Here is a 57,671-nt window from a genome sequence, read left to right as displayed (position 1 = left end):
ATGACAATTTAATTTTAAGAACCCCTCTCCCTCATAGATTGTTTTGGGTAGAAATATATACCTTGCTTATTATTAAGATTACCAATAAAATAATATATAGCTATGTTTTTTCCATTATTATTTTAATTAGTAATAGTACTTGGTTAAATAATACAACATGACTTTCTTTTTGTCAATACAAGAAATATTTTTCAATTTAATATTTTTAATAAATATGTTATACTATGAATGTATATTTAATAGAATCAATATGTGGAATGTAAATTTATTATTTTACTTAGTTAATCTTTTTAATTGAACTATATTAGAAACTATCTACTTTACCATTGAATAATATTGTTACAATAATAATATCATTCAATGGTGAAGTAAAATGTACTCATTATAAAATAGTTTGTTATTTTTTATTTCTTCTTAATAGAATATTCAACTAGTTATTTTTAGCAACATTTTCATAATGCCCTTAGAAAAATATAGTGTTTTGTTTTGTTTTGTTTTGTTTTGTTTTGTTTTGTTTTGTTTTGTTTTGTTTTGTTTATTCAAAATTTTTGTAGTTATACAAGTCATTTATTTTAGTAGTTTCTTTTAGAATATCTTCTTTTAATTTATCGGGCTTAATAACCTCAACATTACTTCCCATGCTCATTATCCAAGCTTTTATTTCCGGATATCCATTCATTTTTGCTTCAAACAATATAGTTTTACTGTCTATTTCGGTAATTTTTTGATTTTTAGATATTTGTTTTTCTTTTACTATTTCACTCATTGGATAGAATATCTTCAATTTAAGGTCAATAATTTCATCATTAAATATTCCAAATGATTTTTCCATAATTTCATCTAATTCAAAACTATATTTTATTTCAAATTTTTCTTTTAGTACATGGTATTGTTGTATTCTAGATAATTTGAAAAAACGCACGTCTTCAGCATTTTCACAATATCCATAAAAATATGTAGCACCTTTATAATCAAATATTCCATATGGATGTACTACTCTTTCCTTTACTTCTAATCCATATTCCTTTATAGACTTATATTCCATCTTAATCTTATTGCTTCTATTAATGGCTAAGTTTATATCTATCCATACTCTTTTTTCTTTTTCAATTGTCTCATCAGATTCTTTCACTAATTTGTTATAATAAGATACATTATCATCTAAATATTTTTCATAATTTAATATTTTGCTCACTAATATTTCGAACTTTGAGCTATAGTGGTATTTACCACTTTTAATGGCTTCTTTAGCCATCTTTAAAGCACTTAACTCATCTTTAGTAAAAGATAGTCCATCCAAATATCTCTTATTTTCTAGGTAATATCCCCCATATCTCCCTAATTTCGAACCTATATAAATACCCGCCATTTCTAAGTCTTTTTTGTACTCTTTTATCATTCTTGGACTAACCTCAAGTTCATTTGCTATTTCATTAACTTTCATTAAACTCCTTACTTGAAGTAAAAAATACATGTTAAGTGCGTTAGATATTCTTGACATTATCTCCACCTCTCTAACTCTTTTTAAAATCATGCAATTTTTCACCAACATACTTACCCTGATTACTTTGTCAACTAATGCGTTTCTCACCTATCCTATTCCACATTTTTTATTAATTTCCTTTAAATTTAGTTTTTTTAGATATCGAATTCCCTCTAAAATACACAAAAACATAGCTCTCACCATGGACTAGCTAGAATTTTTATATTTTATAAGCTGAGATTCCTCGCTTGCGCTCGGAATGACAAGATTGTGCCTAGATTGATAAATAGTGTTCAAAATAGTAAAAAGCTGGTACAACGACCAGCCCTAGCTAGAGTTTTCCTATATCTAATTACTCACTTCCGAAATAATCCCCTCTTCATCAATCTCCACATTAATAGATATGTCCTCTAAAAATGAAAAAATACGTTCCTTTTCTGATTGCTCTGTTACAATTCTAGTTACATGATTTTCTTGTATGGCAGGGACAATTTCTAGTTCTATAAACTCTTCTGTATCATCACCGTAGAAATGTATATTTAATAGCATAGTATCTATAGTTCTATCATTAAACCAGAAGTTGCCAAGGCTATATACAATAGGCTTTCCATTATAATACTCTATTCCCTGAAGACAATGGGGATGTGCGCCTATTACTATATCTGCACCTGCATCTAGGTATTCTTTACCTGTAGTAAGCTGTACTTCTTCTAATTCATAGGTATTTTCTGTACCCCAATGAACATATGCAATAACATAGTCTGCATTTTCCTTTGCTTCTTTTATAGTCTGAATAAACAACTCTGTATCATAGCATCGTAAAATTCCAGGAGAATCTTCTGTGGCTTGAGGAGTCATCTTGTATTTTTCGGCTCTTGAAGCTGCTACATATGCGATAGTCTTACCTTGTATTTCAAAATAAACAGGTGACATGGCTTCATCTAGGTTATGACCAGCGCCATAATAAAGTATATCAGCTTGTTTTAATGTTGCCATAGTGTCTATCAATGATTGTACACCATAATCATATACATGATTGTTGGCAAGACTTACGATATCTACCCCCAGCTCCTTTAAAATATTGACCCTAGATGGATGAGCCCTAAATGTATAGTATTTTCCTTCTAGTGGAGTTCCATTTGTGCTATATGTAAACTCATTGTTGAGACACATAATATCTGCGTCTCGCATCATCTGTATTAACTCAGGAGAAAAGCAGTCATAGATGCCATTTTCAACTGTGTTATAATACTCCATAGTACTCCAATTCTCATCAAAATTAATATCACCTGCAAATGATAAAACAAAGTTATATGAATTTAAGTCTTCTTCTATATCAGTTACATCATTATTATTTATATCGTTAATTACTTCATTATTTGCTTCAATACTTGTCTCGTGAGGTGAAATATCAGAGGTCTTGGATTCCTTCTGATATCCACAACCCCATAAAATCAAAACAGCCAATATAGACAATAGTAAACATATATGCTTAAAAGTTGAAAATATCTTTTTATTTACATAATTTTTCTTTTTCAAATCTATCCCTCTATATCTTTAGTTATTAGTTGCTATTAATATAATCCAGATGTAATAGCAAGATTTAAAATTAATGGCACCGAATGATTTTAATATTACCTTCTCTTACCAGACCTGCTTTCTAGCAATCTTATTACATCACCATTAGGTATTACTCCAAATGCTTTTTGGGTCTTATCTTGACGTGGGTTGTGCTTCTTAAGTGTTTCTAGTGGAGTATTCCCGTCAAAATCTTCTGCATTCACATTAGCTCCCAGATCCAGCAGTGCTTTTACAAGGTTGTAATCAATCCATTTTTCTGTTTGAGTTAAAACATAATGTAAAGGTCTCAATCCCTTATGATCTTCTGCGTTAACATCAAAACCAGCTGTTACCAAGATTTCTACATCTTCATCTCTCTTTGCATAGAATAAAGCAGTTCGACCATAACTATCTACTATATTTATGTCTGCACCTAGTTCTAATAATGCTTTCTTTGGTGTATCGTAAAATAATGGACTTCTTCCCTCATGGTCAATGGCATTAACATCGGCACCTTTGCTTACTAGATATTCAGCTATTTTTCCCCTGTAACTCTTTATTACATGTAAAGGTGTAGTTGATTTACTATCAGCTTGACTTACATCTAGCCCTACTTTTTCAACTAAATATTTCACTTCATCTATATCATAATAATTATTAAATAAAGCTGTTTTTCCTTCTTTATCTACAAGATGAAAATCGATACCTGCTTCCTGTAATACTTCAAGGAGCTCTAGGTTTACTCCTTCATAAAACAATATGCTTCTTCCTTGGTTGTCCAAATGATTAACATCAGCTTCTTCACTTAATAAAAGCTTTACCATGTCAATATTATACAAACTGTATGCTAAGGCAGTTTTTCCATCATTATCTACCGCTTCAATATCTGCTCCCTTCTCCAGAAGGTATTTAACCATGGGTATATTCCCGTATTTTGCAGCATAATGTAATGGAGTTAGTCCTTCATTATTCTTGGCGTGAATGTCTGCTCCTCTTTCTATAAATTCTATTGCATATTCATTACTCTTCATGACCATGTTATGTAGAGGAGTAGTACCGTCAGAATATTTCTTGTTTAAATCTGCGCCTGCATCCAGCATAATCATGATTGGATCCTTTTCCTGTTTATCATGATATTCTTGATAACCATCTACCCTTTTCATAAATGGTGTATAACCATCGCTATTAACTGAATTAACATCTGCACCTGCTTCTACTAGCAAAGCAACTATATCCCCAGTAACAGTTAAATGTAGGGGAGTATCACCATTATCGTTTTTTATATTGGGATTAGCACCTGCTTCAATTAAAGTAGTGATTATTTCCTCATTTTTCTCAAATACAGCTTCATGTAATGGCGACCTTCCTCTTCTGTTCTTTCGATTAGGATTAGCCTTTTTTTCTTCTAAAGTATATTTGACTCTAGCAACACTTCCTGAACTTACAGCATCCATTAGTTTTGTACTACCATCCAAATCTCTAATATCTATAGTATTAAAGGATCCACCTGTTAAATAAGCAAATATTCCTGCGACTATTAAAAGTAAAGTGATAACTCTACTCATAACCCACTTATTAAACTTTCTATTCTGTGCTTCCCTACGATTTTTGAGTTTAAGTTCATACTCTTCCATGGCAGAAAGTTGGTTGTCCTTTTTCGCTTCTTGAGCCTTCTTAGCTTCAGCCTTTTTAGCTTCTTCTATTCTTTCTTTTTCTCTACTTTCTTCTTTAATTTTCTTAAGGAATTCTCCTAAATCTTTTTCATCTGCTTTTATTGGTACACGGCTAGGAGTTAATTTACGAGGTTCAAATTTTTCTATAGTGACCTTTTCTATATTTTCAGCTTGACAATCATCTTTTTTTTCTATAGTAGGATTCTCTTTGGCTTCATGCTTCAATTCCTTATCTCTAGTTTGCTTTATCCCTGTTTCCTTATCCGGGGCCATACTTGTTTTTTCAGTTTTCATGTACAAACTAATTTCATCTTTTGAATCCAACTTAGGAGTAGAGGCTACATTAATTTCTTTTAATCTTTTATTATATTCATTCCTTTTAGAATCATCTAATAATATTTCTCTAGCCTCTTCTATGATTTCTAGCTCCTTTTTAGCTTCAAACCTTTTCTCATCATTAGGTGCAAAAGAGTTTTGATATCTTGCTTTTTTATGTAGTTTCAGCAGCTTTTTCTCTATTTCCTCTCTCGAGCTCTCGAAATCTATGTCTAATAATTCATAGTAATTTTTCATGCTATCCTCCTATAGACTCTTATATATACTAATTATAAGGGTATGAAGTAGTTATTAGATAGATAAGATGTCTTCTATTTCTATTTTCATTAAATCTTCTTTTGATAGTACTTTGTTTTCTGATAATTCTTTTGCAATTCTATTGTTTTGTGCTTGTACAACTTTTTCAAATATATTTCTTACTTCTCTTCCGTTTCCAAAGCCTTCCTTCCTGCGATTAGGCAAGTTGTCAATATACTCTTCTAAGGCCTCTAACCCTTTTTTATCTATGGTCATATCGGAACTTATACACATTTTTTTGAATATTTCTATTAGCTCCTCATTGGAGTAATCATAAAAATTAATGGTTGTATTAATTCTACTTTTAAACCCAGTATTTGAGCTTAACAGCATTTCCATTTCCTTCTCGTATCCAGCCATTATAACCATTAGATTGTCCCTGTGGTCTTCCATCTCTTTAATAAGCACATCAATAGCTTCTTTACCGAAATTATCTTTGTCGCCTTGATAAAGAGAATATGCTTCATCAATAAATAGAATCCCTCCCAAGGCACTCTTAATAAGCTTTTGGGTTTTTATGGCTGTCTCTCCTACATGATTGCCCACAAAATCTGTTCTAGTGCACTCTTCAAAACGATCTCCTCTTCTAAGTACTCCTAATGCCTTGTAAATCCTGCCTATAATTTTTGCAACAGTTGTTTTTCCTGTTCCTGGATTACCTATGAACATCATATGCAGTGATGGCTCGATACATTTTAGCCCCGCTTCTTTTCTTTGCTGATGAACCTTCATTCTATTAATAACACTCTCTACCTGTTCTTTTACTTCTTTTAACCCAATTAAATCATTTAGTTCTTTAAGAGCACTTTCGATTTCTTCCTCTGGTGATTTGCTTCTTTCAATATTAAAATCAACAGTATCCAACATAATGAGCTCTTCTTTGTTAAGAGCATCTATACTATTATTAATCATGCGACTTGCAAAGTTTTGAATTGCTTCCTCTACTAATCTTCTGACTAATCTAGCATTACTGAAATTCTCTTCTGATCTTTCTTGATTGATTTTCTCTAATAGAGCTTTTTTCCCACCATCTGATATTAAGTAGTATTTTTCATAGGCAAATTTCTCTGCAATTTTTACTAGTTCTTCATCTGTGTAATCAGGAATATGAATATTATAATTAAATCGTCCCTTAAGTCCTGGGTTGCTTTCAAAAAAGATATCCATCTCTTTTTTATAGCCTGCCACTATTACCACAAATTCTCCTCGCCTATTCTCCATTTCGCTTAATAGTACTTCTATTGCTTCTTTACCAAAATCCCTAGGGCTATCAGCTCTATATAGTGTATAAGCTTCGTCTATGAATAGAACTCCTCCCAATGCTTCTTCTATTTTGGCCTGTGTATTCTTTTCAGTTGCCCCTATATGCTGACCTACTAAGGTTTTTCTATCTGCTTCTATTAGTTTATTTTCTTTAATTAATCCTATATTAGCAAATATTTCAGCCAAAGCTTTAGCTACAGTTGTTTTCCCTGTTCCCGGATTACCTGTAATTATAAAATGATTACCTTGATTCAAAGTATTTTTAACACCGAGCTGTTGTTTCCTTTTTTCTTCAAATTTAATCATATTGTAAATTTGAAGAACCTGCTTCTTAATATCCTCCATACCTGTAAACTTTTCTAGAGGTTTCAGTTCTTCCGGTAGTTTAATTTCTTGCTTTTCTAGATTGTTTATCTTTTCTGTTATTATTTTTTGTTTTTCTTCTTTTACTTTTATGGCTTCTGCACGCTTTTTAGCATTGTTGTATATTTCTCTAGTTTTCTGAACGATTTCGCCACGTCTATATCTTCTCAAGATTTCTCCACATACTTTTACACATTCTTCGTATTTTTCATTCTTATATAATAAATTACAAAGTTCGAAATATACTTCTTCTGAGGCTTCAATTTTGATTATCTTCTCTAATTGACTTTTTAAGGTCTGAAAAGAAGCATTTGTTTTTTGCTGAACATCATATAATAGCTTGTTAGCATGCAAATTGTTTTTATCTATTTCTAGTGATTTTTTTATACTCTCAATAGCCTTAGTATAAAATTTCTTTGCTATATAAATTTCTGCTAATTTAATATAGTAACTTATATCATTTGGATTTGTCTTTACTAATTCATTAAACATAGTTTCTGCAGTATTAAAATGATATAGTTTAAAATAGATAAGTCCTGCCATTTCTAAAATTTCTCTATCTTTAGATAATATCAAATCATTTTCTTCTATAAAAGTCTTGGCATTTATCCACTCTTCTTTCTGAATATATTCCCTAATTTGAAATATCTTCTCCATAAATACTCTCCTACATTTAATCAATTTCAATTTTTGAAACTATATCTTTTTTCTTTTCTAGTTCCTCTGACTTTAAGTTTGATTCTCTTTCTATATGAACTTCTTCAAAAAAGCCACTTATTTGAGGTATACTAGTAAATACATGAATAATTTGGTTTTCATCTAAAATCATTTCTATATCTACTTGTGTATCCCTCTTTAACTTTGCAGGTAACTTTATTTCGAATTCTCCAATAATAGTAATGTAGTCGATTTCTTCCAATTCTCCTTCAGTAATCTGAAGTTTTATGGCTTCTTGATTATCTTCTATTGTATAAAAACTTCTTCTGCTCTTGGCTGGAAGAGGGCTATTTCTATTTAAAATAATACTATTTATTTTATCACCACTTTTACTGTCAATAGATATTACTCCAATGCTATGTGAGGAGACATCTTTAATAATTAGTTTGCTATCTTTTATCTCCTTAATACCATCTTCAAGTATACTACCCTGTATTGCTGCCCCCAAGGCAACTACCTCATCTGGGTTTACCTCTTTTGAGGGTGTAATTCCAAAGGCTTCTTTTAATCCTTCTGAAATCAAAGGTATTCTTGTTGAACCACCAACTAATAGTATTTTATCAATATCTTTTGGGCTCAGGTTTGCTTGATGAAGTACATCCTGTACAATTATTTCTGTTCTATTATATAGAGGTTTTATCATTTCATTGAACTGATCTCTAGTGATAGTAATAGCTTCTCTTATTCCTTTACAGCTAATATAAAGCTGAGATTCTACTCTAGTGCTTAAAGCCTTCTTTAGATTTTCGCCACGTCTTCTCAACTCTTGTAGCTCTTTTACGTAATCTATATCCATTAAATCTATTCCATGCTTTTCATTGAATACTTTTATTGCATATTCAATAATTTTATCATCGAAATCCCGTCCACCTAAGTCCCTAATCCCATCTGTAGCTTGTACTATAACTTCTTTCCCATTGACCTTTACGATGGTTGCATCAAAAGTACCTCCACCTAAATCATATACTAGAATGTTCTGTGGATCAGAATTATGTAGTAACCCATAAGCCAAAGCTGCAGCTGTAGGCTCATTAATAATTTTAACTATATCTATACCGATTAATTTACCTGAATCTTGGGTGGCCTTTCTCTGAGCATCATTAAAATAAGCCGGAACAGTTACTACGGCTTTCTCTATTTTTGTATTTAAAACTTCTTCGGCATCTTCTATGAGCTTCTTCAATATTAAACTAGATAGCTCTTCTGGAGAAAAGGCTATATCCCCACTGATAAACTTATATTGAGGATTTCCCATTTCTGATTTTATAAAGTCTATTGTGTTAAACGGGTCTAACACAGAGTTGTTTTTAGCTTCCTCCCCAATAATCACAGTTTCATTTCCCTCAAATAGAATTACTGATGGGGTTGTTCTTCCACCCTCTCTGTTATGGATAATCTCCGGTTTTCCATAAGCATTAATATATGCTATAGCAGAATTTGTCGTGCCTAAGTCAATCCCTACAATCATCTTTTCCCCTCCAATAAATATGTAAGCAATTCTAGACTAACTCCTGTATGTCAATATATATTAATATTCTATTTTATGAATATAAACCCTCTTTTTTGTTACTATTTGTCGATTTTTATATAAACTTATATCAATTAAATACCTAATTTCTTTGATCTGAAAAATCTTCATAGTAAAATACTTTGCAATAACATAAGTCCTAGTTGTTTATAACAGCATTAAATGAGGGAAAAAGTTTGAATACATCATAAAAGCTGGTCATTATGACCAGCCTAGATTCCTCGCTAACGCTCGGAATGACATATAATTTTTTTGAATCACTTCTTTCCTAAGCCTCTACTATAGTTCCACTCTCACCTTTTAGAGCTTCTTTAGCCTTATCAAGTGAAGCTATGACTGCCTTTCTACCTGGTCTTGATTCGGCAAACTCTATAGCTGCCAATACCTTTGGCAGCATGCTGCCTGGTGCAAAGTGGCCTTCTGCTGCATATTTTCTCATTTGTTCTGTTGTTACTCTATCTAATTCTTTTTGGTCTGGTTTTCCAAAGTTGATAGCTACTCTTGGTACTGCTGTAAGTATTACTAGTATATCTGCATCTGTGTCCTCTGCTAGTCTTTGTGATGCTAGGTCTTTGTCTATAACTGCAGCTGCACCAGCTAACCTTCCGTTTTCTTCTACTACTGGAATTCCGCCGCCACCTACTGTTATGACTACATTGTTGTTATTAACTAGAGTTTTCACTGTCTCTATCTCTACTATTCTAACTGGCTTTGGTGAAGCTACTACTCTTCTATATCCTCTTCCAGAGTCTTCTACCATTATATACCCTTTTTCTGCTGATATTTTGTCAGCTTCTTCTTTTGTATAGAATGGTCCTATTGGTTTAGTTGGATTTTGGAATGCTTTATCGTCTTTATCTACTACTACCTGTGTAACTATAGTAGCTACAGGCTTGTCTATTCCTCTGCTTCTAAGTTCATCCCCTAAAGCTTGTTGTAAATGATAGCCTATCATTCCTTGGCTCATTGCTCCACATACGTCAAATGGCATAGCAGGTGTCACGCTATCTGCCACTTCGTTTTGAATAACTATACGACCTACTTGTGGTCCATTACCATGGGCTATTATTAGGTTATATCCTTCTTCTATAATGTCTGCTAAGTACACTGTTGTTTGTTTAACTACTTCAAGCTGAGCTTCTGCTGTAGCTTCACTTCCTGTTGCTTGTAAAGCATTTCCTCCTAATGCTACCACCACTTTTTCCATAGTATCCCTCCTAGGTAATATGAGATAAGTAACAAAGTAATTTCATAGAAAATTATACAATATATTAGAATATAATACCATATTTTTTATAATGAATAGGAAAGTTTCACTTCATAGTCCTTATGACTATGAACTTTTCTTATAAACCAACTTAAATATAAGGCTCCTCCATTGGAGGAGCCTTATATATTAAAGAGCGTTGCTATTTCTTAAGCTTTGTATTTTTTCGTCATCATACCCTAATACTTCTTTTAAAATTTCTTCTGTATGTTGGCCTAAAATTGGTGCTGGAGTTCTGACACTTCCAGGCGTATCACTTAGTTTTATAGGTACTCCAGGCATTTTTAGCTTACCTGCCACTGGATGCTCTATTTCCACTATCATTTCTCTTGCTAACACCTGTGGGTCTTGTATTACTTTATCTACTGTATTAATAGGTCCATTTGGAACCCCAGCATTTTCTAATAGTTCAAGCCATTCTTTTGTTGTTTTCTTTTTCATTGGCTCTGCTATAAGCAGTCTTAGTTCCTCATAATTTTCGTTTCTTAGTGGATTAGTTTTAAATCTTTCATCATTTATTAATTCCTCTGTACCTATTACTTGGCAGAACTTAGCCCATAACACATCATTTCCTGCAGCTACTACTACTTCTCCATCTAATGTTTCAAATGGCTCAAAAGGTACTATGGAAGGATGTCTGTTTCCACCTGGTTTTGGTACTTCACCAGTAACTACATATCGTGCTATAGCATTTTCTAGTATAGCTACTTGAGTATCTAGCATAGCCACATCTACTTTTTGTCCTTTTCCTGTTACATGTCTATTGTTTAATGCTGCTAAAATACCTATAGCTGTGAATAATCCTGCGTTTATATCTGCTATGGAAGAACCCACTCTTGTAGGCTTTCCATCTTTTTGGCCTGTGATGCTCATTACTCCGCCCATTGCTTGTACTACTGCATCATAGGCAGCTCTTTTACTGTATGGACCTGTATGACCATAACCAGAGGAAGCTGCATAGATTAGTTGTGGATTTACTTTTGCTAGATAATCATATCCCAATCCTAGCTTTTCCATTGTTCCAGGTCTGAAGTTCTCTACTACTACATCCGCTTTCTTAACCATTTCTATAAAAACTTCTTTTCCTTCTTCTGATTTAAGATTTAGAGTAATACTTCTTTTATTTCTATTGAGACTCATAAAATAAGCACTTTCATTATTTACATAAGGGCCAAAAGCTCTAGAGTCGTCTCCTGTCACTGGCATTTCAATTTTAATGATGTCTGCTCCTAAGTCTCCTAGTATCATCGTTGCATAAGGTCCAGCTAATACTCTTGTAAGGTCAAGTACTTTTATGTTGTCTAAGGCTTGCTTCATTAGGTTCGCCCCCTTTTAAGGTATTTGAAACTCCTCACTTCATTTGGAATGACAAGACATGATTCTTACTATTATTCAAAATGATAATTTATATAATTAAATAGCTACCCGCCAAAGGCGGGCAGTTATTTAACATATTTTAATCTATTATTCTTCAACATCAAATGCTACTATACGGCAGAATGCTGATTCTCCACCTTCAAATTTCCATGGGAAGCATCCAATTATCATACGTCTATTAAGTACTTTATCTATTTCTCCACCAAGGTTCTCAGCGTGGATTATTTCGTGTGGTTTTGGAAATACCATTATATGCATTGCTTGGTATACGTTTGGCCATGGATACATTTCGTCTAAGCCTTTTCCGTATTTTTCTCTTAGATATTTGTCACATGCTTCTGCTTCTCTTGGCTCCCAGTCACGAATCTTAGTGTTCATTGGATGGTCAGCAGAACCACAGTCAACACCTATCCAAGCTATCTCCATTTCTTTTACCCAATCAACGAAGTCCATTGATGGTCCTGGGTGTCTTAGCATATATCTTTTTTCATCAGCTTCTGGTTGATCCCAACCATATTTGTGGTATCCAGTATTGATTATAAGAATGTCACCTTTTCTAACTTCCACTCTGTCCATGATATCTTGTGGAGTGTAGATTCCATAGTCTTCAGCTATGTCTGATAAGTCAACTATAACTCCAGGTCCTACTAATTTATTAAGTGGTAATGAAGCTATATCATCACCAGCTGTATCAAAGTGTAAAGGACCATCTAAGTGTGTTCCAACGTGATTTGATGTAGTGATCAATTGTCCATTAGCACCATTTGGTGATAATCTCTTGAAGAATTTAACTTGTAGTGGTTCATATGTTGGCCATGGTGGTGTTAAATGGCTTGTGTTTTGAGTTAAATCATACATTTTAACTTTGTTCCAGTTTTGTAATAACATTAAAAATTCCTCCCTTTATTTTTAATATTTTTTCATTTTTAAATATTTTTAAGCTCAGTTTTAATTAAAGTTTACTTTATTTTGATGCTATATACTTTATAATGCGCCTTCAGCTTCTAATTGTTCTACAAAAGCTTCTAGTGCATCTTCAAAGCATTTCATTGGTGGATGAACCAATCCTGCTCCTACTTGACCAACTCCAGCATCCTTATGAGCAATACCTGTATTTATTATTGGGCGTATGCCTGTTTCAATGACCTTTTGAATATCTATACCCGTAGCAGTACCTCTAAAATCAAGAACTGGAATTTTATATGTGTTATTTTCTGCTTCGGTAATTTCATACATTGATTTTGAGTAGTTAAGTGCATCTTGTGGTACTCCGCCTACGAATTGTACTATAGGTATAGCTGCTGCCATTGCAAAGCCACCAATACCACATGTTTCTGTTATAGCACTGTCACCAATGTCTGGGTTAGCATCCTTCTCTGTATAGCCAGGGAAGTATAATCCATTAATAATTTCTGCTGGTGCTGTAAACCATCTATCTCCTAAACCTGCTACTCTAATACCAAATTCAGTACCATTTCTAGCCATTGTATATACTAATGTACTGTATTTAATACCTTTCATTGGCTCTAGTGAACATTTAGCTGCTGGCATAGTTAGGTTTAAGAAGAAGTGGTCATTGCTATGCATGAACTTTAGAACATCTACTTTATCTTGCTCAGAGAATTTAGTCTGTACTATATATGGAGCTAATTCTCTTATTAATAATGATGTACCAGCTTTATTTCTGTTATGTCCTTCGTCACCCATTTGAACTACTTGAGCTATCATAGTTTTTAGGTCAATTTCTCCACATAACTCTAATGTAGCTCTAAGTACTGGTGCCAATGTATTTTCCATCCATTTAAGTCTAGTAATAACTTCTTCACCATATGATCCAAAACGAAGAACTTTTCCTAAGCCTTCATTTAGTGTACAGTAAGCATAGTTTCCATATGTCTTGTTTTGTACTATCCATACTGGCATTGAGTAAGTTACAACTCCTGCCATTGGTCCTACTGCATCATGATGATGGCATGGATCAAATGTTATTTCTCCAGATTCCGCCAACTTTATAGCTTCTTCTTCATTAGTAGCAAGTCCTTCATAAATAAGTCCTCCTATAACAGCTCCTCTTAATGGTCCACTCATTTTATCCCATGTTACCGGTGGTCCTGCATGTAATACAGTCTTTTTAGTCATTCCTGGTATATTTTGTCCAGCTGTTCCTATTCCAACAAGAGTAGGTTGAGCATTTAGCAAACGTTCAACAGCCTCTTTATTGGCCTGTGCAATCTTTTCTGCTATCATTTTAAATCACTCCTCGTCATATATTTATTGGTTAAGGTAATCTATTTCAATCTAGATAAAAGTGATGCCATTTTCTTATTTCCACCTGCTGCCGGTCTCCAATTTACATGGATAACTGAAACTTTTTGTTTTTTTAAATCATTGTAAAATGATTCCAGTCCAATATTGACTACTTTTACTTCTTTATTGAATAGTTCATTTATCTTTGACATTCTATACCCTCCAAACCTACTTAATTTTGTTAAGGATAAGTCCTGTTAATCTTACAGCTTGTGCATTTGAAGGCATCACTATAACTCCTGCTTCTTCTAATCTTCTTTGTGATTCCTCCAAGCTTTGTGGATCATTTTCTGTACCGCAAATTGAACCTATAACACAAAGATACTTACCTTTTGCAGCCATTCTATCTTTAGCTGCTTTTATAGCTGGAAGCATTTCTCCTACTGGATCTTCATGGGAGCCATATCCTAATACAAAATCCATTAGCACTACTGCTACTTCTTCGTCATCTTCCTTCATTAGACGTTCTACTCTAGATACTGGATCTATCATTGGGTGAGGCTTTCCTCTTGTAAACTCGTCATCACCAAAATCTATACATGTATGCTCTTTGCTTACTCTAACATCTTCAAGTCTAAATTCAGGTGAAAGTGGAATATTTGAATATATATCAAAGTCTTTTCCAAGAAGCTTCATTGCTTCGTCTGTTAATGTTCCTCCTGTATAAAATCCTCTAAGGTATTTTTGATTCTTATCTAGTTTAGATACTTCACTATTTACTATGTTTTCTATTTCTTTATCTGATAGATCAAATCCCTCAAAGTCTTTAACTTCTTCTCCTCTTAAAAGTGCTACTGCTTTTCTAGCAGCATCTTCAAGTGATACACATGCATATGCACCATATTTTTCTATAAGGTCCCTATCTCCACCTATAAAGTCTACGACTACTGGCTTCGGAGAATTTTCTATAGCTTTTAATACCTTTTCTGCTACTTCCTCTGCTGGAGGCTTAGATACTAGTACTATAACTTTTGTTTGCGGGTCATTCTTTAATGCCTCTATACCTTGTAGCATCATAAGTCCACCTATTTCTGATTTTAGGTCTCTGCCGCCAGTTCCTATTACTTGTGATACCCCTTCACCTAGCTTATCTATGATAACTGATACTTCCTGTGTTCCAGTCCCTGATGCTCCAACTATTCCTATATGTCCTTTTTTAATTACATTTGCAAATGCCAAAGGCACGTTATTAATAATAGCTGTACCACAGTCTGGTCCCATCATTAAAAGACCTTTTTGACAAGCTAGTTCCTTAAGCTCTCTTTCTTGCTCTACAGTTACGTTGTCACTAAACAGCATTACATGCAGGTCATTATTTAAAGCTTTCTTTGCTTCTGCTGCTGCATATTCACCTGCAACTGATATAACTACTATGTTCGAATCTGGCTCATGCTTTAATGCTGACTCTAGTGTCGGTGGCATATAATCTGAATCACTATTGCTTTTCTTTGCACTAAGTAGTCTTTCTACTTCTGCTGATATTGCTTCAATTTGAACATTGTCATCTGCTAATACTGATACAAAGAAATCATTTGGTGTAATTGCTCTTATATCGTCATGTGAAATTCCGAGATTCTCTGCTAGTTCCTTGTTTAAGTCTGTACCCATACCTACTAGGGCCTCGTGTACTCCAGCTATCTTCTTAATTTCCTTGGAAATAATCATCAGTGTTACTGAATCATAGTAGGTATTTTTTCTAATTTCATATTTTACGCTACTCATGTTATCTACCTCCTAAGTATTGGTTAAGTGCTATGCAGCTACCTATGTATATGCCAGAAATCATATCTATCCCAGAAGTTTCTCCTATATCAGAAACCTTTTTAAGACATTTATAAAAATCCTCTAAAGAACTGCCTGTAATAAAGAAAATCATTAGATTTCTCACATCCTCATTTACTTCGCCCCTTGACGAATGTATCATCATCTCTTGACTAATTAAGGTTGTCTTGTTTTTTATATGTTTAATGATAGCCTTATTTACTTCAAAAGTTCTTGATAAATCATGATTTAGATACGCTGATAAATATACTTGTGATACCATAATTCCAGATAAAAAATCATCCATAGAAGGTGTAAGACCTACTCCATACCCTACTATGCTGCCAGCCTTCCGTGCAATGGCATCTAAGTCTCCCATTATGTAACTATCAATAAAGGATAAAAACCTTTCTCGAATAAATTCTTCTCTTTTACTTAGATTCATCTTATTATCTAATAGGAGCTCCAAGCCTTTTATTCGTCCTATAAGGGTTTTTAGTAATGGGGCAATACCGTCTTTTTTACCTTCTTTAACAATAAAACTCCCCATTTTATTGAGTTTTTTTAAAACGTTTTCCACAAATTCCTTTTCTAAGCCACCATCTAAAAATAAGAGTGGTTTCTTATCCCACAAAGATACTTTATTGTAAAAAACTTCTATATTGCTATCCTCTATTAAAACATAATCTTTTAAAAAAGTAAGCTTTTGTCCTTGTTTAATATCTGAATTTAAAAATGAGCTTTTTTCTCTAATTTTTATAGAGTTCGGAGACATGGGTTTGCTTGGTCCTAGAAAGGTAATAAATTGATTGTTCTCATCTAATACATTGAAACTATTATCAAATACTGAATGAACCTGTCCTATTGGTTGATTATTTTGTATATATTCATATAGCTCCTTGCAAATGGCCGTTGCATTCATAGAATCAATCCTTCAAAAGCTATCATGTTGTTTCTAACTAATATAATATATTATTTGTATCTCTATTTCTTTAGGTACACTATCTAAATATTATTGCTTATCTTTGTTAGTAGTTAATAAAAGCAACAAAAGAAAAAACTCCCCAAAATTTAACGGGGAGTTCCTGTTCCACTAGTGTTAGTTCTTTCATTTTCCTGCATTTCTAAAATTTTTAAAGATATCTGAAAGTTAAGCCTGTCATTATAGTCTTCAAAGTCTATCCCGGTTATTTCTTTTATTCTCTGAATTCTATAAATCACAGTATTATAATGGGTAAACATCTCCTCTGATACCTTTTTTAAATTTCCTGCACATTCGAAATATTTCTTTAGAGTTTCGATAAGGTCTGTACCCTTCTCTTTGTCATATTTCACTAAAGGTTCTAGTATTTCTTTATAAAACTGCTGTAGCTCTGGCTGTAATTCTTCATAAGAAAGAATTCTAAATATACCTAAATCGTCATAATGAGTCACTCTTTTGTCACTTGACCTTTTTTTGCATTCTACAGCTCTGTTTGCTTCTCTATATCCCTTCCATAGTTCATGTGTATCCTTATAGTTTCTCCCTACTCCTATAGATATCATGTCACTTAAATGTTCATATTCTGCATATCTAAATATTTCATTGCAAAATGAGTTAATACTCTGTTTAATCTTAGCTTCTCTAGCACCTACTTCTGTACCAAAAAGAATTATTATACTATTGCTTTTATTACCATATATAATTCTTTCTTTCCTGTTCTTTATTATTCTGCTAATAATACTTAACAATCTGACATTTATTTGCTGCAGATACCTAGTTGTATCAGGATTATACTGGTTATTTTTGTCCTTATCATTTACTGAAATAACTATTACTGAATATCCTAATTTGCTATCAAAGTCAAAATACGAAGCTCTTTCTAATGCTTTCTGATGCCTGTTACCGTCACTTGAGAACAAGTCTTCAAAGAATTCAACCTTGTGCTTACTTTCTATTTCAAATATAGACAACTTTTTATTGAGATCTAAGGCAATAATCGGTATAGCTGCTTCTATCACAGTTAATTCTACAGGAGTAATAGGTTGCTTATCTTCCCAAATATATATATATCCATATTCTCTTTCCTTTGTATAGATTGGGATAGTTAATCTATCTACCTTTTCTCCTCCTATTAAATCGGTATGTTTTGTGTAATAAAACTTATTACCAAATCCATAAATATCTTTTTCTCTTTTAAATGTTTCTGCTTCAATAATAGATTCTATCTGTTTTTTCTTAGACTCATCACAAAAAGTCACGCTTGACTCAAAAAGAGATTCTTTTATAGCCATTGAATTGTTGTCTATACTATCAAATAGTGCTTTAGCAATTTCCTTTAGACCGCCTCCACTTAGCATAACATTAATTAACTTGTTGTGAATATTGTCTATCCTACAAAGTATGCTAGTTTGATTATTTACAATTTCAGTCAATGCATCAGCTATAATATCAGAATAGGAAATCTCGAGTGGTATTTCTATTAGAGGGAATCCAAGTTCATTGGCTAATTTTAAGGTACTATAAGGAATATCTTCTATATATCTCTTAGTCTTCACACCTAATCCAGCTAAACCTTTTTTATTCAACTCTGGAATAAGTTCTTGGAGTTTAGTCAAGTTATCCTTTATAGAATAAGCTGTAGTAAGCAAAAATTCTCCATCCTCAACCCAATTTAAAATATCAGGCACTTCCATAACATTCAATTTTGTTATTTTTCTGTTTAATCCTGCTTGCCCACCTAAAATCTTTGCATCCCTCATGATTTCAAGTTCTAGCAACTCACTTACCGTAATCCCCGAATATTTGTACATCTTACCACCCCACTTTACAATAAGATACCCACACCACTAACTACCAGTCTAAATATATAAATTTTTTCTTACATAGGCTGACACATAAACCACAGCCTGTACATTTAGAATCGTCTATAACTATTATATCATTTTTTGTAGAAATAGCACCATACATGCAGGATTTTATACAAATATTGCAATCATTCATATTGCATACGTTTGAAACCTTTGCTATGTATGGTTCTATAGATATTTCTTCAAAGGATTTTAAGGATGATAATGCTTGTCCACGTATCTCATCTAAAGAATTAAATCCTTTATGTTCAAGCCAATTCTCTAAATCACCTAATATCTCATTAATTCTACCATATCCATTCATAATCAGTGATGTACAGAGCTGAACAGTACTTGCCCCTAACATTATATATTCTATCACATTCTTATAATTTTCTATTCCACCAATGCCAGAAACAGGTATCTTTACAGCCTGAGATATACCTGCAACTGTTGCTAAAGCTATAGGTCTAATGCCTTCTCCAGAATACCCGCCGTATGTAGGCAGCATAGCCTTACCTTTGTCTATATCAACTCCAATAATAGCCCTAATTGTATCTATAGCACTTATAGCTGACGCACCAGCCTCTTCCACAACTTTAGCTAGTTCAGTTAGATTACTTACATTAGGAGAAAGCTTAACCATAACCGGAATATTTACTGAATCTACTGCCATTTTAGTCAAGTTGTATAATCTTTGTATATTACTTATAAGCAGCTCTACTCCTTCTCCATGGGGAATAGATATCCCTAGCTCAATAGCATCTACTCCAAAACGCTCAACTTTTTTTGCAATATATGCCATCTCTGAAGGTGTATGGGCTAAAATATTTGCTATAACTACTGCATCCTTTTCTTTTACATAATATATTTCTCTTTCCCATTCTTCTAAAGTTATATTGCTATATAGTTCAATATTTTGCATACCAAGAGAATTAGCCGCTATTCTAGGTCTTACATTAAGTCTAACTTCATTAGCTATTGTCTGTGTTACAACTGCTCCTGCCCCTGCATCAATGGCCTTACTTATCATACTACCATTACCAGACAAAGGACTTGCTGCTACAATAATTGGGTTTTTTAATTTAATACCCATAAAATCTACTGATAGGCTCATAATATCACCCTTTAACTAAATATTTCTTCAATTCTATTATCATATCCACAGGATTTCCTGATTTTTAACATAGGCTGAATAAATATTTTTTGATTAAAGCAATCCTCTTCTTCATTAGTTATTAAGTCTAATAAAAGTCTGGCTGATGTAAGTCCCATTCTATATACTGGATGGATTATTGTAGTTAGCTTTGGCTCTATAAGCGATGCTACATCAATATCATCAAATCCAACTATTGCAATGTCTTCTGGTACTTTGTAACCTAACACCTTTATTGCCTCTATAGCACCTAAAGCCATTAAATCATTAGCCACAAATATACCATCTGGCTTTCCTTTTTTCTTAATCATTTTTTTAATTGCTAGTTGTCCACCATCAATTTGATCGTTTCCTTCAATAATATATTCCTCATCGTATTCAATACCAGCTTCTAACAAGGCATTCTTATACCCTTCTAGTTTCTGCATACTTGATTTATTATTCATAGGTCCTCTTATATGGGCTATTATCTTGCAGCCGGTCTTTATTAAATGATTTGTAGCTAAGTATCCACCTAATTTATAATCTGTATATACAATACTTATATCACTATCCTCTATATAATCACCCACTAATACTAGTGGAACCTTTTGTTTTAAAATTATATCTAATTCAGTTCTTTTTAAAGTACTAGAACAAATTATAAGGCCATCTACTTTCTTGCTTAATAGCATTTCAATAGAATCTTTTTCTCTTTTAGCATCATTTTCTGTATTGCTAAGAAGTATGTTATATCCTTTCTTAAAGAATATATCCTCTACTCCTTTAGCTATACTGGGATAAAGCGGATTGAGTATATTAGGTATGATTAGTCCTATAGTACTTGTTCTATTTGTACTTAAACTTCTGGCAATGCTATTAGGGACATAATTTATCTCTTCCATAATTTTAATTATCCTATCCCTTGTCTCTTCCGAAACTGTCTCTGGATGATTTAGTACTCTAGAAACAGTAGCCACAGAAACTCCTGCCAATTCAGATATTTTTCTTATGTTCGACATAATATCACTCCATAATAATGATATTTTACATAATTATATCACTATTAATTGTATAAATAAACATTTTAAGGACGGATCTATACTTGTCCGTCCAAACACTCATATATTGAGTAAAGATTTTAAAGAAAGAGACACTGTAACAACTCCTCCCTTAAAAGGAACATGAAGAAACTTGTACATCTGATTATCCTCTACCCTTTTTCTTATAGGAGTCGCTAGGAATTCAGCACTACTTTCTGCTGCTTTCTTAGAAATAGGATCTATTTCATAAGAATCCAAGTTAATAGCTTGTTTTTCACTAGAATTTACAATAATTCCTTTGTCATTTACTATGTATATATCATCTAGCTTAAGTTGCTTTGCCATACTTGATAACTCATCATTATTAAGATTTTTCATATCTATTATTTTTATTAATTCTAATGCCTTATTATACATGTATGACTCCATTGCCATAGAAGCAGAGCTTTGCTGTAGCTGATTTGCTTCATCTGCCAATGCTTCTGTACTAGTTACAATGTCTTTAAATGAAGCATTAATTTCTTGAGCCATTGCACTTAACTCTTGACTTCCAGCCGCATTAGCTTCTGAAACTGATTGAATACCACTAGCAGAGTTTATAATTTCTTGCCCCTTTTCTTTAATTGCATTTACAAAATTACTAATGTCCTTTATACTTTCTTTAGATGAATAAGTGCTTTCTTCAATTATCCCAAAGAAGTTATTAGTTTTATTAACAATATCTATACTTTTTTCCACTTCAATTAAATTGTCGCTTAATACTACAGTTAGCTCATTCAACTTTGTTTTCGTGTCATTAAGTATAACTTCAATATCATTAGAAGCTTTTCTTGATTGTTCAGCCAATACTCCTATTTCTCTAGCCACTACTCCAAACCCTTTTCCATGCTCTCCAGCCCTAGCAGCTTCTATGGAAGAATTTAAAGCTAAAAGATTGGTATTGTTAGAGATTTCTGAAATAGTAGTTACGAATCGTGATATACTAACTGTTTGGTTATTTAAGTCTGTTATAAGACCTAGAAGTCTTGTAGTTAATTGATATACTTTATCTATAGTATTTTTCGTCTCAAGGATTAATCCCTTCCCCTCGTTAGCACTAGTATAAGATCTATCAGCTCTTTCAACACTTTCATAAGATTTATTCGTTATTTTTTCTAAATCATAATAAATAACATCCAAGGAGTCTAGTATGTTCTTCAAGGACTGAATCTGGTCTGATGCTCCCTCTGCTAAATTTTCTGTAGAAGAAGTTATTTGCTCTGTAGCAACTTCCATTTCTTTAATAGTTTCATTTAGGTAAATCATGGATTGAGCAACTTTTACACTTGTCTCTAATGTCTTTTTATATGCTTCTTTAGATGTCCTAAAAAGGTTTGATAGTGAATTTATGTACCTTTTTAGCTTTCTATGTACTTTGTAATCAGACATTGACTCATCATATCTATTCTTATCAATAATTTCACAACATTTCTCTAATGTATGTAATCTATTTTCCCATAGTAGATTAGCAATAGAAATTCCTAATAGTACAGATAATAATATTTCTAATATTCTATTAAGTGCTGATGGTAAACTACTAAAGAAAATTATGTACCAAATAAAGAAAATACTAATTGAAGAAACAGTTAATAAAGTAATATTTCTTTTTTGTATCAATTCTACTCCTCCTCTAATATAATATGTGTTAAGCAATTTTTTCGACATTCAAATGTAAACGTTTACATATTTAGATTCTCTTTTGAATTATTTTTTCCTTCTAAAACATAAAAAAACACTTCACTTTGTAAAAATCCTATATATTTTCAATATATTAATAAACTTATATTTTGATTTCTATGATTTTAACTTATGATTTTTTACTAGAAAACTACTGGCCAACAGATTTTAATCCTATCTTTCTTAGCTTATAAACAAGCTAATTTGGGATCTAATACTACATAGTATACTCTAAATCCACTTTGAAACTTAATTATTGTACATGGTATTGAAAACTTGTTTTAAAAATTTTAAAATTGAGAAGGATTTATGTTTTTTATGTCTAACTATATATAATAAAATGTAACCGTTTACATTTATGACATCATTATAAACTCCATAGCACATAATAAATCGTACTATTAACCTTATATTTTTACCTAGTTTGTAAGTGGTTGCATAAAAATATAAAGGAGGAGTTTTTATGTCAGAATTAGCAAAAAAACAAAATGTCGACACTGAGCACTCTTTATCAGCGGTAGATGAAAAAAGCAGACAAGGTTTTTGGTCATTAATGGTGGTTCTAGTTGGTTTTACTTTCTTCTCACCAAGTATGACTGCAGGTGGTAACTTAGGATTAGGCCTAACCTTGAAGGATTTCTTTATTGCAATGATTCTAGGTAATGCCTTTTTAGGTGCTTACACTGCACTTCTTGCTCATATAGGTCAAAACACAGGGCTTACAATGGATTTATTGGCAAGACGTTCCTTTGGTGAAAAAGGCTCTTATCTATCTTCTGTTCTAATTAGTTTTACACAAATTGGCTGGTTTGGTGTTGGTGTTGCCATGTTTGCATTACCAGTTGCTAAAATGTTAAATCTCAACGCTACATTATTAGTTATAGTTACAGGAATTGCAATGACAGCTACTGCCTATTATGGATTTAAAGCACTTGCAGTTTTAGGTTCAATTGCTGTGCCATTAATAACAATCCTTGGCGTTTATTCAGTAAATTATGGTATAAGTCAAGTTGGAGGTTTTGCAAACGTTTTTTCAGAAGTGCCTGTTCAGCCTCTTACTATGGCAGCTGCTCTTACTATAGTAATAGGTAACTTTGTAAGTGGAGGGACAAGTACACCAAACTTCACCCGTTTTGGAAAGACTTCTAAGAGTGCAGTTTGGTCAACTGTTATAGCATTCTTTATTGGAAACTGTATAATGTTTATATTTGGGGCTGTAGGTGGAGCTACTACTGGAAATCCTGATATATTTGATATTCTTATTGCTCAAGGTCTTATGCTTCCAGCTATATTAGTCCTTGGACTAAACATTTGGACTACAAATAACAACGCTCTTTATACTGCTGGACTAGGACTTGCTAACATAACTAAGATTCAAAGTAAACCTTTGATTTTAATAGGCGGTGGTATTGGTACAGTAACTGCAGTTTGGTTGTATAACAACTTCGTATCATATCTTAGCTTGCTTGGAGGTATGATTCCACCAGTTGGGGTTGTGATTATAATTCATTACTTCATGAATAGAACTCAATATCAGGATCCCAATTATAAGCCAGAAATAGTAAATGTAGGTGCTATCGTCGCAGTTGTAGCAGGCGCATTAGCAGGTGTATTCATTAAATGGGGTATCGCTCCTATAAACTCACTTGTAGTTTCTGCAGTTATATACTTTATTTCTGAAGTTATTAAAAAAAATAAGGCCTAGTTTAACTAAATATATACTAAAAAGAGGAGGATTAATATAATGTTAGTTAAAAATGTATTTTTTGAAAACAGCACTGAAAAAACAGATATTCTAGTTAAAGATGGAAAATTTGAAAAAATAGCTCCTGATATTGAACCAATTCCTGGTGATGAAATAATTGACTGTGATGGCTGCATGGTATTGCCTCAGTTTATCGAATCTCACGTCCATCTTGATGCTACTCTTACTGCAGGTGACCCTAGATGGAACTTATCTGGTACATTATTTGAAGGAATAGCTTGTTGGGCTGAAAGAAAAGAAAAATTATCTAAGCAAGATGTAAAGGATAGAGCAAGAAATGCCATAAGAAAACAAGCTGCAAATGGTATAGGACATGTTCGTACACATGTTGACGTAACAGATCCAACACTAATAGCTTTGGAAGCTATGTTAGAGCTAAAAGATGATTTAAAGGATGAGGTTAATATTCAAATAGTTGCATTTCCACAGGATGGTATTATGAGCTTCCCTAATGGTAAACAATTAGTGGAAAATGCTGTGAAGATGGGTGCTGATGTTATAGGCGCTATTCCTCATTTCGAGTTTACTCGTGAGTATGGTGTAGAAAGCTTAAACTTTATTATGAAGCTAGCTGAAAAATATGAAAAGCTAGTTGACGTTCACTGCGATGAAATAGATGATGAACAATCACGCTTTGTTGAAACATTGGCTGCTAGAGCTTATGAATCTGGTTTGAAGGAAAGAGTTACAGCTAGCCATACTACTGCAATGCATTCCTATAACAATGCATATGCTTATAAATTATTTAGACTTCTAAGAATGAGCAATATAAACTTTGTTGCTAACCCATTAGTAAATACTCACCTTCAAGGAAGATTTGATACTTATCCAAAACGTAGAGGTATAACTAGAGTTAAAGAATTGCTTGCAGATGGCATAAATGTTTCATTTGGACATGATGATATATTTGATCCTTGGTATCCTCTAGGAGATGGTAATATGAGGGATGTAATCCATATGGGCTTGCATGTATGCCAAATGATGGGTTATGAAGAAATTCTAAACTCCTATAAGCTGGTCACTCATAATGCTGCAAGAACTCTTCACCTAGGAGATAGCTACGGCATTAAAGAAGGAAATCCAGCAAGCTTCATAATTCTTAACTCTAATAATTTCTATAATGCACTTAATGAGAAAAAGGAAGTTCTATATAACTTTACTAAAGGTAAACTGATAGCTAAGACTGAACCTGCTAAAAAAACTGCTCTATTCTAATGAATAAATTATAGTCGTCAAAGCAATCCTAACGGCTATTAACACATAAAATCCCTATACACAGTGTGATAGGGATTTTACATGTATATATTAATTTATTATTATTATTGTGCTTCTGGTAAAAGTTTATTTAGGATAATACCTACAATTGCTGCTAATGCCATTCCTTCCATTGAGAAGCTTATAGATCCTAAATTAATAGGCAATACAGCTCCGCCAAGACCTAAAACTAATATTGTTGCAGCTATTATCAGGTTTCTTGATTTAGTAAAGTCAACTTTGTTTTCAACTACTGTTCTAAGACCTATGGCTGCAATCATACCAAATAGTATTATTGATATACCTCCAACTACTGCATTTGGAATAGTACTAATAATTGCAGCTAGCTTTGGTAATCCACCAAGAATTATAGCAAATCCAGCAGCTATTTTCATTACTAATGGATCCCATACTCTAGTCAATGCTAAAACACCAGTATTTTCTGAGTAAGTAGTATTTGCTGGTCCACCAACAAGTGCAGATAAAGAAGTCATTAAACCGTCTGCCAACATAGTCCTATGAAGACCTGGGTCTTTTGTGAAATCATCTTCAACTGTAGCTCCTATAGCTATAACGTCTCCAATATGCTCGACTATTGTAGCTAGAGCAACCGGGGCAATTACCATAATATACTGGAAATCAAACTTAGCTATAGTGAAGTCTGGTAACCCAAACCATGCAGCTTCTTGAACAGCTGTAAAATCTACGTTTCCAGTAATTATTGCTACTACATAACCAACAATAAGTCCACATATTACAGGAACGAGGTTTAGGAAACCTTTAACGAAAACATTTATTACTACAACTACTAAAAATGCAACAATTGCTAAGAACCAATTTTCTGATGACATACTGATAGCTGTAGGTGCAAGCTTAAGTCCTATAACCATGATTATTGGACCAGTAACTATTGGTGGGAAGAAACTAATTACTTTTTCAACTCCAAAGAAGTAAATAAGTACTGCAACTACCACATAAAGTAATCCTGCTACTACGATACCACCTGTTGCATATGGTAATCCGTTATCAATACCATTTGCACTTGCTAATGCTACTGCTGCCCCAATAGGTGCAATGAAAGCAAATGATGACCCTAGAAATACTGGCACCCTATTCTTCATAATAAAGTGTCCAATTAGGGTACAAACTCCAGCCATGAATAGAGCTACTGATACGTTAAGTCCAGTTAGTAGTGGGACTAATACTGTAGCACCAAACATTGTAAATGTGTGCTGTAAACCTAAAAGAACTGTTTTGCCAACACCAAGCTGTTCTAAAGAATTTCTGATAGGCTCATGCTGTTTGACGTTTTCCATCATTTAAATCCCCCTTTTTTAGAATTTTCTGACAAATTAATTTGTTCAGTTTATATACATTACCTAGCTGCTAGCTAAATAAAAGCTAGGTAAGTACATTCAATAATCTAATTTGTTTTCGACGAAATTTGCTAGGGATAATGGATGACATTATATCTGTAACAAGTGCTGCAATAACCAGTGACTTGTTTTTCTGCTTTTACAATGTACTCACCTGATAACTCTCTTAATACAGGTGAGCACATATATTTGATAATTATGGTAATCATTTTAATTATTCTCTTTTTCCTTTAAGGCTTTCAATACTCTCTCTGGAGTTAAAGGTGCTTGATGAATTCTTACTCCTAGTGCATTATATAGTGCATTTGCCACAGCAGGAGCTGATGGTATCATTGCAGGTTCTGCAATTCCCCTTGCCCCAAATGGTCCATCATGTTGCTCATTTTCTACAAATTTAACTATCATTTCAGGCATATCTCCTATAGTTGGTATCTTATAGTCCATGAATGATTGATTCAAGAACTTACCTTTATCTAGTTTTATTTCCTCAAATAATGCTGATCCAAGACCTTGAACTATAGCGCCTTCGATTTGTCCTTCTATTAATGTTGGATTGATTACCTTTCCTACATCCCAGCATGATGCTACCTTTAGAACTTTTATATGTCCTGTTTCTGTATCAACTTCTATCTCTACTGCATTTGCTCCATATGTCCAAAATGCTACAGGATTGTCTCCTTGTCCTGTTTCTATATCAAAGTCCTTAACATTCTCTGGTATGAATGAGCCTCTTCCTATAATTGGGCCATGAACTCCCGAACCATCTGGCATTGTAAGACCTAATGCTAATTCAGCATATGAAACCTTCTTATCTGGATATTGAGTGGACACTACATACCCGTTTTCCAGTTTTAAATCTCTAGGATATATTGATAGCTTAATACTTGCTAGCTCTATTAACTGTTTCTTTATATCTTCTGCTGCCTTTAGTACAGCATTACCTGCACAGAAAGTAATTCTACTAGCAACTGTTTGCCACTCGTAAGGTGTATTTGCTGTATCGCCAGTATTTATTGTTATCTTTTCTGGTGCTAATGACAATGCTTCCGCAGCTATTTGTGTTAGTGTAGTATCAGAACCTTGGCCAATATCCTGAGCACTTACTGAAAGATAAGCTGTCCCATCTTCATTTAATCTGATAATAGCTGAAGAAGCTACATTATTTGGCATTGATGGAGCCTTCATTCCACATGCGATACCCTTTGCTCTAACCTTCCTTGGATCACTAGGCTGTTCTGATGGTGTATAATAATCAATATCTTTAACAACAGTATCTATACATTCTACAAATCCACAATTTTCATACACTGGTGCATTTGTAGCTGTTCTTCCACCTGGTTTATGTGCATTTAATTTTCTAAATTCTACTGGATCCATTCCTATTGCATTAGCCACTGTATCCATGTTTTGCTCTATACAGAAGTGAATTTCAGCCATTCCAAATCCTCTATATGGACCTCCTACTGGGTGATTTGTATATACACAATACGAATCACCATGAATATTTGGAACTTCATAAGGACCTGCCATTGCAAACCCTGCTGATTTTGCAATATTCACACCATATTCTGTATATGCACCGCCATCCCAAACGAATTCAACATTCATAGCAATAATCTTTCCATCTTTAGTTACGCCTGTTTTGAATTTTGAGTGCATTGCTTGTCTTACATATGAGTTAGCAAACTCATCCTCTCTAGAATAAGTTAACTTAACAGGTCTTCCCGTTCTCATAGATAGTGGTATAACTATACCTTCTAGTGTTGTACCAGCTTTTGCTCCGAATCCTCCACCTATTGCTGGTGAAATGACTCTTAGCTTGTTTAGAGGTATTTCAAATGCAGATGATAGTGCTGCTCTAACTGCATATGGAGATTGACAGCTTGCCCATACTGTCAAACTACCATCTCTATCGTACTTAGCTATTGCAACGTGGTTTTCTATAGGACAGTGCTGAATGTGTGGAACGTAAAACTCAGATTCTAATATATAGTCTGCTTGTTTAAATGCATCTTCAGCATTACCCTTTCTCAACTTAAAATGCTCACTAATATTTGTTCCTGGTATCGTATGAAATATTGGAGCATGTGTATAGCTTCCGAGTTCTGGATGCACAAGTGGTGCTCCTGGCTTCATACCTTCTAAGGCATTTGTTACTGGCTCTAATTCTTCGTATTCTACTTCTATAAGTCTAACTGCTTCTTCTGCTATTTCTATTGTTTCAGCTGCTACGGCTGCTACAGCTTCTCCCCTATATCTAACCTTGTCAACAGCAAGGAATGTCTTATCCGCTAGATATAATCCCACTCTCTTTGGAAAATCCTTTCCTACTGTTATTGCTTTTACTCCAGGCAATTTTTCAGCTTTGCTTATGTCTATATTTATTATATTTGCATGTGGGTATGGACTTCTTTTAACAGCTGCATAAAGCATTCCTGGCATTTTCATGTCATCAACATATTTTAAATCTCCAGTTACTTTCTTGATACCGTCTACTCTCTCAAGTCTTTGACCTACATATTTCATATTACACCCCCCTTTACAAATACTCTCTATTTTTCTACTACTGCCATTATAGCTTCAAGAATTTTTTTATATCCTGTACATCTGCAAAGGTTGCCACTAAGAGCTTCTTTTATCTGCTCTTCTGTTGGATTAGGATTCTCATTTAATAATCCCTTTGCTGCCATTATCATTCCAGGAGTACAGTATCCACACTGTAATGCTCCATGAGTGATAAATGAAGCTTGTAGTTTATCTAACTCTGTTCCATTTGATAATCCTTCTATAGTCAAAATATCCCTTCCATCAGCATCTACTGCTAATACAAGACAAGCATTTACTGGTTTTCCATCTAATAATATAGTGCAAGCTCCACATTCCCCTTGTCCACAACCTTCTTTAGCTCCAGTAAGGTCAAAGTCTTCTCTTAACATTCTAAGAAGGGTTTTATTTGTCTCAACTTCATGTTCAACTCTCTCATTATTTAAAGTAAAGCTTACTTTATATTTCATGGGCCTTCACCTCCTATTAAGCTCTTAGTTCTTCCAGACTTCTACGAACCATTACTCTAACCATTTCTAATCTATATTCCCTAGATGCTCTAACATCATCTATGGGTTTAGCTTCTGATGCTGCCATATCTGCAACTTTGTTAATAACATCATCTGTAAGCTCTGCAACCTTTGCAAGTTTTTCGGCTTCCCAAGCTCTTATTGGAGTTGGAGCTACTGCTCCCATTGCTATTCTTATTTCATTTCCTATTTTTACTACTGTAGTACATACTGTAGATAAGTCTACATCTTTTCTTCTGGAGTTTTTAGTGAATACTCCCCTTAAATCTTTATAAACAGGTATCTTGATCCCAGTAACTATCTCACCATGAGTTAAGCAAGTCTTTCTAACACCTTTAAAAAAATCATGAATAGATACTTCTCTTTCACCATTTGTTCCATAAATACAAACTACAGCATCTAATGCTAATAATGGAGTTGAAGTGTCTGCAAGTGGTGATGCATTTACATTGTTCCCTGCCATAGTAGCAAGGTTTCTAACTTGTCCAGAACCCACTGATTCAGCTGCATCTGCTAAAAAACTATAATTTTCGACAACGGCTCTATTATGTGCCATGTCGCTTAATTTAACACAAGCACCTACAAAAAGTCCTTCTTTTTCATCGTAATTTATTTTATGTAATTCCTTTATTCCTTTGATATCAACTATCACATCAGGTGTAGTTAGATTTTCTCTCATTCTTACAACTAAATCTGTACCTCCATTTAATATATGGGAGTTTTCTCCATGAGCTATAAGTAATTCACTTGCTTCTTTTAATGTTTGTGGTTTGAAAAATTTAAAAGACTTCATTGTATCACCTCCATATAATATAGGAAAAACAATGTTTAAGACTTACCTAACAATTAAACAAAGACATTGTCTCTATGAAAACGTTTTTTTATTCACTCAATTATAACATTATTTGAATTGTCGAAATTTTATAAATTGACTTAACTTTAAGATTTTTTTTTGGTAACAATTAATAATCAGACTTAGTAAAAGCTATTCTATTGCATATTGCCCTCTAAAATCCTTCAAATCATCAATATGAAGCCCTACTTGTACGATACCTGTCTTACCTTTTTTGGAAACTCCTGCAAATTTAAAGTATTCACCATCTATGTCCCTAATTTTCATCTCTTGACACACCTTTAAGCTTGGGTCTAATAGTATTTTATAAAAATCATAGGCTTGTGTAGTTGGATCATTGGAAATTTTAAAGCCTATACCATTGGGATTGTTACAGTATTCAGTTACTCCTTGGGAATCAGTAATATAAAATTCCGATATACCCGTTTTCTTAGAAAGTTCTACGAGGAATGAATTAGTAATCACCCCTTTTGCTTCTAGCTCTGCTACTTTCTCACAAGCTTCTATCAGTTCCCTGTTTATTTCATTCTCAAATGTTTTAGTAAACTCATTAAAATTAATGGCTATTTCAGTAATTCTATTAGATGTTTCCATACTTTCCTTTTCCATTTGAACTTGGGCAGAAATATTATTATCTATACCCTTAATCGTTTTATTTAACTCACTTATAAAACTTGCGGCATTTTCTACATTTATTGCTAGTGACTCAGTTGCTTTATTTTGTTGTTCTATATTTTTTGAAATATCATTTATAAAGCCAGCCATTTCATTGATTTTATATGTTATTTCTTTCAGATTTTTACTCGCATTGATACTTTTTTCCCTGATTTCAATTGATTTTTTCGTACCATCCTTTATTTCTTCTATAACCTTTCCTATATTTAAATCAATAAGAGAAACATTTTCTTTTATCTCAGCTGTTATCTTTGCACTTTCTTCAGCTAATTTTTTTATTTCCTCTGCCACTACAGAAAAACCTTTTCCTGATTCGCCTGCTCTGGCAGCTTCTATAGATGCATTTAAAGACAATAGGTTTGTTTGAGCAGCTATATCAGAAATTAAATCACTCATTTTAAAAATCGAACCTAAATGAGTTTTAAGCATATCTATTTCTTCGGATGCCTTAGACATTATATATTCTATCTTTGCAAAATCTTCTAAAGTTCTCTCTATTTCACTGCTATCCTCTATCATTCTATCTGCAGATTCATAAGTAACTGCACTGAATTTCATAGCATTCTCTGTGATTTCTGTATTTGAACTCAGTAATTCTTCAGCTATAGCTGCATTTTCCGCTGTGTCTTCTGTAGCCTTAGTTGAACCAAAATCTATAGTTTCAATCGCTCTCGATATTTCATTTATGCTTTCTAGAGTTGAATTAGTATTTCTTTGAAGTATCTCAGCATAATCACCTATCTTGACTCTAGAATATAAAACATTATAAAGCCAGCTTTGCATTTGAACTCTTAGTTCATTCATAGCTTCTTTTATTTCTTTATGATGAGGTGACTTAACATTTTCCTTGAACTCTACAAGAAAGTTCCCTTTAACATACTCTTTTAAAATCCTAGTTACCTCATCAATTAAAGTATAGTTTCTGCCAACTTTTACTATATATACACCCCATATCATCAGCATAATTACAGAAGATGCGATAATTTTTGTCAATTGGCTTGAGTTATTTTCACTTAATAAAGTAATTGATAATGCATTAAAAACTAAATTCGATAATAAAGCCATGTAAAAAAACTTTTTTTCTTTAATCATCTAACTAGCCTCCTTACAAAAAATAACATGCACGATTTAGTATAAATTTTCCAACCAATCCTGCATGTCCAAGTGTATATTTGAAGTTAATTGCATTCTATATTGTCTGGATACTCAATATGCACGCAATTCTATTTAATGTGAAATTCTACTTTTTTCTATTATCACCTTTGTCATTCTTTTACAAATAGCCTTGTGTAGTTCGATAAATTGTTGTTATTATATAACATATTGTTATATAACAAAAAAATAGATCATTTATTAAAACTATATAAGAAATAGTACAAATAGCATAAGTATATTTATGTTAATAAAAAATTGATGTGAAGATAAGAAAAGCATGATATTAGAAAACAACAAAAGAGAATATTTTCTAAATTAATGATGATAGATTACCTATAATTAGCATCTAAAATATCTGATGATACGAATAAAAGCTTAAATACTCTAAAAACTGTTATTCGCTAAAATTATATTTAACAGATAAGTCCAGCTGTAAATATTTGCCTGAGGTATACTCCTCTATCACTGCTAACTTAAAATCTTTGCTATATGAACGTTGTTTATTTGATGTTTCAAAAACACTAGATCCGTGTTCTTTGTATCTTAGATACCATTTTCGAACAGTTTCTTCATGAGCTCCAATTTCTTTAGCAATATCATTAAGGCTAATATTGCCTCCTTCATAATCTAGACAAGCTTTTATTTTTATTTCTTTACTAAATTTTGATTTGCTTCCCATAAAAAATACCTCCAAGTAGATAATCTAATTCTAATTAATTAGTTTGTCTACTTTAGAAATACATATCACTCAATTCCACCCCAACTATTGACAAAGAGCCAAAAAAAGAAGACATATTATACATGTATAGTATGTCTTCTCTTTTTCTTTTCAATATTTTTTCAAATTAGGTCTTGATAATTAAATCCTATTCCTTCTGCTTATAATTTCATTGAACTTTTTCAAGCATTATACCAGTTTCGTGATCATTAAGATTCTGTTTTTCAAAGCTGCTATCACTTACTCTTTCGATATTAATTGCCAATGTTTCCTTCTTGATATACTCTTCATGAACACTGACTGCTTTAGCTATGTCATCATCCCCATCATAGAAGATTTTAATATTATCCATCATTTCATATCCATTGTTTTTTCTCATTTGTTGTACTTTTGATATGAGCTCTCTTGCAAAGCCTTCGTTTATAAGTTCTTCTGTTAGTGTGGTATCTAGAATTACAAAATGGTTGTTTTCCATAGCTACTGTGAAGCCTTCTTTTGCAGTTATGGTAACTGTTACTAAGTCCTTTGTAACTTCAAAATCTTCTCCTCCAAGGTTTACTACTACTTTCTCTCCACTTTCTATTTTTGGAGCTACTACTGAACCATCTAACTGTGATAAAGCCTTGCCAAAGTCTTTAATTTTCGGTCCCAATATAGGACCTGCTACTCTAAAGTTTGGTTTCAAGCTAAAGTTCATGTATTCATTTAAGTTCTTTGCAAATACTACTTCCTTGACATTTAACTCTTCTTTCATTAACGGCACCAGGTCTCCAATTTCGGCTTCATGCTTTCCATCTATTAGAACTTTCCCAATTGGTTGTCTCACTTTTATCTTCACAGATTCTCTAGCAGCTCTTCCTAGTCCTACTAAATCTCTTACAAGATCCATCTTATGCTCTATCTTCTTATCTATATGAGCTTCATTTACTACAGGATAGTCACTTAGATGAACTGAAAGTTCTCCAGTTAGATTTCTATAGATTTCTTCTGATAGATATGGAGCAAATGGGGCTATCATTTGAGATATTCCAACTAATATTTCATACGTCGTATTGTAGACAGCCTTTTTGTCTTCAGTTAGTTCTGTTTCCCAGAATCTTCTTCTAGAACGTCTTATATACCAGTTAGATAGGTCTTCATTTGCAAAGTCTTGGATTCTTCTAACAGCTTTTGTTAAGTCATAGTCTTCTAAATCCTCTTCTACTGCTTTTAATAAGCTGTTATACTTAGATATAATCCATCTATCTAGTTCAGGTCTATCTGAAACTTCTACATAAAAGTCCTTTGGATTTACTTCATCTGTGTTAGCATAGAGTGTAAAGAAATTATATACATTTTTTATAGTCCCAAAGAACTTACTTAATACTTCTTTTAAACCATCTTCGTCAAATTTAGTTGGTGTCCATGCAGGAGATACATAAAGTAGGTACCATCTCAGTGCATCTGCACCATATTTGTCAAATAACTCAAAAGGATCTACTGTATTTCCCCTAGACTTGGACATTTTCTTTCCTTCTTTGTCTAGGATTAGGTCATTTACTAGAACTCTCTTGTAAGGAGCTTTTCCTGTTACAAATGTAGATATAGCTAATAATGAGTAAAACCAACCTCTTGTCTGGTCAATACCCTCACATATAAAGTCTGCTGGGAATAATTCTCCAAAGAATCCTTCCTTATTTTCAAATGGATAATGGTGTTGCGCAAAAGGCATTGAACCACTGTCAAACCAACAATCTATAACGTCAGTAACCCTTGTCATAGAACTACCACATTTATCACATTTAATATGAACATCATCAACATATGGTCTGTGAAGCTCTATATTTTCATCTATATCTTCTATAGCTCTCTCCGCTAACTCTTTTCTAGAGCCTATACTTTCTGTATGACCACATTCACATCTCCATATATTTAGCGGGGTTCCCCAGTATCTACTTCTCGATATAGCCCAATCATTAAGGTTCTCAAGCCAGTTTCCAAATCTCTTTTCACCTACATAATCAGGGTACCATTCTACAGTATTGTTATTAGCTATGAGCTGGTCTTTAAGTTTTGTCATCTCTATATACCAGCTTGGTTTAGCATAGTATAATAGTGGTGTTTTACATCTCCAGCAGTGAGGATAGTTGTGAGCAATTTTTTCCTTCTTAAACAGCTTACCTTCAGCATGAAGCCATTTGATGATTTCTATATCAGCATCCATTACAAACATACCCTTCCAAGGCGTATCTATATATTTACCATCTTCATTTACAGGCTGTAACACTGGAAGGTCATATCTTCTACCTGTATTATAGTCGTCTTCTCCAAAAGCAGGAGCAGTGTGAACTATACCAGTACCATCTTCTGTAGTTACATAGTCAGCTACAGTTACAAAGAACGCCTTCTTATCAGCTTTTACAAATGGCATCAGCTGCTCGTACTCAATATATTCTAGGTCCTTTCCTTTCAGTTCTTCTAATACTTCAAAGTCTTGGTCTCCAAATACTCTCTTAGATAAAGTCTTTTCAACATAATATACTGTTCCATCTGATTTAACCTTTAGATATGTGGCATCTGGACTTACTGTAAGAGCTACGTTTGAAGCTAGAGTCCAAGGTGTAGTAGTCCATACTAAGAAATACTCGTCTGCGTCCTTTCTTTTAAATTTAACTATTACTGTGTTTGATTTTATCTCTTCATAGCCTTGAGCTACCTCATGTGAAGCCAATCCTGTACCACATCTTGAACAATATGGCAGTATTTTATGTCCTTCATAGATTAATCCTTCTTTAAAGAACTTATCTAGTATCCACCATACAGTTTCGATATAATTGTTGTCTAATGTAATATAAGGATTGTCTAGGTCTATTTCATATGCCATTCTCTTAGTCATTTCTCTCCAAAGGCTTTCGTAGGTAAATACTGATTCTCTACATTTTTCATTAAATTCTGCTATCCCATAATTTTCAATATCATGCTTGTCTTTAAGCTTTAATTGCTTTTCTACTTCAATCTCAACAGGAAGTCCATGAGTGTCCCATCCAGCCTTTCTCTTTACTTGATAACCCTTCATTGTTTTGTATCTGCATACTGAATCCTTTAATGTTCTTGATATAACGTGATGAATTCCAGGTCTACCATTAGCTGTAGGAGGTCCTTCGAAAAAAATAAAAGGCTTATTACCATTACGATTTTCTACTGTTTTAGTTAAGATATCAATATCATTCCAAAAGTCAGATATTTGCTTTTCGTTTTCAGATACTGATAAATTAGATAGCTCTTTAAACTTTTGCATATTTGTCACCCTTTCTTCTAATTAAAATCACTAATATATTGAATACAATAAAAATATTAAGCGAACATCAGATTTAATACTATAATTACAGTTCTTAACGAATGTAGGCAAAAAAACTACTAGAGAATCACACTAAGGTAAAGTCAGTAACGCTGATATGAGGAATTTAACCAAATCAAAGATTCTCATAACTCCATTTACCGAAGTAAGTTTACATGTTATAGTATTTATTACCGATATGGGTTTAAAGTTATTCAATCAAAAAATCCCTAAGTCGCAAAGACCTAGGGACGATTGTTTACCGTGTTACCACCCAAATTATAGGAAAGTAATACTCTCCTATCACTCATTATAATTTAACGCATATTACGTAATGCTTTACTTTAGTTCAAGCATTAAGCTCTGAGGTGATTTTCATAAAAGGCTTCGCAATAATCTCTCACCTAGTGATTATTTCTCTGTATACTACTTCCCTTTACTACTGTCCTCTTCATAGCTTTTGATATATAGTTGTTGTCTATTATCTTTATTTATAATATCAATATTTAATAATATACCATATTATCAATTTTTGTCAAGGTTTAATCATAATAACCACTTAGAGTTTCTGTATTGGAATTCAGCTTATAGACTATATCCTTTCTTTCCACTATTATCTGTGCTCTTTTTGAAAGGTCAGGATCATTCCTTATAGATTCAAAAAGATTTTTATTTGGATTAATAGCTATAGGATTTCCTACCATTTTAAGCATAGAAAAATCTCCTTGGGTGTCTCCATAAGCAAAACTTTTTTCTAAATCTACATCGTATTTCTTTACAAATTCATCTAAGGTCTTCTGCTTATTATCCGAATCCCACATTTTAATAATTTCCCCAGTAAAATTATTATTTTCATCTACTACATATGTTGTTCCTCTAAACTCAGTTGCACCATATTTTTCTGCCATTTTAGATACTAAAAAATCAGGACTTCCAGATATGAAAAATATTTTATGTCCTTCTTTTTTATGCCAAGCAATTCTTGTTCTTGCATACTTATATACTTTATCTCCATTAATATTTATAACCTGGTTTGCAATAAATTCTGTATTTGCTTTATTAACACCCTTTAACTCCTTTAGATATACATCTGCTAGTTCTTCTAAATAATCTTCATAATCACCATATCTTTTTTCCCATTCATCATAAGTGTGTTTAATTCTACTATGCCAAATATATGGATCTATAACTTCATACTTTATTAACTTTTTAAAATGTTGAATCATCAGTGAATTCCTGTAGATAGTTCCATCTATATCAAAAAAAGCCGCTATATTACCCATTAAAATCACCCCTTTGTTTAGATTAAATACTATAATTATATTCTGATAATCACAAAAAAGCAACTGAATATTATAACATATATACCCATATCCCCAAAATATATCTCTAGAAAAAGTCCATTATAATATTTCTTACCAATTAAATAGATACTATTCAAAAAAACTTAACTTCTTTTTCACCAAAAAAACTACATCACATATAATGTATTAACAACATAAATATGTTTAATTATTTAGTATAAAGGAGGTACTTTTATGACAGAAGCTACTAGTAAACAAGGTTGTGGTTTTTTTGGTGGAGATATTATATGGTGGATTATAATAATCCTAATTATCTGCCTATGCTTCTCTGGTTCTAGTTGTGGTGGTTTTGGCAAATATTAATTAAAATAAGGAGGTTGTATTTATGGTAGAAGCTAATTGGAAAGATGGTTGCAGAGGAGATCAAGGTAGTGAACTATTGTTCTTCTTCATACTACTAGTAATTATATTCTGTTCATGTGGATTTGGTGGCGGCAAAGGATTTGGCAAATATTAAATAGAACAGTAATCACTTTCTAAATTACATCTTAATCAAATGAACACTAAAAATAGAGAAAGAGGTGTCTAAAAAGACATCTCCTTCTCTATTTTATCTTCAATTAGCTCTTTAGCTCTAGTGCATCCCCCACATGACCAGTTACAGTTACTATTTTTGCAATAGCACTCTCCATCTAAATAGTATAAATCCGCTCCGCATTTAGGACAAAAAGCAGTACAATGCTTAAATTCCTTAGAATTGTCTTTTTTCATAAAAACGCCCCCTCTTGTGAAAAATTTATCCATATTATAATTATATCTATATTCTAAGTGAAAGTGAATGTAAATTTCGAATAATTATTAAAAATTCATATAGAAAATAGAAATATTTTTTATATGATTTTATCCCTTGTTATTTATGAAGCTAAAGTATTAAAGTATATAATTAAATAAAAAATCCTCATTCCTAAAAATAACATAGAGGCACTATATCTACATGGACTCCTTTATACTTCTTTATATTTTATAAGTATTATACAGTCTAAAAAAAGTTACTTATTGTATATTATTGTCAGTCTCTTGTTTTCGAATTATTGTATTCATGTCTTTTCGCATTAAAGATGATGTGTTCATGGCTGATAATATGAAACTTTTCTTAAAGCTTCTTATTTGACCTTTTCTTAAATCAATAGCTTTTATGATATCACCTTCTATCTTTATAACCTTAATTCTTCTTTTAGTTATTTCCATACCCTTCATATATATAATGTCTATAGCTCTATGATTCTCTAAAGAGTAATTGATGACATAGTCTATCATAATATCACTCCCTATATGTTTCATTAACTATATTATATCAGAACATATGTTCTGTGTAAAGCAAAAATTAATGAACAGATTTATCTAGTCATAATAGAGTCAGTTGACTTACTATTCTAATAAAAGTATGAATGATAATAAAATATCTCATTGTGATATGCAATATGATATAATAGATACAATACTTGAAATCCTCAAACAATTCCATGAAAGGGGGACAAAAATGAAAATTCAATTTCTAGGAGCTGCTAGGGTAGTGACAGGTTCTTGTTTCTTATTAACTACTGAAAAAAGTAAAATATTAATAGATTGTGGGTTATTTCAAGGTAGTAGTAGTCTTGAAAAACTTAATTATGAAGAGTTTCCGTTTAATCCTGCAGATATAGACTTTCTAATATTGAGCCATGCTCATATTGACCATAGTGGTAGAATCCCTAAGTTAGTAAAAGAAGGTTTTGAAGGAAAAATAATATCCACTAAGGCAACTAGCGATTTATGTGAGATAATGCTTGTAGATAGTGGTCATATTCAAGAATCTGATGCAAAGTGGGAAAATAAAAAGAGAAAAAGAGCCGGTAAACCATTAGTGGAACCCTTATATACTGTCAAAGATGCCACCGCAAGTCTAAGGTATTTTAAACCTGTATTATATGAGCAAAAAATTGAATTAAATGATGAAATAGCTGTTAGATTTAAGGATGCTGGCCATATTTTAGGCTCCTCTATAGTAGAGCTTTGGGTAAAAGAAAAAAATAGGACTGTTAAGATTGTATTTTCTGGTGACCTAGGATTGCCTAACAAACCTATTCTAAAGAATCCTAAGCTTGTTGAAGATGCTGACTACCTTATTATTGAATCTACTTATGGTAATAGGATACATGAAAACTTAGAGGATAGGGTCCACAAGCTTACTGATATTATAAATACCACTGTTACTAGAGGAGGTTCTGTCATAATCCCATCATTTGCAGTAGGTAGAACCCAAGAGTTAATTTATGAACTAAATAAGTATTATGAGTATAATGATAACATAGAAGAATTTATGAAAATCCCAATATACATTGATAGTCCTATGGCTGTATCTGCTACAGAAGTTTTCCAAAACAACTCTGATTGCTTTGACGAAGAAGCAAAAAGATTGATATTAAATGGAGATAATCCATTTGAATTTCCAAACCTTTACTATATTAGAACACAAGAGGATTCAATGAGATTAAACACCTATGAATTTCCTAAAGTTATTATTTCTGCCAGTGGAATGTGTACTGCAGGTAGAATACGGCATCACCTTAAATACAACCTTTGGAAAAAATTAAATAGTATTGTCTTTGTAGGATATCAGGCAGAAGGTACATTAGGAAGAATAATTAAAGATGGAGCAAAAAAGGTTAAACTATTAGGAGATGAAATAGCTGTAGAAGCTGAGATTTATAGTGTTGAAGGTTTTTCAGGTCATACTGATAAAAAAGGACTTATAAACTGGATAAAGGGTTTTAAGAAAATACCTTCTAATATTTTCATAGTTCATGGCGAAAAAGAGTCGGCTTTAGGATTAGCACAAGCTATAGAAGATAACTTTAATATTAAACCAGTAATACCTAATATGAATTCTGTATATGAATTAGATACCAGTATTTTAGAAGATACTCAGTATGATATGGTAGAGACTATTAAGCTTAAGGATGATATTAAAGAAGAATTACAAAGGGTATATGACCAGTTTGAAGGACTTATATCAAAGACTGGTAAAATCATTGATGATAAAACCTTAAATGAGGACTATGATTCTATTAAAAATAATCTTATTGAGCTTCAGAAAAAGCTTATGGATTTAAATATTATAGTTAGTGAATAAATACTTATGGCGCCTTATGTGAGGCGCCATTGATTTTTATTTATTTTCATCATTATTTACTATTTCTTTCAGTGACATTGCAAGTCCTGCTAGATTTTGTATTTCAGAAGGAATAATTATCTTTGTAGCTTTTCCATCTGCAACCTTTGCAAGTGATTCTAAGCTCTTAAGAGCAATAACAGACTGGTCTGCTCCTGCTTCTTTTATCATCTTAATACCTTCTGCTGTTGCTTGTTGAACTTTTAATATAGCTTCAGCTTGACCTTCTGCTTCTCTAATGGCAGCTTCTTTCTTAGCTTCTGCTCTTAGAATGGCTGCTTGTTTTTCAGCTTCTGCTTCTAGGATAGCAGACTCTTTCTTACCTTCGGATACAAGAATTGCTGATTTCTTTTCTCCCTCTGCTATAAGTATAGATTCTCTTCTTTCTCTTTCTGCCTTCATTTGCTTTTCCATAGCATCTTGAATTTCTCTTGGTGGAATTATATTCTTTAACTCCACTCTATTTACTTTAATTCCCCATGGATCAGTAGCTTCGTCAAGTATTGAACGCATCTTTGTATTTATAGTGTCACGGCTAGTTAGAGTTTCATCTAGCTCTAAATCCCCTATTATATTTCTTAAAGTTGTAGCTGTAAGATTTTCAATTGCTGCAATAGGATTCTCAACACCATAGGTAAATAGCTTAGGGTCAGTTATTTGGAAAAAAACAACTGTATCAATTTGCATAGTTACATTATCTTTAGTTATAACTGGTTGTGGTGGAAAATCTGCAACTTGCTCTTTTAAAGAAACTCTTTTAGCTACTCTATCTATTAAAGGTACCTTGACATGCAACCCTACATCCCAAGTAGCTTGATATGCTCCTAGTCTTTCAACAACAAAAGCATATGCCTGTGGTACTATTCTAATATTTGTCATAATTAATATTAATGCAATAAAAGCTAAAATAATAATAGTTATAATTCCTCCCATTACGATTTCTCCCCCTCATTTTTTTGTTTTACTACTAGCTTTACACCTTGTATATCTACTATTTCTATAATATTACCTTCGGTGATCTTTTCATCACTGAAGGATTTTGCTGACCATATCTGCCCAGCAACTTTAACCTGTCCTGTCCCTTGAATATTATCAATTTCTTTTATAACAATTCCCGTCTTTCCCTTTATTGTCTCAGCATTAGTTTTTGTGTGCCCTATTTTAAGAAATTTTTGTGCAATAGGTCTTGTAAAATATAGAAGCACACTTGAAGATACTAAGAACACTACAATCTGTACCCATAATGGTGTTTCAAATAATGAAACTACCCAAGCTATTAAAGCACCTATAGAAAACCATATAGTAGCTATGCCAAGGGTTATAGCTTCAATAAATCCAAAGGCTACAGCTGCTATGAGCCATAACATACTATTAGACAGTTGAAACTCCAAATTTTAGCCCCCTTTCAACTTAGTGAATAATTTTTATCTCTATATTTATAATATACCACACTTAAATAGGATATAACAGAGTTTGACTAAATAATAACAAAAAATATTGGTAAAGTAATCAAAATTATCAATTATTTATAGTATATATTAAATTTCAAATTGCAGATAATAAATGTGTAAGTGAATAGCTTACGAAAACTATACTTGGAGGATGAGCTAATGAAAAAATCTATAGGTAGAATTCCTAATCTGCAAAATTCTCAGTCTGTAAACCAAGGTGAGCTCCAAAGTGTCAGACAAAAAATAAACAATAACATGAATCAGGGCTTCACAACTGGTTTAGTATCAAACACCATGCCAAACCTAAATAATTCTACTTCAGTAGGCTTTGGAGAAATGAACTATATAAAGCAAAATATGAACAATACTAACTCATTTGGCATGGGTATAACATCAGGTATGGTGCCCACGTTAAGTAATTCTACCTCAGTAGGACAAAATGAACAACAAAAGGTAAGACAAAAAGTACAAAACTCTAACAGCTCAATCTCTAATAGGTTTTATTAATCAACAAACTTAGCCCTCTATCTCAGGGGGCTTTTTTCGAATAAAAACCTAAAATGTGGAAAAACACCCAGCCAAAAGAATGCCCAAAGCTAATCCGATTCCTACAATTATTAATGAAGCTTTACCATAATTTTTAATGTTTTCATTTTCTACCCCAAGTGCCATAATGAAAAATGAAATAATATTAATCACTGGAATTGCAGTGAGTATTAATATAACTATCCATGTACCAATAGAAACAACTTCTTCTGTTCCTCCTCCCCTGTTGCCTGTACCGTAGTAGTTTTGATAATGCTTTTGATTATAGTTTTTATTTGAAAATCCCGCTGGATCATTTAAGTTATGAAAACTCATATAATTCCCCCTCATAAAATAGTATATATATTTAATACTATTCTATAATTAATTCTAGATTTCCTTTAAATTACTTTTTATTATATAATATATTTTAGATTTGAGCTTGAAGAGCATTACTGTTATAATGTAGGTATAAAATGTAAACGAGGTGATTGTTATAGTCCGTAGCTTATCTATTGTTTTTATGTTTACTTCTCTTTTTTTGTCTATAGGTTTTCCTGTAGGTCTCGTGGCTTATTTTTATAAAAAAGAAAAAATTTCTATTAAAGCCGTACTTATAGGTGCCTTAATGTTTTTCATATTTCAAGGTTTAATCAGAGTACCAATCATAAATTTTATTTCATATAAGTCATGGTACCAGTCATTTGTATCAGATAATATGGTAGTAGCTGTAATAATACTAGCCTTTACTGCTGGGCTTTTTGAAACTGTTGCAAGATATTTAGGTCTTAAATTCATGTTAAAAAAAGAACTAGATAGGAAAAATGGTCTAGCATATGGAATTGGTCATGGTGGAATTGAGGCAATATTGTTAGTTGGTCTTTCATATGTAGCAAATATATTATTTAGCTTCCTAATAAATGCAGGTGAAAATGTAGACATTTCGATATTATCTCCATTAATAACTACTCCACCAAGCTTGTTTTTAGCTGCAGGCTTAGAGCGTGTATTTGCTATATTATTTCATATTGCTGCAGCTCTCTTAGTCACCTATGGTATTATGAAGGACAAAAAAGTTTTTATATTACTTAGTTTGTTATTACATTTCTTACTTGACGGAGTAGCAGGTATACTTCAAATGCTAGGTGTTTCTGTTTGGATTATTGAATTATGGATTGCTTTTGTTGCCTTTTTAAGCCTTTTATTTATTATTAAATCTAAGAAAATTTTTGCTGCTAATAATAAAGAATAATAAAGGAGATGAGCAAAATAAAGATAATTAATAAATTTATTTTGTCTATTATTATAATTTCTTTGGCATTCTTTCTCATAGGATGTGCTGGTCAAAAAGTTGAAAAAATAAGTATAGATGAAGTCAAAGACTATGCAGATGCTGCTGCAGAAAGAATTTTTATAGGGATTAGCAAAGAAGATTATAACTTGTTTTCAGAGGATTTTGATGAGCAAATGATCAGTGCCCTTACAGAACAAAAATTTAAAGAAATAGTAAAGCAGTTAGGGAAATATGAATCTAAGGAAATAATTGGAGCAGATAGGGTACAAGGTTATACTAGAGTCCATTACAAAACAAAGTTCTCTAAAATTTCTAGAGAAGTGCTGTTTACAGTTGTATTCTCAGAAGCCGATGAAATGAAAGTATCAGGCCTATTTTATAAATAAATTAGATTGAACAAAAAATCCTTTGTTTTGGTTTATTGTTCTAGAATGAGTTGGGGGATTTTAGATGGCAAATGATAAACAGTTAACAATTTATGATTTTATAGAAAAAGCAAAACAGGTTGATACAAGGGAAATTCCTAGAAATATTAAACTTAAACGTGGTCAAAGCTGGTGTCCATACTGTAATAACATAGTTATATTTATTAAAGATAAAAGATTAAAGGTAAGAAAGTGCCCTATTTGCGGGATTTCTGAAAATGATTTTTGGGTTAAGAAAGTTAATAGAAAGAACTCAGGGGGGTAATTTTCCCCCTGAATAATTATTTATTATTCGTTATTTTACCTATATTCTTTATTAAAATAGAAATTGTGCCATCTAAATTATTAATAAATTCAATCTTATCCCGATTTCCATAATATTCAACAGGCAGGCTAATCTCAACTCCTGTATCAGTTTTTATTTTCTGTTTTCTAAAGTTTCTCTCTACGATTTTTTCATTTTGAATAGGAATAATTTTTTCTTGTAATCCAGCTTTTTCAACATGAGCTATGTATTCCTGTTTTAATTCAGTGCTTTCTCGAAATACTGCTTTAGCCACATCTTCAACATTTATTGCTTCATTTTCTATTATGCTTTCAACTACGGCTTTTTTTATTTCTGCATGAACTACTGGGTCTTCATCAAAATAAGTTTCGCTAAATTTTTTGGTTGCCTTTGTGAATATCTTTACTTTTTCATTTAGAGATATGTCACTGCTACACTTCAAAAACATGGTTGAAAAATAATATATTTTTTCTTCATTTATTGTGTGCTTCTTCTCGTGAACTTTCAATGAAAAATCCTCTAGACTAATAATGGCACATTCATCTATTTTCTGACCTATAGATGGCAAAGCAGTTCTTTGCTTGATTATTGAATTTAACATTCCGCTATTTGTTGCTTCAACATGATGTATGTATGAATGTTTATAGTTAAGCTTTAGTATGCCCATATGCATTACATTTTCTAAACTAAATAAGACAAATATCACATCTGCTGGTGGAATCTCTACATTCTCGTACATTATTTTGAACAGAGCATTAGCCATAATAGTAGTTCCTTCTAAGAAATATCCATCTTCTTTTAATACTTTCCCACAAATTGCTTTTATACTATTGTCTTCTTCAATAAAAGTTGCAGCCTTCATGTTATCGTCATTAACTATTTTTTCTATATGTTTTCCCACGAATTCAACAATATCATCATTTAATTGACTTTCAACTTCTGATAAAACAGGCATTTGTAAATTACTATCTAGTATATGTACGACTATTTTCTTAATATTTATATTTTCTACAGACACCGTATCATACCTTTCATTTGATTATAAGGATCAGTTCCTTGAATTATATAGTTCTCATAGTAGTAGTTCAGTATATATTATATCATTTCTAGATAATATTTCTAAACAAAATTAACATAACTAACTTTTTTCTTCAATAAATAATAAACAAAATGAGAAAAATAGCACAAAAAAGACCTGTAGAAAACTTCTACAAGCCTTGATTTCACTATGGTGCATCTTCAGGGACTCGAACCCTGGACCCACTGATTAAGAGTCAGTTGCTCTACCAGCTGAGCTAAAGATGCAAATTTCACTACAAAAGATATTATACTACTAAAAAATAATTTTGTCTAGAGGTATTTTTTTGATTTTGGATTAACTCAAACAATCAACCACTCATGCCGAGTGGTTGATTGTTAATGTGATTCATTTAATAGCATTAAAGCTTGGAAACACCAGAATAAGTATAATAATCAAAATCAGAAATATTGGTCCAAAAACTATTAGTGAAGATATTAATATACCAAGAATGTCTCCCTTTTCTAGTTTTGCATCATTACTTTCCTGAGCTTTCCATTCAGCCTTTGGATCGTAAGCATATAGATCTGAATTGTCTTCTGAGAATTTATCTGCAGACTCACTATTATTTTGTCCTGGATTACTCTTCTCTCTAAGCCAATTCATTGCACGATCTATTTTTCTTTGCAATAGCATAGAGCATCAAAGCCTTTCTCTATTATTCATCCTTAGTATTAAGCCTGTGGTGACATGCTACAAAGTGGTTAGGTCTAGCCTCTTCAAATACTGGCGTAACCTTTTTACATATATCTGTAGCATATTTACATCTAGTATGGAATTTACATCCTGAAGGTGGTCTTATTGGACTTGGTATATCTCCTTCAAGGATTTCAATTTTCTTTTTATTCTCAACATCAGTTGTAGGTATAGCAGAAAGTAATGCCTCTGTATAAGGATGCATTGGATGAGCATATAGCTCCTCAGTATTGGCAAGTTCTACTATATTACCTAAATACATAACTCCTACTCTATCGCTAATATATTTAATAACACTTAAGTCGTGTGAAATAAACAAGTAAGTTAAATCATCTTGCTCTTTTAAATCTAATAGTAGGTTGATAATCTGAGATTGTATTGACACGTCTAGTGCAGATACAGCCTCATCACATACTATGAACTTAGGTTGAAGTGCAACAGAACGCGCTATTCCTATACGTTGTCTTTGACCACCAGAGAATTGATGTGGATAACGGTGAATAAAATATTGTGCTAGTCCACATTTTTCCATGGTCTCTAATAAATAATCCTGTATCTTTGGATCATTCTTAGAAAACATCTTGTGTGCATATAGTCCCTCAGAGATAATCTGTCCTACTGTTAATCTAGGATTCAACGAAGAATATGGATCTTGGAAAATTAACTGCATATCCTTACGTAGTATTCTCATTTCTTCTTCAGTAAGTCTAGCTAAGTTAATTCCTTTATCCTTATAAGACTCATATTTTTCAAAGTCAGGATGTTCTCTATATTTATTCAACATACTGCTAATCTCTAAACGTATAGATTCTAATTCTTTTTCTATTTTGCCAAGTTCATTTTCATTATCTTTAATCTTCGCTAAAGAACCTGATAATTCACTATTTATCTCTGAATCTTTTTTTCCTTTTTCTTTAAGTTGAGCCTTTGCTCCTTCTAGTTTTATTTTCTCTTCGTTAATTTTATCTCTAAGCTTTCTAGCTTTAATACTAGTTTCAAATTCTTTAACTAGAATCTTAGAGATAGGTTCCAAATCATCCTCTAATATAAATCCACCAATTAATTGTACTATATCAAGGAATTTGTTTCTAGCTTCTTTTTCTGCAATACGAAGTTTCTCTAAAGCGTTATATTTTTCATCACCTTCTTGAAGTGATTCATAGTTTTTTCGAGCTTCTTCTTCTTTTTTTCTTAGTTCATTTAATTTGCGTCGTTCTGACACTAGATTATCTAATGTGTTTAAAACATATACAGGTGCTATTTCATCAAGTTCCCTACCATAATACATGGTACGTCCATCTGTTTGTTGGTATAGCTGTAAAAGGCTACGACCCAAAGTAGACTTACCGCAACCACTTTCACCAACTAGACCTAAGGTCTCTCCTTCATAAATATCTAAAGATATATCATCATTAGCTCTTACATATAGTTGCTCTTTTTGAAAGAAAGATGATTTTTTAACAGGAAAATACTGTTTTAAGTTTTGAATTCTAATTAATACTTTTTTATCATTTTCCTTTTTAACCATTGGATCTCACCCCTTTCTTAGGATAGAAGCAACGGATTTCATGGCCATTTTCAATAGTTGTTAATTTTGGCTCTTCGTTTTGGCATTTATCTGTTGCGTATTTACACCTAGGAGCAAATTTACAGCCCTTTGGTAAATTCAAAGGATGTGGTACCGCGCCTGGTATTGCCTCTAGACGAACTCCTGTAGGTGTATCCAATCTTGGAATAGAAACCATAAGTCCTTCAGTATAAGGGTGAGAATAAGGACTAGTAGTTCCAAATATTGTTTTAACAGGTGCCTTTTCTACTACTTGACCACAATACATAACAGCTACGTCATCTGCCATTTCATTTATAACACCTAAGTCATGTGTAATAAATAGGATAGAAGTTCCTATTTTAGCCTTTAATTCATTCATAAGTTTCAAAATCTGTGCCTGTATAGTAACATCTAGAGCTGTTGTAGGCTCATCTGCTATTAAAAGTTTTGGTATACAAGCAAGTGCCATAGCTATCATAACACGCTGTCTCATACCACCTGAAAGTTGATGAGGATATTGTTTTGCAACAGCTTCAGGATTTGGTATTTTAACAAGAGATAGCATTTCTACTACCTTTTTAGCTGCTTCCTTTTTTGACATGCCTTGGTGTATCATAAAAGGTTCTGAAACTTGTCTCTCTACTGTAAATACAGGATTTAGAGAAGTCATAGGTTCTTGGAAAATAACTGATATGTCATTTCCTCTTATTTTTGCCATATCACGAATTGATACATTTTTAAGGTTTCTTCCATTAAACAGAATCTCACCTTTGTGTATATAACCATTTCCATCTAAAAGCTTAATAATACTCATTGCTGAAACACTCTTACCACTTCCACTTTCTCCAACAATGCCAAGGGTCTTTCCAGCTTCGACAGAATAGGATACACCGTTTACTGCTTTTACTGTTCCTCTTTTTGTTTCAAAATAAGTGTGCAGATCTTTAATTTCTAATAGTGCCATCTACTCTCCCCCCTTAACGTTCTTGAGATCTTGGGTCAATTGCATCACGTAAGCCGTCACCTATTAGGTTTATACAGATAACACATATACCTAATACGATGGAAGCAAATACCCATCTCCACCAGTAATTCTGGATTACGACACTGTTGTTTGCTCCAAAAAGCATATTTCCCCAAGTTGGATGTGGTGCTTGGACACCAAAACCTAAATATGATAAAGATGATTCAGTTAGCATACTAGTTGCAAAGTTCAAGGTTGCTGATACAAGTATAATGGAAATAACATTAGGTAATATATGTTTAAAAATAATATTAGCTTTTTTGATACCTAATGACCTTGCAGCCACAACATATTCTTGCTCACGAACTGAAAGAACCTGTGCACGAACCAGTCTCTGTAGTCCAGTCCATGATAATAATCCTAAGATAACCATAATCAAGACTATCCTTTGTGTAGATGTCAAGGAATTTCCTATTAATGCAGATAAAATCATTGCAAACGGCAAAAATGGTAACGCTGCTACTACTTCTGAAAGTCTTTGTAATACAATGTCTACCTTACCTCCAAGGAAGCCAGATAAGCTACCTACTATTATTCCTATAACTGTGGAAATAATTACTGCAACTGCTCCTATAGTCATAGACATACGTCCACCATTTAATAATCTTGTAAATATATCTCTACCCAAGTCATCTGTTCCACATAAATAGCCCTTCAAACCCCAAGTAATGATTTTACCATCCTTGGTAATCCCATAGTTTTGGTAGAAGCCAGTGTAAACTCTATCCATATCTGCTTTTTTCACTTCTTCAGGAACTACTGTCTCATTATAGTAGTTTGAACCCCAAGCGAGTACATTTCCCTTTTCAGTTACTGCAGTATAATGATATCTTCCACCATAAATTGATACGATTTTTTCATCCGTTTGAGGTACATCAGCTTCTCCTTTAGTCACATTACCCCAAACAATCACTTTTCCTTCATCATTTAATGCAGCCATGGTAGAAGCTGTAGCAGCAATATCTACAACTTTTCCCATATTACTTGGTACTGTGGAATAACCATTTTGTTGCATCCCTAAATAAACAACTTGACCATCAAAAGTTAGTCCTACTGCTGCATCTGCAGTAACAGCTATTTTTTGTAGTTGTCCTTGGTAAGGATGGAACTCATTATAATCATTATTCATTTGGTTACCAAAAAAGATACTTCTGCCATCTTCTGTTAGCACGATTGAACATTGATAACCCGCATATATATCTTTAATATTTTTAAGATAGCTAACTTCCATAGGAATATTAGCCTGTTGTTGACGATTACTACCCCAAGCATAGATCTGCCCTTGGTCATTCATAACAAGAACATGATCAAACCCAGCAGCTACTTTTTCAACTTTACCAAAATTTATAGTTTTATTTGACTCATCTTGGGGTAAATTTCTAATATCAATAACACTACTAACTTTAGTCTTACCCCATATATGAAGTTTGCCATCTTTTGATGCAGCTACAGAAAAAGTAGGACCTACTGATATGTCTGCAACATTTCCCTGTAATGATTCTGGGAATTTCATAATATCAAAGCCAGGAGCAACATTCTGTTGAGATGTTTCTAAAAAGGATAAATCAATAGGTTTAATTAATGGACCTATCATAACAGTTATAAAAATCAATAAAAATACGACTAGCCCAGTCATAGCAACTTTATTTTCCCTAAAAGTTCTGATAACTGTTCGCCAAGGACTTTGAACCTGTTCCTCCTCTAATATGGATAGTTCTTTCCTTTTTCCAAAAAGGTTAGAAAAGAGGAGGCTAAAAAAGCTTTTCTTATTTTTATTGTCTTTATTATTTTCATTGAGTTGTTTAACAGTCATTGTTTTTACCTCCCCCTATTTATTTACTCTGACACGTGGGTCTACAATACCATAGCTAAGGTCTGATATAAGGTTACCAAGTAAAGCAATCAACATATAAAGTAATTGTATCGCCATAACCACATTATAATCCTGATTATTCAATGAGTCTATCAGTAGTTTACCTAGCCCATTTAGATTAAACATTCTTTCAATAATTAAAGATCCATAGAATATACTCATAAACCAACCTATTATCAGAGTTACAACAGGAAGAAGTGCATTTCTCCAAGCATGTGAGAATATAACCACCTTTTCCTTTAAACCTTTAGCTCTTGCTGTTTTTATATAATCCATACTTAGAGCATCAACCATTGCAGCACGTACATATCTTGTGATTCCACCAAGAGAACCTATAGTCATAACCATCAACGGAAGAGCTAAATGTTTCATTGTATCCTTAAATGCTTCCCACTGTGTACCTTGGAAATTAGGAGTTTTCATACCACTAACTGGGAACCATCCAAGCTTAACAGCAAATGCATAAATAAATAATAATGCAAAAATAAACACTGGGATACTGTATCCTATTATTGTTAATACTTGTACCACTTTGTCAAATGCGGAATTTTTCTTTACAGCACAGAATATTCCCAAGGGTATAGTTAGCCCAAGCCCTATAATTACAGAAAAAATGTTAATAAATATTGTGGTACTAAGAGGAGTACTTAGAATCTTACTTACAGGTTGCTTATGAACTTGAGACATTCCTAAGTCTCCTTTTAGTAATCCCTTAGCCCAGTTGCCATATCTAACAATTAGTGGGTCGTCTAATCCAAGTCTCTGTCTAGCTTGTTGATATGCTTTTTCATATTCACCAGGCTTCAATGTAGCCTTTAAAGCCTGTACCTCTGCTCTAGCAGGGTCACCTGGTATCATATTGTACAAGGTGAACAGAATAACAGACATGATTGAAAATACAAATATCATATATATAATTCTTTGGAAAGTGTATTTTATCATTTTATTACCTGCCTTATTCGAATTTTATTATAGTCTTATTAAAAATTTTAATTATATAAACTTGTACTCACATATTAGTCCTACTAAATAATTAATTTTTCGAAATAATTATGTTTAATTTAAGAAATAGGGTATATATATACCCTATTTCTTGAGTTATTAATTGCTATAATTTTAGTTTTCTATAACTTATTCAGTTACATAAGAGTAAAGAATTGCTTTAGATATTTTTATAAGTGGATTCATATTATAATCTTTTAACTTATCATTGTAGAAGTCATGATAAATATTTGAATAAAGTGGTAGATCAGGTAATAATTCATTCCATCTATCAACGAAGCTAACAAATTTTTGCTTAAATCCTTCTCTATCCTGTGGATCAGTTAGTACCATTGCTTTAGAAAGTTCTTCTAATTCATCATCAAATATAAAGTTATCATTATATCCAGCCTCAACCATGTTTGGATCTTGTGTATAGAATGTACTCATATCATAAATAGGTGTAAAGCCTGAAGCTAGGTTAAACATTCCGTAAGTTGGTACAGCATATTTAGGATCTTTTGAGCTTTCACGGTATAAGTAATTTAATAACTCATTAAAAGTCATAACTGTTTCATTAATTTGAATACCTGCTGCTGCTAAGTCTGGGTTTTCAACTAGTTTAACTACTAATAATTCTGATACCTCATTACCACTAGAAGCCCATTCTATAATAAGAGGCATTAATGTTCCATCATCTAACTTCTTGTAACGGATTCCACTTTGATATGGATTACCATCCTTGTCTAGATTCCAGCCACCTTGATCTAGTACTTCTTTTGCCTTTTCAAGACTATATGAATATTGATTTAGTTTTTCGTTTAATTCACTTTTTGTTTCTTGGTAGAACCACATTGATTCACCGTAAGGTCCATTAACTACTGAACCAAAACCACCAGTAAATGATTTAGCAAAGTCGTTTCTGTCTAAAAGGTATGCAAGTGCTTGACGAACCTCAACAAATTGAGTTGGTCCAAAGTCACATTGGAATTGAATCTTACCATATCCAGAACGTGGATAAGCTGTGTAAGCAATTCCTCCCTTATCAACAAGGTCAAGACCTGCATTGATTTCAACACCACTTCCTATTCCAGATAATAAATCTACATGCCCAGTTGCTAACTCATCCATTGAAGTCTCTGCATTAACTAACTTATAGATAACTGTTTTAATTCTAGGTTTTTGACCAGTATAGTCCCCAATGTACTTGTCGTTTACCTCTAAAACAGCTGTTTTAGATGATTCGTCATAAGAAACAATTTTATAAGGTCCTGTTGCTGGGTAATCAGAAGTTCCAAATCTAGCTACATCCCATCTTGATTTATAAGCTTCAGTCGTAAAGTTGTCAGAGAAGTAGCAGCCTTCTCCATCATCTTTTATAGTAACTGTTTCATCAGTCCAATAAGATAATTTAGTAGGACCAACGCTTGCACTTGCTAACTCATAAAAGTTTGGAAGTCTTTCTGCTGAAATAGTAACAGAGAAAGTTTTATCATCAATTAATCTAACACCTGAGAATACTTTTGATTCACCTGAGTTAAAAGCACTGTAACCTTCAAGGTCATAACCGTAGCTAGCTTTCGCTCCATCTGCTTGAATTTGTGGTGAAGACCAGAACATAACAGATGCTACGTAATCAAATGCTGTAATTGGAGAACCATCAGAATATGTTAAACCGTCCCTAATAGTCCAAGTATATGTCTTTGAACCATTTGGATTTTCTGTAACATCATACTTTTCTACTACAGTTTCATTAACTAAATACTCTCCCTCAAATGTCATGTCAACTGTAGAATAACTTGTAATAAAGTTATAGATATCATAATCAGCTGCATTATTTGTCCAATATGGTACCCAGTCACCTGATAATTCAGTTGCATTACCAATTATAATTTGTCCCATTGGTTCGGTTGGTGCTTGAGTTCCACTTGGAGTATCTGTTTGAGTTGGAGTATCTGTTTGAGTTGGAGTATCAACTGTTTCTTCTTTTGGAGTACATCCAACTAGAAATGCTGAAAATGATAAAGTCAGCACTAGTAATAAAACTAAACTTTTTTTCATCATTATTTTTCTTCCCCCTTAATTGATTATTATTTATTTTAAAAGCAGATATGATAAATCATATCTCTCTTAAAATCTATTAATATGTACTGAGTAGTAATTTAATGCTTGTCTTATATAAAATAATTTAATGGATATATTTCCCTAAATAAAAAAAATACTATCTACCAACTAATTATCATAGTAAATAAATTTTTTGTTACCTAGCATAAGCCTATTTGCTATGTTAGTTAGGCTTTTCTATATTCTAATATATAATACAGAATATTTCAACTTGTTTTTTTATAGTTTGTCTAGCAATGTTGAATTTTAAACATTTTTACGTGTAATAAAATTGTAATATTCAAAATATACAGTTGATTTTTAATATTTATAATCTGATTATATCGTGTTTTTTTATAATACAACACTTTTATTGAATAGTCAATAAATTCTGTAACATTAAACAGCTCAAATCCAGCTAACAATATTTAACAATAAATTGTTATTTATTACACTTTGCTTAAAAGTGTCAGTGCAAAAGTAAAAAACTCTATTTGGTCAGAGTCTTTAACGTTTGTTCCACGCTATCTTACATAATTTTCCTTCAATATACTCATGACTATCTCATCATAGTATCTACCATTTCTAAATACTGATTGTTTTAATATGCCTTCCTCTATAAACCCGACCTTTTTATATGATCTTATGGCTCTTTCATTGAAAGAAAATACAAAAAGCTGAATTCTATTAATGTTCATCTCGTTAAATATGAAATCAATTAGGAGTTTCATGGCTTCTGTACCATAGCCTTTTCCCCTAAAGTCCTTATCCCCAATGTAAATTCCAACTGTAGCTACCCGATTTTTCCAGTCAACTTTATTTATCCCACAGCCTCCTATATATAAACCTGTTTCTATATCTTCTATTGCAAAATTGTACGTATCCTTCATGGCTATCTGGCTTTCAAACCATTGTTTCTCTCTTTCCAATGTCATAGGATATGGTATCCCTGGACTTATATTAAGTAAGACTTCTGGGTCACACATATACTGATATGCAGGTTCTACATCTTCCATTTTCAATCCTCTAAGCTTTACTTTTTTACCTATGAACATAATCTTCCCTCCATCTAATAAAACCTGTCTTCAAAGTTTCTTATTGCTTTTTTCTTTACTTTAACTCCATTTTTCAGAAATGCAACAATGTTATCTATATAATCAAGAGTTTTATTATAATCTAAATTAACTTCGTAAATATAGTATTCTAATACTGAAATATTTAATGCCTCAAGTAAATAAGCATAAAGCTTAGAGTTTATGCTATCATCTATATCCATATTATCTATGCCCTTTAATATCAAATCCTCAAACATATTAGTTGTATCAACAGTATGCTTTAGAACTTCTCTCTTTAAATCCATGTCTCGTGATTCTCTAAAATCTAGAGATATGGTTGCAAGCTTTGGCAGCTCCATGAAAAATTTCATTTCTGCAAGAAAAATATTCCTTAATGAACTGTAAAAACTAAGAAAAGCCTGTCCTTTACTAGACTCTAAAATATATGCCTTCCTTCTATCTTCTGCTTTTCCTACTATGTAGCTGTACAAATCTAACTTATCATTAAAATACTGATAAAAGCTTCCCTTAGCTATTTCTGCTCTTTCAACTATTCTATTAATACTTGCATTTTCATATGAATATTCCGTAAATTCATCTATACTCACTTTAATAATCTTATCTATCTTTTCTTTTGGTAGATTGAAGAATGTTTTTTTTGGCAATTAATGACCTCCTTCAATTTAAAGTACTACATCCTCTTTCCTTATAGGTTATGTCTTAACTATATAGCCATAGTATACCATGTTTTATATAGTATTTGCATATAAAATTACCCTCTTTCCATTATTGAGTAGAATCTATTCCCTAGCGATAATCTAAAAGCTTCCTATATTATACTATGTTTTTTATAGCGTACAGGAAGCTTTACTTAAAAATATCTTCAGTTTATTTATTTAGGAAAAAAATTGCTAACGTCCCTGGTCCTGAATGGGCTCCCACAGCACATCCTACGTCTCTTATTATAAAGTCCTTACAGCCAAATCTTTCTTCCATCATTTTCTTAGCCTTTAAAGCTATATCTAAGTCATCACCATGAGTCATACCTATGGTTTGCTCACTTAATCTTACTCCTCTTTCTTCGATTATATCCATCATTCTTTTTATGACCTTGTTTCTACCTCTTACTTTTTCTAATGGTACCAGTCTCCCATTGTCTACATGCAATATAGGCTTAATATTTAATAGTGAACCTAAAACTGCTGCAGTTCTACTTACTCTTCCTCCCCTAAAGAGGTATTCTAGGTCATCAACTGTAAAGATATGTTCCATGTGTTTAGCATAAAATTCAGTTGCCTTGACTATATCCTCTTTTGAGGCTCCTTCCATAACCATTTGGGCTGCCTTTAATACGACTAATCCAAAACCTCCCGAAGCACATTTAGTATCTATTAAGGTTATATCAAAATTAGGATATTCTTCTAGTATTTCTTCCTTAGCTATGGTAGAAGATTGATATGTACCTGATAATTCTGACGAAAATCCTATATATATACAGGATTCATTATTCTTTGCATATTCCTCAAACTTTTTTTTGAATTCTTGAGGGGCTACTTGTGATGTTTTATACACTTTTCCGGCCCTCATATTATCATAAAGCTCCTTTGGTTCTATCGTTTCACCATCTTTATATTCTATATCTCCTAAGAAAACCGAAAGAGGTAATACATCTATTCCAAACTTTTTAGTTAATTCATCTGATAAATCACTTGCACTATCTGTTAAAATCCTAATTTTCATATGAACACCTCCAAATAATATAACTTAATAATTATTATATTATAGTTGTCATAGTCTGTAAATATATACCATATAACAAAATTTAATGTATCCTACAGTATAGGTTTTATGAATATATCTTTACTCTTACAAATAGATTATAATATGGAATACTATACCCTAACTTAGAAATATATTCAAGGGGTGATATTATGGCAAGAATTTTTTTCATAAGAAGAAAGGTATTGTATAGTGT

47 protein-coding genes, 1 tRNA gene, 2 pseudogenes and 1 other annotated feature are annotated in these 57,671 nt (G+C 32.6%); of the genes and pseudogenes, 9 read left to right on the top strand and 41 right to left on the bottom strand.

The genetic code is table 11. The annotated features are described in order from the left end of the window. Positions 1-535 precede the first annotated feature (535 nt). The 16 genes from DW1_RS03780 to DW1_RS03705 form a co-directional block, all read right to left on the bottom strand. Entirely contained in the window at positions 536-1,534 is a 999-nt protein-coding gene (locus DW1_RS03780) for a helix-turn-helix transcriptional regulator (protein WP_242942430.1), read from the bottom strand. 297 nt (positions 1,535-1,831) lie between these two features. Beyond that, positions 1,832-3,022, bottom strand: a complete 1,191-nt coding sequence (locus DW1_RS03775; RefSeq protein WP_074349297.1) for a CapA family protein — start codon at positions 3,020-3,022, stop codon at positions 1,832-1,834. A 95-nt stretch (positions 3,023-3,117) separates the two neighbouring features. Next, a complete protein-coding gene (locus DW1_RS03770; RefSeq protein WP_074349296.1) occupies positions 3,118-5,289 on the bottom strand; it encodes an ankyrin repeat domain-containing protein in 2,172 nt (723 codons plus the stop codon). Positions 5,290-5,343: 54 nt separating this feature from the next. Then, the gene (locus tag DW1_RS03765) at positions 5,344-7,632 is read right to left on the bottom strand and encodes an AAA family ATPase (protein WP_074349295.1); all 2,289 of its coding nucleotides are present in this window, start codon (positions 7,630-7,632) and stop codon (positions 5,344-5,346) included. Between the two features lie 16 nt (positions 7,633-7,648). Further along, on the bottom strand, positions 7,649-9,160 hold the full coding sequence (locus DW1_RS03760; protein ID WP_074349294.1) for an Hsp70 family protein: 1,512 nt from the start codon (positions 9,158-9,160) through the stop codon (positions 7,649-7,651). A 328-nt stretch (positions 9,161-9,488) separates the two neighbouring features. Next, positions 9,489-10,427: a carbamate kinase gene (arcC, locus tag DW1_RS03755; protein WP_074349293.1), complete on the bottom strand. Its 939-nt coding sequence runs from the start codon at positions 10,425-10,427 to the stop codon at positions 9,489-9,491. A 189-nt stretch (positions 10,428-10,616) separates the two neighbouring features. After that, complete coding sequence (locus DW1_RS03750; protein ID WP_074349292.1) at positions 10,617-11,804, bottom strand: CaiB/BaiF CoA transferase family protein; 1,188 nt, start codon at positions 11,802-11,804, stop codon at positions 10,617-10,619. A gap of 147 nt (positions 11,805-11,951) precedes the next feature. Further along, complete coding sequence (locus tag DW1_RS03745; protein ID WP_074349291.1) at positions 11,952-12,752, bottom strand: cyclase family protein; 801 nt, start codon at positions 12,750-12,752, stop codon at positions 11,952-11,954. Between the two features lie 96 nt (positions 12,753-12,848). After that, a complete protein-coding gene (locus DW1_RS03740) occupies positions 12,849-14,111 on the bottom strand; it encodes a YlbE family protein (RefSeq protein ID WP_074349290.1) in 1,263 nt (420 codons plus the stop codon). Positions 14,112-14,152: 41 nt separating this feature from the next. After that, positions 14,153-14,323 carry a fdrA domain protein gene (locus DW1_RS03735; RefSeq protein WP_074349289.1) on the bottom strand — a complete coding sequence of 57 codons (171 nt, stop codon included), beginning with the start codon at positions 14,321-14,323 and terminating at the stop codon, positions 14,153-14,155. Positions 14,324-14,339: 16 nt separating this feature from the next. Further along, positions 14,340-15,893, bottom strand: a complete 1,554-nt coding sequence (fdrA, locus tag DW1_RS03730) for an acyl-CoA synthetase FdrA (protein WP_074349288.1) — start codon at positions 15,891-15,893, stop codon at positions 14,340-14,342. Between the two features lies 1 nt (position 15,894). Next, a complete protein-coding gene (locus DW1_RS03725) occupies positions 15,895-16,854 on the bottom strand; it encodes an oxamate carbamoyltransferase subunit AllH family protein (protein ID WP_074349287.1) in 960 nt (319 codons plus the stop codon). Between the two features lie 149 nt (positions 16,855-17,003). Further along, a complete protein-coding gene (locus tag DW1_RS03720; RefSeq protein WP_074349286.1) occupies positions 17,004-18,725 on the bottom strand; it encodes a PucR family transcriptional regulator in 1,722 nt (573 codons plus the stop codon). A 40-nt stretch (positions 18,726-18,765) separates the two neighbouring features. Beyond that, complete coding sequence (locus DW1_RS03715; protein ID WP_074349285.1) at positions 18,766-19,878, bottom strand: tRNA-dihydrouridine synthase; 1,113 nt, start codon at positions 19,876-19,878, stop codon at positions 18,766-18,768. Positions 19,879-19,889: 11 nt separating this feature from the next. After that, entirely contained in the window at positions 19,890-20,918 is a 1,029-nt protein-coding gene (locus tag DW1_RS03710) for a LacI family DNA-binding transcriptional regulator (protein WP_074349284.1), read from the bottom strand. Positions 20,919-21,017: 99 nt separating this feature from the next. Further along, positions 21,018-22,595 carry a methyl-accepting chemotaxis protein gene (locus tag DW1_RS03705; RefSeq protein WP_074349283.1) on the bottom strand — a complete coding sequence of 526 codons (1,578 nt, stop codon included), beginning with the start codon at positions 22,593-22,595 and terminating at the stop codon, positions 21,018-21,020. Between the two features lie 523 nt (positions 22,596-23,118). On the opposite strand from DW1_RS03705, the gene codB reads away from it, so the two are divergent. Both codB and codA read left to right on the top strand, forming a co-directional pair. Beyond that, complete coding sequence (gene codB / locus DW1_RS03700) at positions 23,119-24,360, top strand: cytosine permease (protein ID WP_074349282.1); 1,242 nt, start codon at positions 23,119-23,121, stop codon at positions 24,358-24,360. A 39-nt stretch (positions 24,361-24,399) separates the two neighbouring features. Beyond that, positions 24,400-25,635, top strand: a complete 1,236-nt coding sequence (gene codA / locus DW1_RS03695; RefSeq protein ID WP_074349281.1) for a cytosine deaminase — start codon at positions 24,400-24,402, stop codon at positions 25,633-25,635. Positions 25,636-25,739: 104 nt separating this feature from the next. On the opposite strand, the gene DW1_RS03690 is transcribed toward codA, so the two are convergent. The 8 genes from DW1_RS03690 to DW1_RS03655 all read right to left on the bottom strand — a co-directional run bounded on the left by DW1_RS03690 (position 25,740) and on the right by DW1_RS03655 (position 38,124). Beyond that, entirely contained in the window at positions 25,740-26,993 is a 1,254-nt protein-coding gene (locus DW1_RS03690) for a uracil-xanthine permease family protein (protein ID WP_074349280.1), read from the bottom strand. A 267-nt stretch (positions 26,994-27,260) separates the two neighbouring features. Next, positions 27,261-29,576, bottom strand: a complete 2,316-nt coding sequence (locus tag DW1_RS03685; protein WP_074349279.1) for a xanthine dehydrogenase family protein molybdopterin-binding subunit — start codon at positions 29,574-29,576, stop codon at positions 27,261-27,263. A gap of 26 nt (positions 29,577-29,602) precedes the next feature. Further along, on the bottom strand, positions 29,603-30,064 hold the full coding sequence (locus DW1_RS03680) for a (2Fe-2S)-binding protein (protein ID WP_074349278.1): 462 nt from the start codon (positions 30,062-30,064) through the stop codon (positions 29,603-29,605). Positions 30,065-30,080: 16 nt separating this feature from the next. Then, entirely contained in the window at positions 30,081-30,917 is an 837-nt protein-coding gene (locus DW1_RS03675; protein WP_074349277.1) for an FAD binding domain-containing protein, read from the bottom strand. 192 nt (positions 30,918-31,109) lie between these two features. Continuing rightward, a complete protein-coding gene (locus DW1_RS03670) occupies positions 31,110-32,744 on the bottom strand; it encodes a methyl-accepting chemotaxis protein (RefSeq protein ID WP_074349276.1) in 1,635 nt (544 codons plus the stop codon). Positions 32,745-33,201: 457 nt separating this feature from the next. Continuing rightward, a complete protein-coding gene (locus DW1_RS03665) occupies positions 33,202-33,486 on the bottom strand; it encodes a transposase (protein ID WP_074349275.1) in 285 nt (94 codons plus the stop codon). A 208-nt stretch (positions 33,487-33,694) separates the two neighbouring features. Beyond that, complete coding sequence (gene ileS, locus DW1_RS03660; protein ID WP_074349274.1) at positions 33,695-36,802, bottom strand: isoleucine--tRNA ligase; 3,108 nt, start codon at positions 36,800-36,802, stop codon at positions 33,695-33,697. A gap of 283 nt (positions 36,803-37,085) precedes the next feature. Further along, positions 37,086-37,305: a binding site (T-box leader), on the bottom strand. Positions 37,306-37,383: 78 nt separating this feature from the next. Further along, on the bottom strand, positions 37,384-38,124 hold the full coding sequence (locus DW1_RS03655) for an HAD family hydrolase (RefSeq protein ID WP_074349273.1): 741 nt from the start codon (positions 38,122-38,124) through the stop codon (positions 37,384-37,386). Positions 38,125-38,379: 255 nt separating this feature from the next. On the opposite strand from DW1_RS03655, the gene DW1_RS15890 reads away from it, so the two are divergent. Continuing rightward, complete coding sequence (locus DW1_RS15890) at positions 38,380-38,508, top strand: hypothetical protein (protein WP_278335718.1); 129 nt, start codon at positions 38,380-38,382, stop codon at positions 38,506-38,508. A 22-nt stretch (positions 38,509-38,530) separates the two neighbouring features. Then, the gene (locus DW1_RS15885) at positions 38,531-38,662 is read left to right on the top strand and encodes a hypothetical protein (protein WP_278335717.1); all 132 of its coding nucleotides are present in this window, start codon (positions 38,531-38,533) and stop codon (positions 38,660-38,662) included. A 68-nt stretch (positions 38,663-38,730) separates the two neighbouring features. On the opposite strand, the gene DW1_RS03650 is transcribed toward DW1_RS15885, so the two are convergent. Together DW1_RS03650 and DW1_RS03645 are read right to left on the bottom strand one after the other, a co-directional pair. Beyond that, positions 38,731-38,916, bottom strand: a complete 186-nt coding sequence (locus DW1_RS03650) for a hypothetical protein (RefSeq protein ID WP_074349272.1) — start codon at positions 38,914-38,916, stop codon at positions 38,731-38,733. A 282-nt stretch (positions 38,917-39,198) separates the two neighbouring features. Beyond that, positions 39,199-39,462: a hypothetical protein gene (locus tag DW1_RS03645; protein ID WP_074349271.1), complete on the bottom strand. Its 264-nt coding sequence runs from the start codon at positions 39,460-39,462 to the stop codon at positions 39,199-39,201. Between the two features lie 223 nt (positions 39,463-39,685). Between DW1_RS03645 and DW1_RS03640 the strand changes: the two genes are divergently transcribed. Next, complete coding sequence (locus DW1_RS03640; protein ID WP_074349270.1) at positions 39,686-41,317, top strand: MBL fold metallo-hydrolase RNA specificity domain-containing protein; 1,632 nt, start codon at positions 39,686-39,688, stop codon at positions 41,315-41,317. 36 nt (positions 41,318-41,353) lie between these two features. On the opposite strand, the gene DW1_RS03635 is transcribed toward DW1_RS03640, so the two are convergent. Further along, on the bottom strand, positions 41,354-42,289 hold the full coding sequence (locus tag DW1_RS03635; RefSeq protein ID WP_074349269.1) for an SPFH domain-containing protein: 936 nt from the start codon (positions 42,287-42,289) through the stop codon (positions 41,354-41,356). After that, positions 42,289-42,747, bottom strand: coding sequence for an NfeD family protein (locus DW1_RS03630; RefSeq protein WP_242942429.1), 459 nt, complete (start codon positions 42,745-42,747; stop codon positions 42,289-42,291). The genes DW1_RS03635 and DW1_RS03630 overlap by 1 nt, the downstream gene beginning before the upstream one ends. Before the next feature lie 219 nt (positions 42,748-42,966). On the opposite strand from DW1_RS03630, the gene DW1_RS03625 reads away from it, so the two are divergent. Then, a complete protein-coding gene (locus tag DW1_RS03625) occupies positions 42,967-43,314 on the top strand; it encodes a hypothetical protein (protein ID WP_074349268.1) in 348 nt (115 codons plus the stop codon). A 48-nt stretch (positions 43,315-43,362) separates the two neighbouring features. Here DW1_RS03625 and DW1_RS15115 read toward each other — a convergent pair whose 3' ends face one another. Continuing rightward, positions 43,363-43,668: a hypothetical protein gene (locus tag DW1_RS15115; RefSeq protein WP_083605518.1), complete on the bottom strand. Its 306-nt coding sequence runs from the start codon at positions 43,666-43,668 to the stop codon at positions 43,363-43,365. A 151-nt stretch (positions 43,669-43,819) separates the two neighbouring features. Here DW1_RS15115 and DW1_RS03615 point away from each other — a divergent pair, with 151 nt between their 5' ends. From DW1_RS03615 to DW1_RS03605, 3 genes are all read left to right on the top strand, one after another. Next, positions 43,820-44,584 (top strand): YhfC family intramembrane metalloprotease, encoded by a 765-nt coding sequence (locus tag DW1_RS03615; protein WP_159433541.1) that lies wholly within the window; start codon positions 43,820-43,822, stop codon positions 44,582-44,584. 41 nt (positions 44,585-44,625) lie between these two features. Further along, entirely contained in the window at positions 44,626-45,012 is a 387-nt protein-coding gene (locus tag DW1_RS03610; RefSeq protein ID WP_074349267.1) for a DUF3887 domain-containing protein, read from the top strand. A gap of 64 nt (positions 45,013-45,076) precedes the next feature. After that, a complete protein-coding gene (locus tag DW1_RS03605; RefSeq protein WP_074349266.1) occupies positions 45,077-45,316 on the top strand; it encodes a hypothetical protein in 240 nt (79 codons plus the stop codon). Positions 45,317-45,332: 16 nt separating this feature from the next. On the opposite strand, the gene DW1_RS03600 is transcribed toward DW1_RS03605, so the two are convergent. From DW1_RS03600 to DW1_RS03550, 12 genes and pseudogenes are all read right to left on the bottom strand, one after another. After that, positions 45,333-46,355, bottom strand: coding sequence for a nucleoid-associated protein (locus DW1_RS03600; RefSeq protein WP_083605515.1), 1,023 nt, complete (start codon positions 46,353-46,355; stop codon positions 45,333-45,335). Positions 46,356-46,566: 211 nt separating this feature from the next. Next, a tRNA-Lys gene (locus tag DW1_RS03595) sits at positions 46,567-46,642 on the bottom strand. Between the two features lie 121 nt (positions 46,643-46,763). Next, entirely contained in the window at positions 46,764-47,045 is a 282-nt protein-coding gene (locus DW1_RS03590; RefSeq protein ID WP_143474349.1) for a hypothetical protein, read from the bottom strand. Between the two features lie 28 nt (positions 47,046-47,073). Beyond that, positions 47,074-47,817 (bottom strand): annotated as a pseudogene (locus tag DW1_RS15760) (oligopeptide/dipeptide ABC transporter ATP-binding protein); the annotation flags it as partial. Between the two features lie 393 nt (positions 47,818-48,210). Beyond that, positions 48,211-48,639: pseudogene (locus DW1_RS15880) on the bottom strand (ATP-binding cassette domain-containing protein); the annotation flags it as partial. Continuing rightward, a complete protein-coding gene (locus DW1_RS03580) occupies positions 48,632-49,624 on the bottom strand; it encodes an ABC transporter ATP-binding protein (protein WP_074349263.1) in 993 nt (330 codons plus the stop codon). The gene DW1_RS03580 and the pseudogene DW1_RS15880, both read right to left, overlap by 8 nt. A 13-nt stretch (positions 49,625-49,637) precedes the next feature. Beyond that, positions 49,638-51,497 (bottom strand): ABC transporter permease subunit, encoded by a 1,860-nt coding sequence (locus DW1_RS03575; protein WP_083605514.1) that lies wholly within the window; start codon positions 51,495-51,497, stop codon positions 49,638-49,640. A gap of 15 nt (positions 51,498-51,512) precedes the next feature. Beyond that, on the bottom strand, positions 51,513-52,499 hold the full coding sequence (locus tag DW1_RS03570) for an ABC transporter permease (RefSeq protein WP_074349262.1): 987 nt from the start codon (positions 52,497-52,499) through the stop codon (positions 51,513-51,515). Positions 52,500-52,688: 189 nt separating this feature from the next. Then, positions 52,689-54,602, bottom strand: coding sequence for an ABC transporter substrate-binding protein (locus DW1_RS03565; protein ID WP_083605513.1), 1,914 nt, complete (start codon positions 54,600-54,602; stop codon positions 52,689-52,691). Between the two features lie 563 nt (positions 54,603-55,165). After that, entirely contained in the window at positions 55,166-55,696 is a 531-nt protein-coding gene (locus tag DW1_RS03560) for a GNAT family N-acetyltransferase (RefSeq protein ID WP_074349261.1), read from the bottom strand. Positions 55,697-55,710: 14 nt separating this feature from the next. Further along, entirely contained in the window at positions 55,711-56,361 is a 651-nt protein-coding gene (locus DW1_RS03555; RefSeq protein WP_074349260.1) for a TetR/AcrR family transcriptional regulator, read from the bottom strand. Positions 56,362-56,584: 223 nt separating this feature from the next. Further along, the gene (locus DW1_RS03550; RefSeq protein ID WP_074349259.1) at positions 56,585-57,436 is read right to left on the bottom strand and encodes a DegV family protein; all 852 of its coding nucleotides are present in this window, start codon (positions 57,434-57,436) and stop codon (positions 56,585-56,587) included. Positions 57,437-57,671 lie beyond the last annotated feature (235 nt).

Source organism: Proteiniborus sp. DW1 (genome assembly GCF_900095305.1).
Classification (GTDB): domain Bacteria; phylum Bacillota; class Clostridia; order Tissierellales; family Proteiniboraceae; genus Proteiniborus.
The sequence above is the reverse complement of the archived record's forward strand: the minus strand, read 5'-3'. Positions and strand labels throughout refer to the sequence as shown.

Coding starts and splice junctions, on each gene's coding strand:
- DW1_RS03745 (WP_074349291.1), bottom strand. CDS start 12,752: ATGTTATTACAAAACTGGAACAAAGTTAAAATGTATGATTTAACTCAA.
- DW1_RS03720 (WP_074349286.1), bottom strand. CDS start 18,725: ATGTACAAATATTCGGGGATTACGGTAAGTGAGTTGCTAGAACTTGAA.
- DW1_RS03690 (WP_074349280.1), bottom strand. CDS start 26,993: ATGATGGAAAACGTCAAACAGCATGAGCCTATCAGAAATTCTTTAGAA.
- DW1_RS03740 (WP_074349290.1), bottom strand. CDS start 14,111: ATGATAGCAGAAAAGATTGCACAGGCCAATAAAGAGGCTGTTGAACGT.
- DW1_RS03565 (WP_083605513.1), bottom strand. CDS start 54,602: ATGATGAAAAAAAGTTTAGTTTTATTACTAGTGCTGACTTTATCATTT.
- DW1_RS03715 (WP_074349285.1), bottom strand. CDS start 19,878: ATGAGCCTATCAGTAGATTTTATGGGTATTAAATTAAAAAACCCAATT.
- DW1_RS03645 (WP_074349271.1), bottom strand. CDS start 39,462: ATGATAGACTATGTCATCAATTACTCTTTAGAGAATCATAGAGCTATA.
- DW1_RS03605 (WP_074349266.1), top strand. CDS start 45,077: ATGGCAAATGATAAACAGTTAACAATTTATGATTTTATAGAAAAAGCA.
- DW1_RS03780 (WP_242942430.1), bottom strand. CDS start 1,534: ATGATTTTAAAAAGAGTTAGAGAGGTGGAGATAATGTCAAGAATATCT.
- DW1_RS03570 (WP_074349262.1), bottom strand. CDS start 52,499: ATGATAAAATACACTTTCCAAAGAATTATATATATGATATTTGTATTT.
- DW1_RS03560 (WP_074349261.1), bottom strand. CDS start 55,696: ATGTTCATAGGTAAAAAAGTAAAGCTTAGAGGATTGAAAATGGAAGAT.
- DW1_RS03710 (WP_074349284.1), bottom strand. CDS start 20,918: ATGTCGAACATAAGAAAAATATCTGAATTGGCAGGAGTTTCTGTGGCT.
- DW1_RS03650 (WP_074349272.1), bottom strand. CDS start 38,916: ATGAAAAAAGACAATTCTAAGGAATTTAAGCATTGTACTGCTTTTTGT.
- fdrA (WP_074349288.1), bottom strand. CDS start 15,893: ATGAGTAGCGTAAAATATGAAATTAGAAAAAATACCTACTATGATTCA.
- DW1_RS03765 (WP_074349295.1), bottom strand. CDS start 7,632: ATGGAGAAGATATTTCAAATTAGGGAATATATTCAGAAAGAAGAGTGG.
- DW1_RS03680 (WP_074349278.1), bottom strand. CDS start 30,064: ATGAAATATAAAGTAAGCTTTACTTTAAATAATGAGAGAGTTGAACAT.
- DW1_RS03675 (WP_074349277.1), bottom strand. CDS start 30,917: ATGAAGTCTTTTAAATTTTTCAAACCACAAACATTAAAAGAAGCAAGT.
- DW1_RS03770 (WP_074349296.1), bottom strand. CDS start 5,289: ATGAAAAATTACTATGAATTATTAGACATAGATTTCGAGAGCTCGAGA.
- DW1_RS03625 (WP_074349268.1), top strand. CDS start 42,967: ATGAAAAAATCTATAGGTAGAATTCCTAATCTGCAAAATTCTCAGTCT.
- codA (WP_074349281.1), top strand. CDS start 24,400: ATGTTAGTTAAAAATGTATTTTTTGAAAACAGCACTGAAAAAACAGAT.
- DW1_RS15885 (WP_278335717.1), top strand. CDS start 38,531: ATGGTAGAAGCTAATTGGAAAGATGGTTGCAGAGGAGATCAAGGTAGT.
- DW1_RS03640 (WP_074349270.1), top strand. CDS start 39,686: ATGAAAATTCAATTTCTAGGAGCTGCTAGGGTAGTGACAGGTTCTTGT.
- ileS (WP_074349274.1), bottom strand. CDS start 36,802: ATGCAAAAGTTTAAAGAGCTATCTAATTTATCAGTATCTGAAAACGAA.
- DW1_RS03750 (WP_074349292.1), bottom strand. CDS start 11,804: ATGAAGCAAGCCTTAGACAACATAAAAGTACTTGACCTTACAAGAGTA.
- DW1_RS03760 (WP_074349294.1), bottom strand. CDS start 9,160: ATGATTGTAGGGATTGACTTAGGCACGACAAATTCTGCTATAGCATAT.
- codB (WP_074349282.1), top strand. CDS start 23,119: ATGTCAGAATTAGCAAAAAAACAAAATGTCGACACTGAGCACTCTTTA.
- DW1_RS03725 (WP_074349287.1), bottom strand. CDS start 16,854: ATGAATGCAACGGCCATTTGCAAGGAGCTATATGAATATATACAAAAT.
- DW1_RS15890 (WP_278335718.1), top strand. CDS start 38,380: ATGACAGAAGCTACTAGTAAACAAGGTTGTGGTTTTTTTGGTGGAGAT.
- DW1_RS03670 (WP_074349276.1), bottom strand. CDS start 32,744: ATGATTAAAGAAAAAAAGTTTTTTTACATGGCTTTATTATCGAATTTA.
- DW1_RS03685 (WP_074349279.1), bottom strand. CDS start 29,576: ATGAAATATGTAGGTCAAAGACTTGAGAGAGTAGACGGTATCAAGAAA.
- DW1_RS03665 (WP_074349275.1), bottom strand. CDS start 33,486: ATGGGAAGCAAATCAAAATTTAGTAAAGAAATAAAAATAAAAGCTTGT.
- DW1_RS15115 (WP_083605518.1), bottom strand. CDS start 43,668: ATGAGTTTTCATAACTTAAATGATCCAGCGGGATTTTCAAATAAAAAC.
- DW1_RS03575 (WP_083605514.1), bottom strand. CDS start 51,497: ATGACTGTTAAACAACTCAATGAAAATAATAAAGACAATAAAAATAAG.
- DW1_RS03550 (WP_074349259.1), bottom strand. CDS start 57,436: ATGAAAATTAGGATTTTAACAGATAGTGCAAGTGATTTATCAGATGAA.
- DW1_RS03655 (WP_074349273.1), bottom strand. CDS start 38,124: ATGGGTAATATAGCGGCTTTTTTTGATATAGATGGAACTATCTACAGG.
- DW1_RS03735 (WP_074349289.1), bottom strand. CDS start 14,323: ATGTCAAAGATAAATGAACTATTCAATAAAGAAGTAAAAGTAGTCAAT.
- DW1_RS03580 (WP_074349263.1), bottom strand. CDS start 49,624: ATGGCACTATTAGAAATTAAAGATCTGCACACTTATTTTGAAACAAAA.
- DW1_RS03635 (WP_074349269.1), bottom strand. CDS start 42,289: ATGGGAGGAATTATAACTATTATTATTTTAGCTTTTATTGCATTAATA.
- arcC (WP_074349293.1), bottom strand. CDS start 10,427: ATGGAAAAAGTGGTGGTAGCATTAGGAGGAAATGCTTTACAAGCAACA.